Raw genomic sequence first — 54708 nt, forward strand, 5'->3', positions numbered from 1 at the left:
CGATGCCGCCGCACCGGCGTTGTCGGCCATCACCGTCACGCTGGATTCACACCACCGTCTGGACATTGCCCATCCCACCTTCTGGCGTACCGGCGACGGGCGGGCCATGGTCCCTTTCACCCCCATCACTGCCAGCCAGGTGCGTTCGGGCGCCTTCCAGCCGCGCCATGTCGACGACCTGCCGCGGACGTTGTCATACCTGGATGAACTGGAAGCGCGCGGCCGCTACACCTTGATGGTGTGGCCCGTGCACTGCGAAATCGGCACCTGGGGCCACAATGTCCATCCAGATGTGCGCGCCGCCTACAGCCGCTGGGAAGACGCGGGCCAATTCATCGTGCGCAAGGTGCCCAAGGGCACCAACCCGTGGACGGAACACTACAGCGCGCTGATGGCCGAGGTGCCCGACGCCGACGATCCGCGCAGCCAGCTCAACCGCAACCTGCTCGACTCGCTGGACCGCGCCGACCTCATCATCGTCGCGGGGGTTGCCGGCAGCCACTGCGTCAAGGCCACGGTCGAGCACATCGGCGAATACCTGCCGGGCGGCAATCTGTCGCGCGTGGTGCTGCTGACCGACTGCATCAGTCCGGTCACAGGCTTCGACGACGCCCAGTCCACTTTTCTGCAACGCATGCGCGATCTGGGCATGCAGGCGCGCAGCAGCGTGGACATGGCGCGCGCACTGGCCTGAGCCTGCCCAGCCAACACGGCGACGCCCCAAAGACAACGGCCGCACGCTTGCGCAGTGCGGCCGTGGCGACAACCAGGTGGGCCGTTCAAGCCGCCGGCTTATCCTGGCATTCCACATACAGGGCGCTGATCGCCTCGCACAAGGCGGGCGGCGCCTGGAACAGACGAGACACCAGCAAGCAGCCCTGCACGGTGGCGAACACCGCGCGTCCGGCCGCTTCGGCGGTGCCCGAGAATTTCAACGTGCCTTCTTCAGCGCCTTGCGCCAGCACCCTGGTCAGCCAGACTTCGTGCGCCCGGAAGAATCCTTGCAGGGCGCCACGCACGCGCTCGGGCAGGCTCATGACTTCGGCGGCCAGCATGCCGCCCAGGCACAGCTCGCCACTGCTGCAGGCCTTCGATTCCATCATCGACAGATAGGCTTCGAGCTGGGCGTGGGCCGGCTGGGCGGTATCGATGCTGCGCACCGAGGCCAGCGCACGGGCGCTGTAGGCTTCGACGGCCTCGTAGAGCAGGTCGTCCTTGCCAGGAAAGTAGTAGTGAATGCTGGACGTCTTCACGCCCACATGCTCAGCCAGGTCGCGATAGCTGAAGCCATTGCAACCGCGGGTACGGATCAGCTTCTCGGCATGGGCCAGCAGCTGGTCGCGGGTGGTGTTGGGAGTCGGAGTGTCCATGGCTGAATATTACCTACTAATAGATCGGTTCGTCATCGGCGGGTTTCCCCGGGCCGGAACAACCGTGCGGACTCCGGCCGGGAAATATCCCGCCCCCCGGAGTCCGCATCGTTCGGCATCAGACTCAGCCTTGAACGGGCGGGTAGTCCAGTTCGCCGCTTTCGGTCAGGCCTTGGGCGCGGGCAGCGGCCAGTTCCTGCTTCACTTGGGCGCGGCTCTTGTCTCCGGCGCTGGCGAAAGCGGTGGCGGCGTAGCCTTCTTCGTTGGTGACCAGTTCACCATTGGCGCGGGCGGTGGCCAGTTCTTGCTGCACCTGGGCGCGGGTCACCGTGCTTTGGGTGTTGGCGGCGGGCGGATAGTCCAGTTCGCCGGCTTGGGCGGCGCCGATGAACGAGGCGGACAGGATCAGGGCGGATACGAGGGTCTTCATGGTGGATCTCCAGTAAGGATGGGGCGATGCTTGGCTTGCTGTTCAGGGAGTGCTGCTTGGGTCTTGCTGTTTGGTCTTGCTGCCGACATTGCGGCCAGGCTCGGAAAGGCTACCTATCTATAGATAGACGTCCAGCCGAAAAAAATCAGCCTTGAACGGGGGGATAGTCCAGTTCGCCGCTTTCGGTCAGGCCTTGGGCGCGGGCAGCGGCCAATTCTTGCTTCACTTGCGCGCGGCTCTTGTCTCCGGCGCTGGCGAAAGCGGTGGCGGCGTAGCCTTCTTCACCCGAGGCCAGTTCACCGTTGGCGCGGGCAGCGGCCAGTTCTTGCTGCACCTGGGCGCGGGTCACCGTGCTTTGGGTATTGGCGGCAGGCGGGTAGTCCAGTTCGCCAGCATGGGCGGCGCCGATGAACGAAGCGGACAGGATCAAGGCGGATACGAGGGTCTTCATGATGGATCTCCAGATAGCGATGGCTAGGTTGTTTCAGTTAAACTATCTACTTATAGGTAGATAACTAGGCAAATAAAAAAAGGGGACTACTGTATTTCTGGTTTGGGGCGACGCTGCGGTGTTGCTGGGTTTGCTGCGTCGATGGATGAATCTTACCTACTACTAGATAGATAGCGCAAGCGGTTATTGTGAAACCAGATATTTCAACGAGCCGCGGCTATCAGCAGCATCATGGGCCGGTCCTGTTCTTCGGCCAACGCCGGCTGGGCGGCAAGCTGGGCCGTGGTGGGCACCCATTCGTCCAGGTGCGCCAGCGTGAAACCCGCTTCGATCAACAGGTTCACGTAGTCCCCCACGGTGCGATGCTGCTTGATGACGCCCCTGGCCAACCAGTCGGTGGTCCGCGGGCCCCGCAGCGCGTACTGATTCAACGGCCAGATGCGCTGCCCCGTAGCATCCTGGACGAAGCCGGGCCGCGTCGGCGCCGTGTAGATCGGGTGCTCGGCCGAAAACACGAAGCGCCCACCCGGTTTGAGCGCCTGGTGCACCGTGGCGAACAGCGCGGACAGGTGTTCCAGGTAATGCAGCGTCAACGAGCTGTAGGCCAGGTCGACGCTTTGCGGCGGTAGCTGCAACTGGTCCAGATCGACCCGCTGATACCGGATCGTCGTGCTGCGAGTGGTGTCACGTGCCCGCGCAAGCATGTTTTCGGACACGTCCAACCCCAGCACATTGGCAGCCCCTTGCTCATCGGCCCAACGGCAGAACCAGCCGAAGCCGCACCCCAGGTCGACGACGTCGCGGCCCTTCACATCGGGCACCAGTGCCCGCAACGCTGGCCATTCGGGCGCGCCATCCAGGCCATGCACCGAGCGGGCCATCTGGCTATAGCCTTCAAAGAATTCCGGCGTGTCGTAGATGTTCTGGGTCATTGCGGCTCTCTCGCGGGCATGAAGGGGCAGGCTTGTCAGCCTACCCCTGTTAACAAGCTGTGGAAAAGCCCTGATTATCGGTGGGCAAGCTGTGGAGATGCTGTGCGCAGCCTGTGGACAGGGCACCCGGTGTTTGACGGTAAACCCATACAGGCTGCGGCTCTCCAGACAGCGGGAATTGAAAAGCCGAGATTAGAGTAGGTCGTTTGCATGCCTGATCGGACTCAGGCCCGCCCACGGCCGCCCTGCCCCCTTGTGCATAACCGGTGGAAAAGCCCTGAAAATCGGTGAGCAAGCTGTGGACAGGCTGTGCGTAGCCTGTGGACAGCCGCTGGGACGGCCAGGCAACCGGCACAAAAAAGCCCGGCGGCCGCAAGGCTTGCCGGGCTCTGTTGATGATGCGCGGTCGGCGCAGCATCGCGATGACGCGATCAGAACGGGATATCGTCGTCCATGTCGGCCAGGTTGGCGCCGCCACCGGCCGGGGCCGATTGGGGAGCCGGACGCTGCTGCGGCGCCGGGCGCTGAGCCGGAGCGCGTTGCTGCGGCTGGCGCGCGGGCGCGTCGTCGTAGCCACCGCCGCCACCGTAGCTGCCGCCGCCGCCGCCGTCTTCACGGCCACCCAGCATCTGCATCTGGTCAGCGACGATTTCGGTGCTGTAGCGATCGGCGCCGGTGTCCTTGTCTTGCCACTTGCGGGTCTTCAGGCGGCCTTCGATGTAGACCGAGCGGCCCTTCTTCAGGTATTCGCCGGCGATTTCAGCCAGGCGGTTATACATGACGACGCGGTGCCATTCGGTTTCTTCGCGCTTCTCGCCGCTGGCCTTGTCCTTCCAGGACGAGGTGGTGGCGATGGACATGTTGCAGATTGCGGCCCCGTCGGGGCTGTAGCGGACTTCCGGGTCGCGACCCAGGTTGCCCACGAGAATGACTTTGTTAACCGATGCCATGCCGTTGTCCCTCTGTTGTTGACAGCCTGCGCCACGCGTTGCCGCGGACACGCCGGCAACAACATAAATAGCAATGTTGAAGACCGGCTTCATGAAACTCGCCGGTCATCATAGCGATGACCGGCGATGCCGGTGAAGCCCTAATTTGGCTAGTATTATCGACGAAAAGCGCCTGCCGCGCCAAACCGGAATCGTGACAAAGCTGTCCTGCCCGGGAAACGATTTCAGCGCTGTTGGACACCGTTGGCGGCGCGATCCGCGACTTTCCGCCCCGGGCATGGCCCGGCCCGCTACGCCAGCGGCTTGAGCGCCCAGGTCACGACCAGCCACAAGGCCGCCAGCACCGCGGCGCCGACAAACACCGCCCCCGCGCCCGAATGCGAGGCCACCCAGCCACCCAGCGCACCGCCGGTGAACAGGCCGGCAGCCTGGGCCGTGTTGTAGAACCCCAGCGCCAAGCCCTTGTAGGCCTGCGGCGCCACGCGCGACACCAGCGACGGCTGCAGGGCTTCAAGCACATTGAACGCCACGAAAAAGCCGGTCAAGGCCACCGCCAGGGTGTAAAAGCCATGGCTCGCCGCCGGCAGCAGCGCGCATACCAGCACCAGGCCCGCCACCGCGCCTCGCAAGGCGCCACGGTGCGCGCGGCGCTTTTCCGCCACGAACACCACCGGCACCATCAGCACGAACGACACCAGGATGACCGGCAGGTAGACCTTCCAGAGTTCGCGCGCGTCCAGGCCGCCCACCTTGGCCAGCAGCGCCGGCACCACCACGAACAACGACACCTGGATCAGGTGCAGCACGAAGACGCCGAAATTGAGCCGCAGCAGGTCGCGGTGGGTCAGCACCTGGCGCGGGCTGGCCGCCTGCATGCTGCGGGCCTGCGTGCGCGGCACCACCGGCACGACCCAGCGCGCCACGCCCAGGCAGATCACGCCCAGGCAGGCAATGGTCCAGAACAGACCCGACAGGCCCCACCAGCCCACCAGCACCGGCGACAGCACCAACGACACCGCGAACGACAGGCCGATGGATCCGCCCACCATGGCCATGGCCCGGGTGCGGACCTCGTCGCGGGTGGCGTCGGCCAGCCAGGCCGTCACGGCGGCCGAGATGGCGCCGGCGCCCTGGATGGCGCGGCCGATGGTGATCCAGAACACGTCGGTTGCCTGGGCACAGACAATGCTGCCCGCCACGAACAGCAGCAGGCCGAAGATCACCACGGGCCGGCGGCCCCAGCGGTCGGACGCCAGGCCGAACGGAATCTGCATGAAAGCCTGGGTCAGGCCATACATGCCCAGCGCCAGGCCCACGCGCGCCGGGTCGTCGCCCCCGGGCAGGCCACGGGCGGCAACGGCGAAAACGGGCAACAACAGGAACAACCCCAGCATCCGCGCGGCGAACAGGCCGGCCAGCGCCACGCTGGCGCGGCGCTCGGAGGGGGTCAATTTCAGTTTGGTATCTGCCGGCATGCGGAAATCTAGACGATGACGAGGGCCGGCCGCGCTGACGGATGTCATGCGCTTACGGTCTGATCCTGGGCGCCGGGTCCGCATCAAGCCATCTTGGCGAACGCCCCCGTACGGGGGAGGACTCGGCGCGCTATAGTACCAAGTTGGCCTTTGCAACCGCTTAAAAGAGCCCGATAGACGTGACCATACGCATTCGGGGTGCTCGCACCCACAATCTCAAGAACGTCTCGCTGGATCTGCCGCGCCACAAGCTGGTGGTGGTGACGGGCCTGTCCGGCTCGGGCAAGTCCTCGCTGGCGTTCGACACGCTCTACGCGGAAGGGCAGCGGCGCTACGTCGAAAGCCTTTCCGCCTATGCGCGCCAGTTCCTGCAATTGATGGACAAGCCCGACGTGGACCTGATCGAAGGCCTGTCGCCGGCGATCTCCATCGAGCAGAAGGCCGCGGGGCACAATCCGCGCTCCACGGTCGGCACCATCACCGAGATCCACGACTACCTGCGCCTGCTGTATGCGCGGGTCGGCACGCCCTACTGCCCCGATCACGGCCTGCCGTTGCAGGCCCAGAGCGTCAGCCAGATGGTGGACGCGGTGCTGTCCTGGCCGGCCGAGACCCGGCTGGCGGTGCTGGCCCCCATCGCGCGCGGCAAGAAAGGCAGCTTCGAAGACGAATGCGCCAGCCTGCAGGCGCAAGGCTATGTGCGCCTGCGCGTGGATGGCCAGATGGTCGAAATCGACGGCATGGCGCCGCTCAAGAAAACCGAGAAGCACGACATCGATGTCGTGATCGACCGGCTGCGCATCAAGCCCGAAAGCAAGCAACGCCTGGCCGAAAGCTTCGAAACCGCCCTGCAGCTGGCCGACGGCCGCGCGCTGGCGCTCGACATGGACAGCACTCGCGAACAGGTCTTCTCCAGCCGCTACGCCTGCCCCGTCTGCAGCCACAGCCTGCCGGAACTGGAACCGCGCCTGTTCAGTTTCAACAACCCGATGGGCGCCTGCCCCAGCTGTGACGGCATCGGCCAGGTCGGGTTCTTCGACCCCAAGCGCGTGGTCGCCTTCCCCGAACTCAGCCTGGCGGCCGGCGCCATCCGCGGCTGGGACCGCCGCAACGCCTTTACCCATTCGCTGCTGACCAGCCTGGCCGCGCACTACGAATTCGATATCGAAGCGCCCTTCGAAGACCTGCCCGAGGCGCTGCGCGACAAGGTGCTGTACGGCTCCGGCGAAGAAGAAATCTCGTTCCTCTACCTGAACGAAAAGGGCCGCAGCACCGTCAAGCGCCACACGTTCGAAGGCGTGATCCCCAACCTGGAACGCCGCTGGCGCGAAACCGATTCGGCCACCGTGCGCGAAGAGCTCGGCAAGTACCGCAACATCAAGACCTGCCCCGACTGCGGCGGTTCGCGGCTGCGGCCCGAGGCCCGCAATGTGCTGATCGGCCACGATCCGCGCGGCGGCGAACGCCACGGCCAGGCCATCTACGAAGTCGAAGCCATGCCGCTGTCGACCTGCCTGGCGTGGTTCCGCGACCTGACGCTGACCGGCGCCAAGCAAGAGATCGCCCAGCGCATCGTGCGCGAGATCGAGGCGCGCCTGAGCTTCCTGAACAACGTCGGCCTGAACTACCTGTCGCTGGACCGCAGCGCCGACACCATCTCCGGCGGCGAGGCGCAGCGCATTCGCCTGGCCAGCCAGATCGGCTCGGGCCTGACCGGCGTCATGTACGTGCTGGACGAACCCTCCATCGGCCTGCACCAGCGCGACAACGACCGCCTGATCGGCACCCTGCAGCACCTGCGCGACCTGGGCAACAGCGTCATCGTGGTCGAACACGACGAAGACATGATCCGCATGGCCGACTGGGTCGTGGACATGGGACCCGGCGCGGGCGAGCACGGCGGTGAAGTCGTGGCGCAAGGCGATCCCGACACCGTGCAGCGCGATCCCAATTCGCTCACGGGCCAGTACCTGAGCGGCAAGCGCGCCATCGCCATTCCAGAGCGCCGCCCGGTCACCGACGACCTGCCCTGGCTGACGCTCACCGGCGCCAGCGGCAACAACCTGAAAACCGTGGACTTGCGCCTGCCCGCGGGCCGGCTGATCTGCGTGACCGGCGTGTCAGGGTCGGGCAAGTCGACCCTGGTCAACGACACGCTGGCCGTGGCGGTGTCGCGCGCGCTGCATCATGCGCAAAGCGAACCCGCGCCTTACGTGTCGATGCAGGGGCTGGAAAACTTCGACAAGATCATCAGCGTCGACCAGAGCCCCATCGGCCGCACGCCGCGCAGCAACCCGGCCACCTACACCGGCCTGTTCACGCCGATCCGCGAATTGTTCGCGGGCGTGCCCGAGGCGCGCACGCGCGGCTACGATCCCGGCCGCTTCAGCTTCAACGTCAAGGGCGGACGCTGCGAAGCCTGCCAGGGCGACGGCGTGGTCAAGGTGGAAATGCACTTTCTGCCTGACATGTACGTGCCCTGCGACGTCTGCCACGGCAAGCGCTACAACCGCGAAACGCTCGAAATCCGCTATCGCGGCCGCAACATCAGCGAAGTGCTGGACCTGACCGTCGAGCAGGCGCTGGAATACTTCGAATCGGTGCCGGCCATTGCACGAAAACTGCATACGCTGATCGACGTGGGCCTGTCGTATATCCGGCTGGGCCAAAGCGCCACGACGCTGTCCGGCGGCGAAGCGCAGCGCGTCAAGCTGTCCCAGGAACTGTCGCGGCGCAGCACCGGCCGCACGCTGTACATCCTGGATGAACCCACCACCGGCCTGCATTTCCGCGACATCGAACTGCTGCTGCAGGTGCTGAACCAACTGGTGGACAGCGGCAATACGGTGCTGATCATCGAACACAACCTGGACGTCATCAAGACGGCGGACTGGCTGGTCGACATGGGCCCCGAAGGCGGCGACGGCGGCGGCCGCGTGGTGGCGCAAGGCACCCCCGAAGACGTCGCCGACGCCCCGGGCAGCCATACGGGGCACTATCTGGGCAAACTGCTGCGCCGCACGCCCGGCGGTTGACGGGCGCGGCGCCACATAGGGGAATCGACATGTACACCTTGATCATCGGCAACAAGAACTATTCGTCGTGGTCCTTGCGCCCCTGGCTCGCCCTGCGCGCCACCGGTGTCGCATTCACCGAGCAAAAGCTGGGCTTGTTCACTGAGGACTTCGCCCGCAGCCTGGGCCCGCTGACCCCGGCCGGCCTGGTGCCGGTGCTGCTGGATGGCGAATTCGCCGTGTGGGATTCGCTGGCCATCTGCGAATACGTCGCCGAACAACACTCCGAGGCCCGCCTGTGGCCGCAGGATGCCCGCGCCCGTGGGCGAGCCCGCTCGCTGGCCGCCCAGATGCACAGCGGCTTTGGCGCACTGCGCCAGGCCCTGCCCATGAATATCGAAGCCCATCTGCCCGGCATCGATATCCCCGAAGCCGCACGCCAGGACATCTCGCGCATACATGCCATCTGGCAAGACACGCGCGCCGAATTCGGCCAGGGCGGCCCGTTCCTGTTCGGTGCGTTTTCGATCGCCGACGCCTTCTTTGCGCCGATCGTGTCGCGTTTCACCACGTATGGCATCGCCGCGGCGGGCCCGGTGCGCGACTACATGGATGCCGTGCTGGCGCTGCCGGCCATGCAGGAATGGATGCGCGACGCACGCGCCGAAGCGACCTTCGTCGAGGCCGACGAACCCTACCGCAAGCATCGCTGAAACCATAGCAGCAACGGTTTGCCGCCGTGGCAAACCGCCAGCTCTCGGGACCTACGCCATGTCGAACAAGCGCTTGTGCTCGCGGATGGCGTAGCGGTCGGTCATGCCGGCGATGTAGTCCGCAATGGCGCGAGCCTGCTCGTTGAACGCGGCCCGGCGATAGTCCGGCGGCAGCAACCGCGGGTCATCCAGGAAGGCTGCAAACAATTCGCGCACGATGCGCCGTGCTTTGGTGGTCATGCGCAGCACCCGATAGTGCCGGTACAGGTTGTCGAACAGGAATTTCTTCAGCTCGTCGGCTTCGCGGCGAATCACGTCTGAAAACCCGGCCAGCGGCGGCGCACGCCTTACGTCGTCGGCGCTGGCCGGCGCCACATCGCGTATGCGTGCCAGCGACGTCTGCGTCAGATCGGTGATCAGCGTGTTGATCATGCGGCGGATGGTCTCGGCCACCGCCCGGCGCGACGCCAGGCCCGGGTAGCGATCCAGCACCTGGGCATGATGCCGCTGGAAAATCGAGACGTCCTGCAGCTGTTCGAGCGTGATAAGGCCCGAGCGCAGGCCATCGTCGATATCGTGGTTGTTGTAGGCCACTTCGTCGGCCAGGTTGGCCAACTGCGCCTCCAGCGATGGCTGGGTACGCGACAAAAAGCGCTCGCCCACGGCCCCCAGTTGCCGTGCATGCGCCGCCGAGCAATGCTTGAGTATGCCCTCGCGCGTTTCGAAGCAGAGGTTCAAACCATTGAAGTCGGCATAGCGCTCTTCAAGCTCGTCCACCACGCGCAGGCTCTGCAGGTTGTGCTCGAAGCCGCCCGCCTCGGGCGCCAGCTCGCGCATGCAGGCATTGAGCTCGTCCTGCCCCGCATGGCCAAAGGGCGTGTGGCCCAGGTCGTGCGCCAGCGAAATGGCTTCGGTGAGGTCTTCGGACAGCCCCAGGCTGCGCGCCAGCGTGCGCGCGATCTGCGCCACTTCCAGGCTGTGCGTCAGCCGGGTGCGGAACAGATCGCCTTCGTGGTTCACGAAGACCTGGGTCTTGTATTCCAGCCGCCGAAACGCGCTTGAATGCACGATGCGGTCGCGGTCGCGCTGGAATTCGCTGCGGTTTTCCGGCGGCGGCTCGGCATAGGTCCGGCCGCGCGATCGGGACGGGTCGGATGCATAGGAAGCCAGTTCTTTCATCTGCGACACCGTCACTCCTGTCGTTACTCGGTGGTTCGGGCCAGCACGGCGCGCACGGCCTCTGCCGGCGCCGCCCGCATCATCGCTTCGCCGATGCGGGTCATGAGCACATAGCGGATTTCGCCGCCCTCGGTCTTTTTATCGACCTGCATCAGGTCCAGCCAACGTTCGGCGCCCAGGTCAGGCGCCACCGTGGGGCAGCCGATGGCCGCCACCAGGTCGCGCACACGCGCCACATCGGCACGCGGAAAGCCCGCCACGTCCGCCGACAGTTCGGCGGCCTGCACCATGCCACAGCCTACGGCCTCGCCGTGCAGCCAGGCGCCGTAACCCAGGCCGGCCTCGATGGCGTGGCCAAAGGTATGGCCCAGGTTCAGGATCGCACGCAGACCGGATTCACGCTCGTCCTTGCCCACCACCTGCGCCTTCAGCTCGCAAGAGCGGCGGATGGCGTAGGCGATGGCCTGGGGGTCCAGGCTGCGCAGCTTGGGCGCGTTTTCCTCGCACCAGGTCCAGAAATCCGGATCCAGGATCAGGCCGTACTTGATGACTTCCGCCAGGCCCGCCGAGATCTCGCGCGCCGGCAGGGTGTTGAGCACGTCGGTGTCGATTTCCACCGCCAGCGGCTGGTAGAAGGCGCCGATCATGTTCTTGCCCAGCGGGTGGTTCACGGCCGTCTTGCCGCCCACCGACGAATCGACCTGCGCCAGCAGCGTCGTGGGTACCTGCACGAAGCGCACGCCGCGCATGTACACCGCGGCGGCAAACCCGGTCATGTCGCCGATCACGCCGCCGCCCAGCGCCACCAGCACGCAGCGCCGGTCCAGGCGATGCGTCAACAGGGCGTCGAAGATCAGGTTCAGCGACTGCCAGTCTTTATAGGACTCGCCGTCGGGCAATTCGATGCGCAGCACCCGCTTGCCGGTGCGCGCCAGGGCGGCCTCGGCGCGTTCGCCGTACAGCGCGGCCACCGTTGGGTTGGTGACCACGGCGATGGCGGTGGCGTCGGCGGGAATGCACTGGTCCAGGGCGTCCAGGCGGCCCGGTGCGATGCGGATCGGGTACTGGCCGCCCGGGGTGTCGACCTCAACAACGTTCATATCTGCTTCTCGAAGGCTTGTAATTGCGGCAGTAGCGCCTTGACCAGGGTGTGGATGGGCATCGAGCCCGTTTCCACCACCAGGTCGGCCACTTCTTTATAGAGGGGCTCGCGCAGCGTCATCAGATCGCGCAGCGTGCCACGGGGATCGGCGGTAGCCAGCAGGGGACGGTTGCGATCGCGGCAAGTCCGGCGGAACAATTCGTCCACGCTGGCCCTCAAATAGACCACGATGCCCCGCTGGCGCAGCCGCAGGCGGTTTTCGGCCGCCAGGATGGCGCCGCCGCCCGTGGCAAGAATTATGTTGCGCCGTTGGGTACACTCTTCCAAAGCGGCGGCCTCCCGGCGACGGAAACCGGCCTCGCCCTCGATTTCGAAGATTACCGGCACCCGTACGCCGCAACGCGCCTCGAGCTCATGATCCAGATCGACAAACTCGCGCCCCAGGGCACGCGCCAGGCCACGGCCAATGGTCGTTTTACCGGCACCCATCATCCCCACCAGGAAGACGGGCAGGTCATGCGGCAACGACACGGTCTTGCCTGCGCATTCCGAGGCGCAAGGCAAGTTTTCGGGCGCCTCGCCGGAGGGCGCCAGGTCCGGGTCAGCCTCCGGACATGAGTGAGCGGAAAAGTTCATGACGGCATTATCACATCTGCCGCCAAGTTGCCCGCGCACCACACTGAACTATCTTGTTACAGAAACCGATCCGCCTCGCTAAGGCGGGACCGGAGATACCCGTAAAATCGCCGCGATGAGCAAGCCCCAGAATTCCTCCAAAAAAGACAAGCCCGCCAAGAGCGGTTCCCCGATATTGCGATTTTTCGTCAAGACCGGCATTTTCTGTGCCGGCCTGTTCCTGTGCGGCGTCCTGCTGGCGGGGATGGCCCTGGCGCTGGCGTGGCCCAACCTGCCCGACCTGAACGCCATGACGGATTACCGCCCGCGGGTGCCGCTGCGCGTCTATACGGCCGACAAGGTGCTCATCGGCGAGTTCGGCGAAGAACGCCGCAACGTGCTGCGCTTCAACGAAATCCCGGACGTCATGAAGTCCGCGGTGCTGGCCGCCGAAGACGACCGCTTCTACCAGCACGGCGGCATCGACTGGACGGGCGTGGTGCGGGCAGGCCTGACCAACCTGATCAACATGTCCAAGACACAGGGCGCCAGCACGATCACCATGCAGGTGGCGCGCAACTTCTACCTGTCGTCCGAAAAGACCTACTCGCGCAAGTTCTACGAACTGCTGCTGACGTTCAAGATCGAATCCGAGCTCACCAAGGACCAGATCCTTGAGCTCTATATGAACCAGATCTACCTGGGGCACCGCGCCTATGGCTTTGCCGCCGCCTCGCGCACGTACTTCGGCAAGCCGCTGTCGGAAGTGACCCCGGCCGAAGCCGCCATGCTGGCCGGCATCCCCAAGGCCCCTTCGCGCTTCAACCCGATTTCCAACCGCCCCCGCGCCGAACTGCGCCAGCGCTACGTGCTGGGCCGCATGCAGTCGCTGGGCTACCTGACCGAGCCTGAATACAAGCAGGCGATGGCGCAGCAGATCGTCATGAAGTCGGCGGAAGGCACGCCGGCGGGCGGCTATGCCATCCATGGCGAATACGTGGCCGAACTGGCCCGCCAGCTGCTGTTCAACGTCTACCAGGACAACGTCTACTCGCGCGGCATCAACATCTACACCACGGTCCAGTCCAAGGACCAGGAAGCCGCCTACCGTGCCGTGCGCGAAGGCGTGCTGGAATACACCCGCCGCGCGCCCTACCCCGGCCCCGAAGAGCAGCTCGACCTGCCCCCCGGCACCGAGAACAACCCCCAGGCCCTGGACGAATTCCTGGATGGCGTGTTCGACAAGTTCAGCGACAGCGGCGACCTGCTGACCGCGCTGGTCCTGTCGGCCAGCCCCACCGAGGTCAAGCTGGCCCGCAGCTCGCGCGAAGTCATCACCGTCACCGACAAGAAGGTGCTGGGCGTGGTGGCCCGTGCGCTCAACGACAAGGCCAAGCCCGAACAACGCATCAAGCGTGGTTCCGTCGTCTACATCCGCAAGCTGGGCGACAACTGGGAAATCATCAACCTGCCGTCGGTGCAGGCCGCGTTCGTGGCCCTGTCGCCGCAGGATGGCGCCATTCGCGCCATGGTCGGCGGCTTCGACTTCTACCGTGGCAACTTCAACCGCGTGACGCAAGCCTGGCGCCAGCCGGGCTCGAACATCAAGCCGTTCATCTACGCCGCCTCGCTCGAACGCGGCCTGACCCCGGCCACGCAGATTTCCGACCAGCCGTTCGAACTGACTGCCGCCCAAACGGGCTCCAAGGCCTGGAACCCGAAGAACTACGGCAACCAGTACGAGCCCATGCTGACGCTGCGCCAGGGTCTGTACAAGTCCAAGAACATGGTCTCGATCCGCATCCTGCAGGCCATCGGTCCGCAGTACGCCCAGGACTACCTGACCCGCTTCGGCTTCGACAAGGCCCGCCAGCCGGCCGTGCTGCCGCTGGCGCTGGGCGCCGGTTCCGTGACCCCGCTGCAACTGGCCGGCGCGTTCTCGGTGTTCGCCAACGGCGGCTACCGCATCACGCCCTACCTGATCGACCGCGTCACCGACAGCAACGGCAAGATCGTGATGCAGTCCAAGCCCGTCGTGGCCGGCGACGCCGCTGCCCGCGCCATCGATCCGCGTACCGCTTGGATCATGGACGACGTGCTGCGCGGCGTGGCCACCTTCGGCACCGCCGCCCGCGCCCGCGTGCTGCTCAAGCGCAACGACATCGCCGGCAAGACGGGTACCACCAACGAATCCGTGGACGCCTGGTTCTCGGGTTACACCCCGTCCCTGGTCGCCACCGCCTGGCTGGGCTTTGACCAGCCCAAGTCGCTCGGTTCACGCGAAACCGGCGGCGGCGTGGCCATGCCGATCTGGGTCGACTACATGCAGGACGTGCTCAAGGGCGTGCCGGAAGAAAAGCCGCGCCCCCGCCCGGACGGCATCATCGTCGAGAACGGCGAATACTATTTCTCGGAATTCCCACCCGGACAAGCCGTGGCGCGCCTGGGCTTGCCCCAGGCCGACACGCTGGGCGAGTTCCTGAACGGCCTGAACAACGACAGCGGCGCCGACAACCGCATCAAGGTCGGGCCGGGCGTGGGCACGCAGAACGCGCAGCCCTGGTCGCAGAAAATTCCTTTCTGACGCGCAAAGAAGAAGGCCGGTTCGCATGAACCGGCCTTTTTTTTATTGAACGCTACAGGCGGATCGTGACGGGCACACCCGCCGCCGCGGAACAGATCTGGGACAGGGCGTCCGGCAATTTCGGGCCGCCTCGGGTATCGTTCCAGTTCTGGCCGTCGTAGCGGTAATGGAAGCCGCCGCTGCGCGCGGCCACCCACAGTTCCTGCATGGCGGCCTGGCTGTTCACCACCACGTGGGTATTGTCTTCGAACACCATGGTCAGCACATTGCCGCTGCGGCTGGTTTCGACGTCGACGTCGAGCGAAGCCGCCCAGTCATCGGCCTGGCTTTCGATGCTTTCCAGCACCTGGTCGATCAACGCAAGAAATTCGGTTTCGGTCATAATCGAGCCTGCAAGAATTACGGAGTTCCCAGTGTTCCATTTGGCATTCAGCCGCATGTCTCTTCGCATTGTAGCCACGCTTGTGGCGACCGGCATGGTTGCGGCCTGCGGGTACAAGGGTCCTTTGTACATGCCGACCCCTGATGGCAAGCCGCCTCAGCGTACCCAGCAGCAGCAGCAGCAGCAGCAGCAGCAGCAGCAAACGCCCCAGATTCCCCAGATCCCGGCGGCCCCCTCGCTGCCATGACCGCCGCGTTCCCAGTTCCGCCCGAACTGGCCGGGCACCCCTACTTCCAGTACCGCAACAATGTGCTGTACGCCGAAGACGTGCCGCTGGACCATCTGGCCGAGAAACTGGGAACACCGCTCTACGTCTACTCCCGCGCTGCCCTCAGGGGCGCCTGGGACACCTACCGCAGTGCCATCGGCCAGCGCCCCGTGCTGGTCTGCTACGGCATGAAAGCCAATTCCAACCTGGCCATCCTGAAAGAATTCGTCCGGCTGGGCGCGGGTTTCGACATCGTCTCCGGCGGCGAACTCAAGCGCGCCCTGGCCGTCGGCGCCGACCCCGCCAAGATTGTGTTCTCGGGCGTGGGCAAGCAGGCCTGGGAAATGCGCGCGGCCCTGGCGGCCGGCGTACTCTGCTTCAACGTCGAATCCGAGGCCGAACTTCAGCGTCTGTCGGACGTTGCCCAGGAAATGGGCCAGCGCGCCCGGGTATCGCTACGCGTCAATCCGGATGTCGATGCCCAGACCCATCCGTACATCTCCACCGGCCTGAAAGAAAACAAGTTCGGCATCCCCATCGATTGCGCGCTGGACGCCTACCGCAGCGCCCGCCTGCTGCCGGGCCTGGACATCACCGGCCTGGATTGCCACATCGGGTCACAGCTGACCGACATCAGTCCCTATTTAGATGCCCTGGAAAAGCTGCTCGACCTGGTCGAGCAACTGGACGCCATCGGCATCTCGCTGTCGCACCTGGACCTGGGCGGCGGACTGGGTATCCGCTACGCAGACGAAACGCCCCCCTCGCCCAAGGCTTTGCTGGACCCGGTGTTCCAGCGGCTGCAAGCCCGCGGCCAAGGCCACCTGCACGTGGTGCTGGAACCGGGCCGCTCGCTGATCGGCAATGCCGGCGTGCTGTTGACCACCGTGCAGTACCTCAAGCACAACGAGGCCCGCAATTTCGCCATCGTCGATGCCGCCATGAACGACCTGTTGCGGCCCGCCCTGTACGAGGCCTGGCACGGGCTGTGCCCCCTTCGGCCGCGCGCGGGCGATGCCACGGAATACGACATCGTCGGCCCGGTCTGCGAAAGCGCCGACTGGCTCGCCCGGCAGCGCGTGCTGGCTCTGGAACAAGGCGACGTGCTGGCGCTGGAATCGGCGGGCGCCTACGGCATGACCATGGCGGCCAACTACAACACACGCCCCCGCGCGGCCGAAGTGATGGTCGACGGCGACCACTATCATGTAGTGCGCCAACGCGAAACGCTGGACGATCTGCTGCGGGGCGAATCGACGCTGCCCTGAGCGGCATGCCGTCCAGATGTGAAAAAGGCCCCGTCGGGGCCTTTTTCGTGGGTCAATCAGGCGTCAGAGCTGGCCGTAGGAGTGCAAGCCCGACAGGAACATGTTCACGCCCAGGAAGGCGAAGCCGGTGATCAGCAGGCCCGTCAGTGCCCAATAGGCCGCCATGGTGCCGCGCAGGCCCTTGATCAGGCGCATGTGCAGCCAGGCCGCGTAGTTCAGCCAGACGATCAGCGCCCAGGTTTCCTTGGGGTCCCACTGCCAGTACGCGCCCCAGGCATCGGCCGCCCACAGCGCGCCCAGAATGGTGGCCACCGTGAAGAAGGCGAAACCGATGGCGATGGCGCGATACATGATGTCGTCCAGCACCTCCAGCGGCGGCAGCGCCGCGGCGATATGGCGCCGCGCCAGCAGGATCGCGCCGACGATCACGGCGCCAATGCCGAAATACAGCATCCAGGTCGCCGACAGGCCGTCGGTGCGGAACACCATCGGTTCGGCGCACAGCAGCACGCCCAGCACGAACAGCGGCGCCAGTTTCAACCACGACGTGGTCTGCCCATGCTGCTTGACCAGGTAGGCAAAGCCGACCATGGCCGCCAGCGAGAACGTGCCGTAGCCGATGAAATTGGCGGGCACGTGCAGCTTCATCCACCAGCTCTTGAGCGCCGGCACCAGCGGCTGGATCTGCCCCGCGTCGCGCGTGAACGAATACCAGAGCAGGAACACGACGGCCGACGTCACCACCAGCAGCACGAAGCCGCCCAGCGCGCGCGTCTTGTATTTGCGTTCGTAGTACAGGTAGAACAGCGCCGTGATCAGCGAGAACAGCACGAACACTTCGTACAGGTTGCTGACCGGAATGTGGCCCAGGTCCGGGCCCATCAGGTGGCCTTCGCGCCAACGCACCAGCAGGCCCGTGACACCCGCGAACACCGCGCCCCAGGTCAGGGCCGTCCCCAGCCAGGCGGCCGTCGGGCTGACCACGCCGATCCAGTAGCACACCATGGCCAGCGCAAACAGCGCGCTCATCCAGAGAATGGCCGACTGCGACGAGAACAGGTACTTCAGGAAGAACACCTGCTCGGCCCGCGCCAGGTCGTTGCCGTAGAGCATGAGTGCCAGGCCGGCCGCGATCGCACAGGCGACCATCAGGCGGCGCAAGGGGCGCCACAGCCAGCCCAGCCAGGCCAGCGCGGGCACCGTGCCGCACAGGATGATCTTCTCGTAGTAGTCCATGGCGCCGGCGTAGCGGGTCAGCGCAAAACCCGCCCCCACTGCCAGCAACAGGAAGAAGACGACGTCGGTCCAGTCGGGTTTACCGCGTTGCGCGCGGTTGTCGCCGGTCTCGGACAGGCTTTCGTCCCAGGGGCTGCCTGGCGAGGCGGCATGCACAGGCATGTCGGGCGTGGGGGAATGCGTGGTGGTCGTCGTGGACATAAGAAACCTTAAGACCCTTTCTGGCGCAGCAGCGCCTGCTTGAAGCGATCGAACTCTTGATTGAAGTCGAGTGTACGCTTCTGCGAAGTCATCGCCGCCAGGATGCCGCTGCCGCCGTCTTGCGGCCGGACCCAGATCCAGACACGGCGATCTCGAATATAGAACATCGAGAACACCCCAAGCACCAGCAGCAGGCTGCCCAGGTAGACCGTGTTCTTGCCCGGGGTGCGGCTGACTTGGAACACGCTGGCCTGGATGTGGTTGAAATCGGCCAGCGAGAAGAACACCGGCGCCGGGTAGACGGTCAGGTCGGACAGCGCCGCCACCGCCAGGCGCGACCACACCGCGGCGCGCTCGCCATCGGCGCCCTCGGTAGGCACGGGCGGCAAACCGGCGCGTTCGCGTTCGACGCCCCGCAGTTCATTCATGCTTGCGCCGATCAGCCGGATCACGACGTCTGCCGCACGCTCCAGGTCGGCCGGCGGGGTATTGGCCTGCAGGAATGCAGCCACGGCCTGCAGGCCACCGCCGGAATAGGTTTCCAACGCGCGTTCGGCGGCCGTCTGCAAGGGCTGGCGGTCGGCGCCGGTGGGGCTGTTGCGTTCGGCGAAGCGGCGCGCCGCTTCCTGGCGTGCCGCGGGGTCCGCCAGGGTGGCGCGCAGCCGCATGAATTCCGCCACCGAACTGTCGTCGTCCGCGGGAATGCGCAGGTAACGGAACGGTTCGGACGCGTTGTTGCGCACGCCGGCCAGGAACACGCTGGCGCCGTCCAATTGCACCGGCAGCATGTAGTTCTGGAATTCGTGCGCCTGGCCGGCATCGTCGATCAGCTTGTATTCGACGCTGGGGCCCACGTTGCGCAGGTTTTCGTTCTTCTTGCCCGCCGCGCTGCCGGATACCGATGCCACGTGCTCGGCAAAGCTCTGGTTCGCGCCCTTGGGGTCGCCACGGGTCAGGTCTTCGACGTTGATCGGACGCAACGCCGTGATTTCCACACCCATGCTGCGCGGGCCCTTGGCCGTGTTCGCGCTGACTTCGGCGGTCTTGCCCACGGTGCCGTCGACGTTGAAGGTAGCGCTGTCGGCGCCCACCAGCGGATAGCCCTTGAGCACGACCGTGCTGCCGCCATCGTCGAAGCTGGACTGATACACCGTCATGCCCTTGAAGCGCAGCGGTTCGTTCACTTCGATGGTGGAGTCGAACGACTTGCCGGTATCCGGATCCGTCACTTCCACTTCACTGGCAAAACGGCTGGGCATGCCCGTCGAGTAGTAATCGACGACGAATTTCTTGAGCTTGAGCGTGAACGGCATCGGCTGCACCAGCGCGCCGTCGCCGACCATCACGACCGCCGTGCTGGCCTGGCCGTTCTCGGGCACCAGCACGCTGGCGCGGAAGCTGGGGTTGTCGACCGACAGGCGGCCGCTTTCCGGCACCTCGGAAATCAGCATGTTCTCGACGATGGGCTTCTTGCCGCCGAACATGACCTGCAGGCGCACGGGCAGCTCGCTGTCGAGCAGCCCGCCAATACAGATGATGACCATGGCGGCGTGCGCAAACACATAACCCAGCCGGTTGGCGCTGCCCTTCTTGGCCGCCAGCAGCACCCCCGTATTGTCCTGGCGCTCGCGCACCGCATAGCCCATGCGCTTGAGCAGCGCCGTCAGGCCTGCCGCGGTCTGGGGCACGTCGCTGGACACCTCGGTTTCGACGCGGTGCGGGAAGGCTCGCAGGCTGCTGCCACGCACGTGCTCACGAAACGAGCTGGCCTCGCGCAGCATCTTGGGCGCGTTGCGGATCAGGCAGACCGAGGTCGAAATGACCAGGAACGCCATGATCAACAGGAACCACCAGCTGTTGTAGACGTGCCAGATGGAAAACTTGTCGAACACCTCGTACCAGAACGGGCCGAACTGGTCGATGTAGTTGCTGGACGACCGGTTCTGCTGCAGCACCGTCCCCACCAGGCTGGCCACGCAGATGAACATCAGCAGGCTGACGGCAAAACGCATCGAACCCAGCAGTTCGAACAGATCGCGGGGCAGGCTGCGCAGAGAGGGACGAGAGTGTGTCTGAGTCGAATTCATGAAAAAAGGGGGGCCGCGCTATCGGCTACCCCCCTCGTAGACAGCGCGTAGCGGAACCAGGTTCCGTACGCTCAGGTTGTGTGAACGCGGACCAGCCGCGCGCGTTGCCGGCAAGCGGCTACCGCAGGCCAGCCGCGTAATCCGCCACGGCCTTGATGTCGGCATCCGACATCCGGTCGGCCACGGCGTGCATCACGTCGTTGGCGCGATCGCCGCTGCGGAACAGTTTGAGCTGCTCTTCAATATACAAGGGGAACTGACCCGACAAACGGGGGTATTGGCCCGGAATGCCCGCGCCGTTGGCAGAATGGCATGCCGCGCACGCGGGAACATTGCGTTCGGGCAAACCGCCGCGCCAGATCTTTTGACCCAGATCAACCAGCTTCTCGTAGCCGGCCGTGGCGGGCTCTTTCAGAGGCTGCTGCGCCAGGTACAGCGCGATGTTCTGCATGTCGGCCGGCGTCAGGTTCTGCGCCATGGCGGTCATGGGGGTGGGATTGCCGCCCGCGCCATTGCGCACCGGCAGCTTGGCGCCCGCCTTGACCTGGAAATCGGTCAGTTGCTTGACCAGGTATTCGTGGGGTTGCGCGGCCAGGTTGGGATTCACCGGAATGGTGCTGTTGCCCGCCGCGCCATGACAGGAGGCACAGGCAATGATGCCTCGGGAGGCGTCACCCTGGTCAAACAGCTGTCCGCCCTTGGCGGCATCTGGCTTGGCCGGGCCCGCAGCACCGTCGGCGGCGAAACTCGTAGTAGATAAGGCGGAGGCGCCGAGCAACAGCCCGCTCGCAACCAACATCCGGGACAGCACACGCTTCATGAAGACCTCGACGAATCGCATCGCTCAAGGCGCAAAAAGGCGCCCACGCCTACCCGCACATCTGGAAAACCGTATCGAACCTGCTTTGCCCGTCTTGCCTGCCTGGAACATGCCGGTAGGTACCGAAATGCCCTTAACAGTAAGCAAAAGAGACGGCTCCGCGCACGGGGACCACTGTTGCAAACGCCGGATTATACAATAGGGCTCGAAACCAACCGTATCCAAAGCCATCCGTGTCCCTCCTACATCGCGCCTCTTTTCTCACGTCGGCAGCTCGCCTCGACCAGTTGCCGCCCGCCGGCGCACCCGAGGTCTGCTTTGTCGGCCGGTCCAACGCGGGCAAATCCACGTCCATCAACGTGCTGTGCAACCAGCGCCGCCTTGCCTTCTCGAGCAAGACACCGGGCCGCACGCGCCTGATCAACATGTTCAGCCTGCCCGACCCGCTGGACCCTGAAAGCCACATCGGCTATCTCGTCGACCTGCCCGGCTACGGCTACGCGTCGGTGGCCCGCAACGAGAAGGAAAAGTGGGCCGACATCCTGGGCGGCTACCTGCGCGACCGCGAATCGCTGGTCGGCATCGTGCTGCTCATCGACATCCGCCGCGGCGTCACCGAACTGGATCGCCGCCTGGCCAATTTCATCGCCCCCACCGGCCGTCCGGTGCTGGCGCTGCTCACCAAAGCCGACAAGCTGCCTTACGGCCAGCGCATGCGCACCGTGTTTTCCGTGCGCAAAGACCTGGCGGACATCGGCGCCCTGCACACCATCCCCTTCTCGGCACCCGAGCGCATCGGCCTGGAAGAAGCTGGCGCGCACATAGAAAACTGGATCTCTCCCAAGGTCGTACCATGAACCCGCAGATCATCACCCCCGACTTCCCGGTTTCCCGCCCCCGCCGCCTGCGCCGCGACGACTTCACCCGGCGCCTGGTGCGCGAAAACACCCTGACGGTGGACGACCTGATCTACCCCGTTTTCGTGGCCGAAGGCACGGGCTTGAAGCAAGCCGTGCCGTCGCTGCCCGGCGTGGTCCGCTATTCGCCGGACACGCTGATGTCGGTGGCCGAAGAATGCGTATCGCTGGGCATCCCGGTGCTGTCGCTGTTCCCCGCCATCGATCCGTCGCTCAAGACGCCCGACGGCATCGAAGCCACCAACCCCGACGGCCTGATCCCGCGCGTGGTGCGCGAGCTGAAAAAGCGCTTCCCTGAATTGGGCGTGCTGTGCGATGTGGCGCTGGACCCTTACACCAGCCACGGCCAGGACGGCGTCATCGATGAGCACGGCTACGTCGTCAACGAGCCTACCGTCGAAATCCTGGTCAAGCAGGCGCTCACGCAGGCTGCGGCCGGCGTCGACATGGTCGCCCCCAGCGACATGATGGACGGCCGCATCGGCGCCGTGCGCCGCGCACTCGAAGCCAACGGCTACATCCACACGCAGATCATGGCCTACTCGGCCAAGTACGCCAGCGCCTTCTATGGCCCGTTCCGCGACGCCGTCGGGTCCGCCACCAACCTGGGCAAGTCCAACAAAATGGCCTACCAGATGGACCCCGGCAACCTGGACGAAGCCCTGCGCGAAGTCGCCGCCGACCTGCAGGAAGGCGCCGACATGGTCATGGTCAAGCCCGGCATGCCCTACCTGGACGTGCTGCGCCGCGTGAAGGACACCTTCCGTGTGCCGACCTTCGCCTATCAGGTCAGCGGCGAATACGCGATGATCAAGGCCGCCTCCGCCAACGGCTGGCTGGACCACGACAAGGTCATGATGGAAGCCCTGCTGGCGTTCAAGCGCGCCGGCGCCGATGGCATCCTGACCTACTTCGCCATCGAGGCGGCCAAGCTGCTCAAGAACCGCGACTAGTTGCTGCGACGCAGGCCCAGCCAGGTCCCGCTCAAGATGCAGGCCAGGCCTGCGACGTGCACCAGCGTCACGTGTTCATCCAGGAACAGCGCGGCGAACAGCAGCCCGAAGATCGGCAGCCAGTTCACGAATAGCGCCGCGCGGCTGATCCCCAGCCGCGCGATGCCTGCATTCCAGATGATGTTGCTGACGCCCGAGGCGATGACAGCCGAAAACAGCAGCACCATCCACGGCCACCACGTCATGCGCCAGCCCTCGGCTTCGTACGAGCCGGGCGTCAGGATGGCATGCACCACCAGCATCAGCCCGCCAGCCAGGTACATGTACCAAAGCATCGCCAGTGGATCGAGCGTGCGCGAGATGCGCTGGATCACCAGCCCGCCGAACACGAACACCGCGACCGCCAGGAACACGATCGCATCGCCCCAGCCCGTCAGGCCCAACTGCGCGCCGCTGCCGATCACCACCATCGCCACGCCGGCCAGGCCCAGCAAGGCGCCGGCAATGCGCAGCCACGTCAGCTTTTCACGGTAGAACAAGGCCGCCAGCAGCGCCGACAACAGCGGGCTGGTGGCCATCAACAGCGTGCCATTGGCGGCCGACGAGAACTGCAGGCCGTAGACGAGCGCGGTCTGGTGCGCATACACCACCAGGAAGCCCGCCAGCGCGACCCAGCCCAGTTCCACGCGGCCCAGCCGGGGAATGCGGCCGCGGCGGGCCTTGACGATCAAGGTGACCGCGACGAACGCCACGGCAATCCGCACGGCCGCCAGGGCCCGGATGTCCATGTGTTGCGTCAGGTACTTGATGGAGACGATGTTCAGGCCCCACGTGGCCATCACGAACATCAATTGAAGATAGATCAGACCGGTGCGGTCCTGGCTTGCAGCAACTGTCGGAGACGTCACGGGCGCCGGCCTGGTGGATGGAGGGCGCCGCCCACGCGGCGCGAGCCCTCATGGTAGCGGCCGGTCGCCGCTCAACGCAATAGCACGCGGTCCAGCGACTCGGTGAAACGCTTGGCGTCCTGGAATCCCACCACGCGGGCCTCGGGCAATTCCTTGCCGCCCGGCGCGAAGAACATGATGCCCGGCGGGCCGAACAGGCGGAACCGCTTGAGCAGCGCGCGGTCGTCGGCATTGTTGGCCGTGACGTCCGCCTGCACCAGCAGCATGCCCGCCATGCGCTGCGCTACCCCCGGATCGGTGAAGGTGAAGCGCTCCATCTCGCGGCACGACACACACCAGTCGGCGTAGAAATCCAGCATCACCGGCTGTTGGCTCTGCGCCAGCACCGCGTCGAGCTCGGCATTGTTGCGCACGCGCTTGAAATGCGCCTCGCCGGCATTGGCCGACACGCCGGCCGCGGCCGGGCCGCCCGATGCAAAATGGGACAAAGGCTGCAGCACGTCGCGCCCGCCGCTGGCCGCCCCCACCAGCCACGCGGCGGCGGCCAGGGCCAGCAGCAGCCCCAGGCCCTTGCCGAACATGCGCGCCGAGCCGGCACCGGCCGGCAGTGCATCAAACGCCCGCAGCATCACGGCCCCGACAATCGCCAGGAAGGCCCAGCCGGTCATCTGCACCCAGGTAGGCACGACCGGAATCAGCATCCACCACGCCGTCGCCAGCAGCAACATGCCAAAGAGCCGCTTGACGCCGTCCATCCAGGGCCCTGCCTTGGGCAGCAGCGCCCCCGACGACGCGCCCACGATCAACAGCGGCACGCCCATGCCCCAGGCCATGGCGAACAAGGCAGAACCGCCCAGTACCACGTCGCCCGTCTGCGAGATGTACAGCAACGCTCCAGCCAGCGGCGCGGCCACGCAGGGCCCGACGATCAGGGCCGACAGGGCCCCCATCACCAGCGCGCCGGTGTAGCGCCCGCCGGGCACGCGCGACGAACGTTCGGCCAACTTGGCCTGAATGCCCGAGGGCATCTGGAAGGTGAAGGCATCGAACATCGCCAGCGCCAGCACCGCCAGCAAAATGGCGAACAAGGTCAGTATCCAGGGCGTCTGCAGCCACGCGGCAAGACCCGCGCCGCTCAGGCCTGCGGCCACGCCCAGCGCGGTGTAGACCACCGACATGCCCAGCACGTAGGTCGCCGCCAGCGCCAGGCCCCGGCCGCGACTCGGGTGGGCTTGGTTGGCCCCGCCCAGCACGATCGACGAGAGAATCGGAATCATCGGCAAGACGCAGGGCGTGAACGCCAGCAGCAGGCCCAGCACCAGGAACACGCCGGCCGTCTTCACCCAACCCAGCCCGCCCAGCGCATCGGCCAGGCCGGTATCACCTGCGTTCACCAGCGCGCTCAAGCCACCCGACGATGCCGGGGCGGTCGACGCACCAGCGCTGGCGCCGCCTACGCCTGCCACGGCATAGCCTCCCGCCACCGGCGTCAGCTTCACGCTGCTGTCCATCGGGGGGTAGCACAGCCCGGCGTCGGCACAGCCCTGGCCCGTCAGCGTCAGGGTGAAAGGCTGACCGCCAGGGGCCACCGGCACGCGGATCACGACATCCTTGTGATAGACCTCCATGTCTTTCTCGAAGGTCGGGTCGTACTTGACGTCGCCTTTCGGATAGACGGGCTCGCCCAGGGTCGCCGCGCCCAGCGGACTGATGGTGATGCCAAAGCGCTCGCGGTACATGTAATAGCCGGGCGCCACTTTGAAACGCAGCTCGACCGTGTCCGGCGCCGCCATCACCGCACTGAAGACAAAGGCCTTTTCCGGTTCAAGGAATTCGGCATCGGCGCGCGCGGGCGCGTTCCAGCCCCACAGCAGCAGCGCCATGGCCAACAGGGCCAGCAGTCTGGGGAACAAGGCGCGCGCCGGTGCGCTGGCTGGAACCGCGAGTTGCAACATCAGTCTCTCTTGTTCTGCGGGACGGCCGTCTGTTCGCGCACCCAATCCAGATAGGGCGCCGCGCCGCCGATGACCGGCAGCACGATGATTTCGGGCACGTCGTAGGGATGCATCTGCGCCAGGGCCTGGACCACGGCCTGGTGGCGCGCGTAGGTGGTCTTGATGTGGATGGGGATTTCTTCCGTCCCCTCGACCACGCCTTGCCACAGGTAGATGGACAGGCCCGGGGCGCCAAGGTTCACGCAAGCCGCCAGTCCGTCTTCGACCAGCACATGGGCGATACGCTTGGCCAGCAGCAGGTCCGGCGCGTTGCTGATGACCAGCACGACGTCGTCATCGCGCAACATGGGGCCTCCTTGGGGTAGCCGTGTGGGATGTAACTCGGGGTATTTTATCGGTATTGCCGCCGCCGTCCGCCACGGCCGGACTTGCGGCTACGCCGCGCCGTCGCGCACTCCCATTCCCACCGAGGCAAGCATGTCCGATAACTGCCTGTTCTGCCGCATCGCCCGCCACGAAATCCCGGCCCACATCATCCACGAAGACGACCGCCTGATGGCGTTCCTGGACATCCAGCCTGTACGCGCCGGGCACACGCTCATCATCCCCAAGCAGCACTACCCGTACTACGAAGACATGCCGGCCGACCTGGCCGGGCACATCGTCAACCTGGGCCAGAAGCTGGGTCGCCACATGAAGCGCCTGTACAACGTGGACCGGGTAGCATTCGCGTTCACGGGCATCCACGTGGCCCACACCCATGCGCACGTGATTCCGATGCACCATCCGCAGGACGTGACCTCGACCCAGTACATCGAGCAGCAGGACCTGACCTTCCGCATGCCGCCCCAGGCCCCCAAAGAGGCGCTGGAGGCCGCCGCGGCGCAATTGCGAGGCGAACTGCACGCGTCGTAGTCCGCGCGCCTGCAGGCCGTTCTGGTGCCGCCATCGAGGCGCCACAAAAAACAAGGGCGGGTCCGAAGACCCGCCCTTGCTACTCATCGCGCAACCGAAGCTTATTCGGCGGCGCTGTCCTCAGCGGCTTCATCGACTTCCGGACGGTCGACCAGCTCCATGAAAGCCATGGGAGCATTGTCGCCTTGACGGAAGCCCATCTTCAGCACGCGGGTGTAGCCGCCGTTACGGGCCGCGTAGCGCGGGCCGATTTCGGCGAACAGCTTCACCACAGCGTCGCGATCGCGCAGACGGGCAAAAGCCAGACGCTTGTTCGCGAGGGTGGGTTCTTTACCCAGCGTGATCAGGGGTTCGATGACGCGGCGCAATTCTTTCGCCTTCGGCAGCGTGGTCTTGATGGCTTCGTGGGTAATCAACGAAACGGCCATGTTGCGGAACATGGCAAGACGGTGACTGCTGGTGCGGTTGAGCTTACGCAAGCCATTACCGTGACGCATGATAAGTATCCTTTGAATCTAAAGAAGGCGTTTCCGCCATCGGGTTGTCCGGCTCTTCTATCAACCTGCAATCAGGCCGCGGTCCGGTAGAAAACGGTGCATTTTACGACGGTTTCGCAAACCGCCCGGCTTTGACGCCGGGCGCTGCAGGAGGCGCCCCTTTCCAGGGACGCCGCCCTTCAAGACTTACGGACGCTCCAGGCCCAGGGGCGGCCAGTTCTCGAGCTTCATGCCGAGGGTCAAGCCACGTGCAGCCAGGACTTCCTTGATCTCGTTGAGCGACTTGCGACCCAGGTTCGGGGTCTTGAGCAGCTCGTTTTCGGTACGCTGGATCAGGTCGCCGATGTAGTAGATGTTTTCGGCCTTCAGGCAGTTGGCCGAACGCACGGTCAGTTCCAGGTCGTCGACCGGACGCAGCAGCACCGGGTCGATCTGCGGCGTGCCGCGGACCGGGGCTTCGTACGAATCGCCAGCGCCTTCCAGGGCGGCGAACACCGAGATCTGGTCCATCAGGATGCGGGCCGACTGGCGCACCGCTTCCTCGGGCGAGATCACGCCGTTGGTTTCGATGTCCAGGACCAGCTTGTCCAGGTCGGTGCGTTGTTCCACACGGGCGCTTTCAACCGCGTAGCTCACGCGACGAACCGGGCTGAACGACGCGTCCAGCACGATGCGGCCGATGGTGTGGGTGCGGTCTTCCGACAGCGCGCGCACGTTGCCCGGCACGTAGCCACGGCCCTTTTCGACCTTGATCTGCATTTCCAGCTTGCCTGCATCCGTCAGGTTGCAGATGGCGTGGCCGGGGTTGATGATCTCGACGTCGTGCGGCAGTTCGATGTCGCTGGCCAGCACAATGCCGGCGCCGGTCTTGCGCAGCACCAGGGTGACTTCGTCACGGTTGTGCAGCTTGAAGACCACGCCCTTCAGGTTCAGCAGGATGTCGACGACATCTTCGCGAACGCCCGGGATGGTCGAGTATTCGTGCACCACGCCCGTCATCTGGACTTCGGTCGGCGCGTAGCCGGTCATCGAAGACAGCAGGATGCGGCGCAGGGCGTTGCCCAGCGTATGACCGTAGCCACGCTCGAACGGCTCCATCACGATCTTGGCATGGTGGGTGCCGACCGGTTCGACTTCAATGGAGCGCGGCTTCAGGAAACCTTGAGTGGACATGTACTGTGTTCCTTTTCAATACCCTCGGCTCGTTACACCGATAAGGCTGATGGACAGGGTGAAACGTGAAACTCGGACGGTGCAAAAACACAGGCCGATACTTACCGCAAAGCCCGCCCCGCCAAAAGGCGGAAAGCGGGCTGCTGCGAGACGTGCAAACGGGTCGCGAGACCAGCTCGCCAGCGCCTTGCGAAGGAGGCGCCAGCAGGCGTGATTAACGCGAGTACAGTTCGACGACCATCGATTCGTTGATGTCGCGAGCGACGTCAGCGCGATCGGGGACCGACTTGAACGTACCGGTCAGCTTGGTCGCGTCGACTTCCACCCACTGGGGGATGCCGATGCTGGTGGCCAGGTCGAGCGATTCCTTGATACGGCCTTGCTTCTTGGCCTTTTCACGGATCGAGACGACGTCGCCAGCCTTGACCAGCATCGAAGCGATGTCGGCGGTGTGGCCGTTCAGTTCGATGGCGCGGTGGCTCACCAGCTGGCGAGCTTCAGCGCGGGTCGAGCCGAAGCCCATGCGGTAGACGACGTTGTCCAGGCGCGATTCCAGCAGCTGGATCAGCGTTTCGCCGGTGTTACCACGGCGACGCTCGGCTTCAGCGAAGTACTTGCGGAATTGCTTTTCCAGCACGCCGTACATGCGCTTGAGCTTTTGCTTTTCGCGCAGCTGCAGGCCGTAGTCGGAAGTGCGGGCACCCGAAGTGCGGCCGTGTTGGCCAGGCTTGGAATCCAGCTTGCACTTGGAATCCAGCGAGCGACGGGCGCTCTTCAGGAACAGGTCAGTACCCTCGCGGCGCGAGAGCTTGCATTTGGGTCCAATATAACGTGCCATGTGGATTCCCTTTAGATACGACGACGCTTCGGCGGACGGCAGCCGTTGTGCGGAACGGGCGTGATGTCGGCAATGCTCGAAATCTTGATGCCCAGCGCATTCAGAGCGCGAACGGAGGATTCGCGGCCAGGACCGGGGCCCTTGATGCGAACTTCCAGCGTCTTGATGCCGTATTCCAGCGCAACGCGGCCAGCCGTTTCAGCAGCAACCTGCGCGGCGAACGGGGTCGACTTACGCGAACCCTTGAAGCCAGCACCGCCCGAAGTGGCCCACGACAAAGCGTTGCCTTGACGGTCGGTGATGGTGATGATGGTGTTGTTGAACGAAGCGTGAACGTGCGCGATGCCGTCCGAGACGTTCTTCTTGACCTTTTTGCGCACGCGCGAAGCGCCGCTGGTGGAAGCTTTCGCCATAATCCAGTTCCTCGATTATTTCTTCAGGGACGCAGCAGCACGACGCGGGCCCTTGCGGGTCCGGGCGTTGGTGCGAGTGCGCTGGCCGCGCACGGGCAAACCGCGCTTGTGACGCATACCGCGGTAGGTTCCCAGGTCGATCAAACGCTTGATCGAGAGCTGTACTTCACGACGCAGGTCGCCTTCAACCGTGAACAGACCAACATGTTCGCGGACGCGTTCCAATTCAGCGTCGTTCAGATCCTTGACCTTTTTGTCAAAGGGTACGTTTGCCGCTTCGCAAATTTTGCGAGCGCGCGTACGACCGATGCCAAAAATGGCGGTCAGGCCGATCTCGGCGTGCTGTTGCGGCGGGATGTTAATGCCAGCAATACGGGCCATGACTATTCCTTGAATAAATCTGTTGCGTAGTCGCTAACCCGAGTTAGCCTTGACGCTGCTTGTGACGCGGGTCGGTGCAGATAACACGCACGACGCCGTGACGTTTGATAACTTTGCAGTTGCGGCAGATCCGCTTAACCGATGCCATTACTTTCATGGTTGACTCCTAATTTTCCGTAATCCGGTTCCGCTCATTTGGAGCGGAAAACTATCCTGGCTCGCGTCAGGTCATAGGGCGTGAGCTCCACTGTGACCTTGTCACCCGGCAGGATCCGGATGTAATGCATACGCATCTTGCCGGAAATATGGCCCAACACCACGTGGCCGTTTTCGAGCTTGACGCGAAATGTCGCGTTCGGGAGGTTCTCAAGAACCTCGCCTTGCATCTGAATGACGTCGTCCTTGGACATTCTTTTGCTTACCGCATCGGCAAACCCGCGCCCTTGAAGTTAGCCTTCTTGAGCAACGAGTCGTATTGGTGAGACATCATGTAGGCCTGAACCTGCGCCATGAAATCCATCGTCACCACCACAATAATCAACAGAGACGTACCACCGAAGTAGAAGGGAACGTTCCAGCGCATCACCAAGAATTCCGGCAACAGGCACACCAACGTGATGTAGATGGCACCTGCGAGCGTCAGACGCATCAGGATCTTGTCGATGTAGCGCGCTGTTTGTTCACCCGGACGAATGCCCGGAACAAACGCACCACTCTTCTTCAGGTTGTCCGCCGTTTCGCGGCTGTTGAACACCAGAGCCGTGTAGAAAAAGCAGAAGAAAATAATCGCGACCGAATACAGCGTGATGTAGAGCGGTTGACGAGGCGACAGGGCCGCAGCCAGGTCGCTAAGCCAGCGCATGTTCTCGCTGCTGGAGAACCAGCTCGTGATCGTTGCCGGGAACAGGATGATCGACGATGCGAAGATCGGCGGAATCACCCCGGCCATGTTCAGCTTCAGCGGCAAATGCGAGCTTTGACCACCGTAGACCTTGTTGCCGACCTGACGCTTGGCGTAGTTCACCGTGATCTTGCGCTGTCCGCGTTCCACGAACACCACAAAAGCGGTAACCAGCACCACCAGAGCCACGATGAACAGTGCGGAAAGCACGGACATCGCGTTGGTGCGGACCAGGTCCAACAGTGCAGCCAGCGCCGCGGGCAGACCCGCAACGATACCTGCGAAGATCAGGATGGAAATCCCGTTGCCAAGACCACGTTCCGTGATCTGCTCACCCAGCCACATGACGAACATGGTGCCAGTGACCAGGGTCACGACGGTCGTAAAGCGGAACAGCATGCCCGGATCGATCACCAGTCCCTGCTGGGACTCCAACGCTACCGAAATGCCCACAGCCTGCACCAGCGCCAGCACGACCGTGCCGTAGCGGGTGTATTGGGTAATCTTCCGACGACCGGCTTCGCCCTCTTTCTTGAGCGCTTCCAGCGACGGCACCACCACCGACATCAACTGCATGATGATGGATGCCGAAATGTACGGCATGATCCCCAGGGCAAAAATCGAGAAGCGCGAGAGCGCCCCGCCCGAGAACATGTTGAACAGGCCCAGGATCCCGCCCTGGTTCTGACGGAACAAGTCCGCCAGCGCATCCGGGTTGATACCCGGTACGGGGATGTGTGTACCCAAACGGTAAACCACCAGGGCGAGCACCAGGAACACGAGGCGGCGTTTAAGGTCGCCGTACCGTGCTCCGGTTTTGCCCAATGCCTGCGCGTTAGCCACTCGTCACCTCGTGATCAAGCAAGCGAGCCGCCCGCGGCTTCGATGGCGGCGCGAGCGCCGACCGTCGCGGTAATGCCCTTGAGCACGACCTTGCGCGAGAGTTCACCCGACTTGATGACCTTGGCGTAACGAACCGCCTGGCCAATCACGCCAGCCGCCTTCAGCACTTGCACGTCGACTTCGTCGATGGGCAGGGCTTGCAGGTCCGACAGACGGACTTCGGCGTACAGGTGCTGACCGAGCGGGGTGAAACCACGCTTGGGCAGGCGACGCTGCAGCGGCATTTGACCGCCTTCGAAGCCAACCTTATGGAAACCGCCCGAGCGCGACTTCTGACCCTTGTGGCCACGGCCGGCGGTTTTACCCAGACCCGAACCGATACCACGGCCGACGCGGCGCTTGGCGTGCTTGCTGCCCTCAGCGGGCTTCAGCGAATTAAGTTGCATATCCGACATGGTGATTCCTTAGGCTTCCGAGACGGAAACGAGATAATCCACCTTACGGATCATCCCACGCACCTCGGGCGTATCGACCAGCACGCGGCTGCTGTTGATGCGACCCAAGCCCAAACCGCGAACCGTATCACGGTGCGATTGCTTGGTACCGATCACGGAGCGCACGAGGGTCACTTTGATCTGCTTCTGAGCCATGATTTACCCCAGGATTTCTTCGACGGTCTTGCCGCGCTTGGCAGCAACATCCGCCGGGGTCAGGGAGGCGCGCAGGCCATTCAACGTGGCGCGAACCATGTTGTAGGGGTTGCTCGAGCCCAGGCTCTTGGCAACCACGTTACGCACACCCATCACTTCGAAAATAGCGCGCATCGGGCCACCGGCGATAACGCCAGTACCTTCAGCAGCGGGCGAGATCAGCACGGTAGCGGCGCCATGCTTGCCGACCACGGTGTGGTGCAGCGTGCCGTTCTTCAGGGCCACCTTGAACATGCCGCGACGGGCCTGTTCCATAGCCTTCTGAACGGACACCGGCACTTCACGCGCCTTGCCCTTGCCCATGCCGACGCGGCCATCGCCATCGCCAACCACGGTCAGCGCGGCAAAGCTCATGGTGCGACCACCCTTGACCACTTTGCTCACGCGGTTGACCGCGATCATCTTTTCGCGGAGGCCGTCATCGTTCTCTTTTTCCGCGGCGTTCTTGCCTTGTACTTTAGCCATTTGACAGATCCTCGCTTAGAACTTCAGGCCGGCTTCACGCGCGGCATCGGCCAGCGCTTTCACGCGGCCATGGTAACGAAAGCCCGAGCGATCGAAAGCGACCAGTTCGATACCGGCAGCCTTGGCCTTTTCGGCCACGCGCTTGCCAACCAGCGAAGCAGCGGCCTTGTTGCCGCCCTGGCCGGTTTGGCCGGCCAGTTGCGCACGCACTTCGGCTTCCACCGTCGAGGCGCTGACCAGGATACGATCGCCTTCCGGCGAAATGATATTGGCGTAGATGTGCTGGTTCGAGCGGAAGATCGAGAGGCGGTGAACGCGCAGCTCGTTGATCTTCCGGCGGGTCGGAACCGCACGACGCAAACGGGAAACTTTTTTGTCCATGATTCGTCCTTGCGTGCGCCGTTATTTCTTCTTGGTTTCTTTGATGACGACGCGTTCGTCCGAGTAACGCACACCCTTGCCCTTGTAGGGTTCGGGTTCGCGGTACGCGCGGATTTCAGCGGCCACCTGACCGACGACTTGCTTGTTGGAGCCCTTGATGACGATTTCCGTCTGGGTGGGGCATTCGGCCTTGATACCGGCCGGCAACTGGTGCAAAACGTCGTGCGAGAAACCGAGCTGCAGCTTAACGGCGTCGCCTTGAATCGAGGCGCGGTAACCCACGCCAACCAGATTCAGCTTGCGCTCGAATCCCTTGCTCACGCCGTTGACCATGTTGGCCACCAGCGCGCGCACGGTACCCGACATGGCGTTGGCGTGACGGGTTTCGTTGGCGGCGACAAACGTGAGTTTGCCGTTGTCCAACGCAACCGTGACGTCGCCAGTCAGGGCTTGGGTCAAGGAACCCAGCGGGCCCTTGACAGTGATCTGATCCTGCTTGATGTCAGCTTCGACACCCTTGGGCAGTTCGACCGGATACTTAGCGATACGTGACATTCGAATTTCTCCTTAGGCCACGTAGCACAGCACTTCGCCGCCGACGCCGTTGGCGCGAGCCTTACGGTCGGTCATCACGCCGCGCGAGGTCGAAACGATAGCCACGCCCAGGCCGTTCATGACCTGAGGAATGCTGGTACGGCCCTTGTAGATACGCAGACCAGGGCGCGAAACGCGTTCGATGCGCTCGATAACCGGACGGCCAGCGTAGTACTTCAGGGTGATCTCGAGCTCAGGCTTGGCCTGGGTGCCCTTGATTTCAAAGCTGTCGATGTAGCCTTCGTCTTTCAGCACAGCGGCAATAGCCGCCTTCAGCTTCGAGGAGGGCATGTTCACCGTAACTTTGTCCACTTGCTGCGCATTGCGAATGCGGGTCAGCATATCGGCGATGGGATCGCTCATGCTCATATTGTTTCTCCTACCAGCTGGCCTTGGTGATGCCGGGGATTTCGCCCTTCATCGCCATTTCACGCAGTTTGTGGCGCGTCAGGCCGAACTTGCGGAACACACCGCGCGGACGACCGGTGACCACGCAACGGTTACGTTGACGCGTCGGGTTGGCATTGCGCGGCAGCTGTTGCAGCTTGAGCCGAGCTTGGTAACGTTCTTCGTCGGTCTTCGACTGGTCGTCGATGATCGACTTCAACTCAGCGCGCTTGGCAGCGAACTTGTCAGCCAGCTTGGCGCGCTTGATGTCGCGATTGATGAGGGAAAGTTTAGCCACGTCATCAGCCCCTTAGTTACGGAACGGGAAGCTGAAGGCCGTCAACAGCGCCTTGGCTTCTTCGTCGGTCTTCGCGGAGGTGGTGATGCTGATGTTCAGCCCACGCAGCGCGTCGATCTTGTCGTACTCGATTTCGGGGAAAATGATTTGCTCTTTCACCCCGATGTTGTAGTTGCCACGGCCGTCGAACGCACGACCCGAGATACCGCGGAAGTCGCGCACGCGAGGCAGCGCAACCGCCACCAGGCGATCCAGGAATTCGTACATGCGTTGACCACGCAGCGTGACCATGCAACCAATCGGGTAGTTTTCGCGGATCTTGAAACCGGCGATAGCCTTCTTGGTCTTGGTGATGACCGGCTTTTGGCCAGCGATCTTGGTCAGGTCACCCACAGCGTGTTCGATGACCTTCTTGTCGGCGACGGCTTCCGAGACACCCATGTTCAGGGTGATCTTGGTGATGCGCGGCACTTCCATGACGCTCTTGTAGCCGAACTTGGCCTGCAGGTCGCCAGCGACCTTGCTCTTGTAGAAATCTTGCAAACGAGACATGTCTTTCGCCCCTTACGCCTTGGCGCCGACAACGGCACCATTGGAACGGAACACGCGAACCTTGCGGCCTTCGACTTCTTGCACGCCGACGCGGTCGCCACGACCGGTAGCGGGGTTGAAGAGCGCCACATTCGAGATGTGGATCGGCATGGTCTTTTCGACGATGCCACCCGGGTTGTTGGCCATCGGGTTTGCTTTCACGTGCTTCTTGACGACGTTGACGCCTTCGACCAGGACGTGGTCGGCATCAACGCGGGCCAGCACGGTACCGCGACGCTTCTTGTCGCGGCCGGTCAGGACGATGACTTCGTCGCCTTTACGAATGTTGTTCATCGTAGGGCTCCTTACAGCACTTCCGGGGCCAGCGACACGATCTTCATGAACTTCTCGGTACGCAGTTCACGCGTAACGGGTCCGAAGATGCGGGTGCCGATGGGCTCCAGCTTGGCGTTGAGCAACACGGCGGCATTGCCACCGAAACGAATCAGCGAACCGTCTTTACGGCGCACGCCCTTGGCGGTACGAACCACCACGGCATTGTAAATTTCGCCTTTCTTGACGCGTCCGCGCGGAGCCGCATCTTTGACGCTCACCTTGATGATGTCGCCGATACCGGCATAACGGCGCTTGGAGCCACCGAGCACCTTAATGCACATGACATGACGCGCACCAGTGTTATCGGCCACGTCCAGCGTGGTCTGCATTTGGATCATGATTTTTCCTGTTCCAACTTAACTGGAAATACGGTTTTCCCCAAAAAAGGGAACACTGCAATTCCTGCCAGTTTTGGTCCCGTCAGGTCAGCCGCCCTGCTTTATTGTTGGCTGGCGCTTTGAGCTTTCGCTTCAAAGACCATCAACTGGTGGCAACGCAACGACCCTGGGTTGAAATCCTGCGGGTATTCCCCCAACACGTTGGCCCGGGCTAGTCCTGGCCAATCGACAATCTGGGAAAGCTGACCATTCTAGCGTGGTTAGATTTTGAGCGCAAGCCCTTTGTTGAGATAGTGAGCAAATACACGACAGCGCCTGTGGAAAACTCGACACAGACGGCCCCTTCCGAACGCCCGCCCAGGCCGCGCCACGAGGGAATTCAATCTGCCCCCGTTTTATCCCGGTAGTAGTTGCGCTCCCAGGCGTCGTGGTTGGCCTTGCCGCGGCGAATTTCGTCGGTGAACGGTGCGGCCATCAGCACCAGCCGGTTGAGCCAACGTATCGGCGCCCGACAGGGCCGTTCGAAATCGACGAACAGGACGGCTCGCGTGCCGGCAGTGTCGTTGTGCACCTGGTGGGGGTACAGGTCGTCGAACACCACGGCCTCGCCCTCTTTCCAGCAATAGCGCTCGCCGCCAACCTCGATCCAGCATCGATCGGCCGGCTCGGGCACCACCAGCCCCAGATGCAGGCGCAACACGCCGTTGTAGGGGCCGGTGTGCAAAGGAATACGCTTGCCTGGTTCCAGAATGGAATAGAACGCCGTGCGCAGGCCCGGGATGCCCTGCAACGCCCGGGCGGTCGCGGGGCACCGCGCCAGGTTGCGATCCGAACGCAGCCCGTAGCCCATGAAGACAAAGGTCTTCCACTGGTCATCGGACGTGATCATGCCGACATCGGGGGACAGTTCATGGAAGGACGGCAACTGCTGGCGCTCGGCCAACAGAGCCACCAGCTCGGCGCGAATGGCGGGCGCCTGGCCCTCGAGGGCGGCCACCCAGGGAAACTGGCTGTTCTTGAAGATGGGATGGTCTCCCACCAGGGACGCCAGCGCGATCCGGTGGCGCAACCAATCTATGAAACGGAAGAAAACACGGGAATAGACACTGGGCTGGCTCGGCGGACGCGTATCGACGGGTTGCACAATAGGTATCTATATAGACAGCCAAAGATGCACCATTTTGTCGACGGCGCCCGCCGCACGCAAGTGCTGCCCATTGGCTCCTAGGCGGCCGCCGGAATTGGACCTCCCCGCGGCCCGCAAGCTGGTTTAGACTGGCATGGGCGACCGCGATCGCTACCCACTCCTATTTCGCAAGGAAAGACAGGCATGTATGAACAGTTGGCGCTGTATATCGACGGCGAATTCGTTGCCGGCGAGGGCAGGCGCACCCAGGACGTCATCAACCCGGCCACGCTGGAAGTGCTCGGCCAGCTGCCCCACGCCACCGAAGCGGATCTGGATCGCGCGCTAGCCGCCGCCCAGCGCGCGTTCGAATCCTGGAAGAAGTCTTCTCCCATGGATCGTTCCGCCATCCTGCGCAAGGTCGCCACGCTGTCGCGCGAACGCGCCAAGGAAATCGGCCGCAACATGACGCTGGACCAGGGCAAGCCCCTGGCGGAAGCCGTCGGCGAAGTCACTTCCTGCGCCGAGCACGCCGACTGGCATGCCGAGGAATGCCGCCGCATCTACGGCCGGGTGATTCAGCCGCGCAACCCCGACGTGCGCCAGATCGTCGTGCGCGAACCCATCGGCGTCTGCGCCGCGTTCACGCCCTGGAACTTCCCGTACAACCAGGCCATCCGCAAGATCGCCGCCGCGCTCGGCGCCGGTTGCACGGTAGTGCTGAAGGGTCCGGAAGACTCGCCCAGCGCCGTCATGGCCATCGCCCGCATGTTCCACGACGCCGGCCTGCCCAAGGGCTGCCTGAACATCGTCTGGGGCGAGCCCGCCAAGATTTCCGACTACCTGATCCGCTCGCCTATCGTGCGCAAGGTCTCGTTCACCGGTTCCGTGCCGGTGGGCAAGCAGCTGGCCGCGCTGGCCGGTGCCCACATGAAGCGCGTCACGATGGAACTGGGCGGCCATTCGCCCGTGCTGGTGTTCGACGACGCCGACATCGACCGCGCCGCCACCATGCTGGCCAAGTTCAAGGTCCGCAACGCTGGCCAGGTCTGCGTGTCGCCCACCCGCTTCTACGTGCAGAACGGCGCCTACGAACAGTTCCTGGCGCGCTTCACCGACGTGCTCAAGAACATCAAGGTCGGCGACGGCCTGGAAGCCGGCACCGACATGGGCCCGCTGGCCCACGAACGCCGCGTGCCCGCCATGAGCGCCTTCATCGACGACGCCAAGAAGCACGGCGGCAAGGTGGTGGTCGGTGGCGGCCCGCTGGACCGCAAGGGCTTCTTCTTCGCCCCCACGGTCGTGACCGACCTGCCCGACAACTCCATGCTGATGACCGAAGAACCCTTCGGCCCGGTCGCGCCGGTGGTTCGCTTCACCGACACCGATGAAGTGCTGGCGCGCGCCAACAGCCTGCCGTTCGGCCTGTCGTCCTACGTGTTCACCAACTCGCTGCAGACCGCCACCAAGGTCTCCAACGGCCTGGAAGCCGGCATGGTCAACATCAACCATTTCGGCAGCGCCCTGGCCGAGACGCCCTTCGGCGGCATCAAGGACAGCGGCATCGGCAGCGAAGGCGGCCTCGAAACGTTCGATGGCTACCTGGTCACGAAGTTCATCACGCACATCTGACCCAAGCGCCCTCTCGTAAAAAGCCCCGCAAGGGGCTTTTTTTTCGCCTGTCGATCAAGGTGATGTGGACAGTTTTGGCGCCATTCTTTCATCACGCTGTCATCCTGAACCCCCAGGATTGCGCCTCGCTCGCGGGCGCGACTTCCCAGGAACGGGGAAACAGTCGCCTGAAGAAAACTTGTTCCAGAAAGAGAGAGAAGCACAATGAATCGATATCAACGTCTCGCCCGATCCGCGGGCGCGATGGCGCTCATGGCCTTGCTGGCCGCCTGCGGCGGCGACAAGGATGACGACGACAACGGCAGCAAGCCGCCCGTTGCCGAGACGCCCGCCACCCCGCAGCAACCTGCCCCCGTGCAGGTCGCCTTCATGCCGGACATCCACTTCCATGACATCTATGCGGATTTCAAGGATGGTTCGTTTCCGGGCATTCCCAATCCCAAGCGTGGCGACAACGCCACCATCCGCACGATGTATGCCCAGCTGACGTCGACGCGGCTGTTCAACGAAAACTACTTTGCGTTCCTGGCGGCGCTGGATGATGCGGCAACGCGCGGTGTGAAGTACATCGCCCTGCCCGGCGACTTCTCGGACGACGGCCAGCCGGTGCACATGCGCGGCCTGGTCAAGGTGATGGACGAGTACGCCGCCAAGTACGGCATCCAGTTCTTCGCCGCCCCCGGCAACCACGATCCGGTGCGCCCCTTCAACCAGGCCAACGGCAAGAGCGACTACCTGGGCCTGGACCCGGTCACCGGCGCCATCGGCTTCTCGCAGCCCATCTACAGCCGCGGCGGCAACGCCGCCTGCAGCACGCCCTATGCCGGCGACTGGGCCCGCGTGGGCGACACTTATTGCACCGAGGAAGTGCTGCACATGGGCTATGCGGGCATCACCGACGCCCTGGCCCAGCACGGCTTCATGCCCAAGCCGCAGTATGTGTATTACGAAACCCCGTACAGCACCTACAAGTACGAGGACTACAACTACAACACCGCGCTGTCGCAGGCCGGATGGATCAATCGCCAGTACGAAATCTGCGCCCAGGGCACGGGCGGCCCCAACAAGCCGTCGAACTACACCCTGTGCAAGATGGTGCCGGACACGTCCTACGTGGTCGAACCCGTCAAGGGCGTGTGGCTGGTTGGCCTGGATGCCAACGTCTACGTGCCGACGGGGACCGGCCCGAATGATTTCACCGGTTCGGGCGACCAGGGCTACAACAAGATGCTCACGCACAAGTCCCATGTGATCAAGTGGCTGGCCGATGTGGTGGCCCGCGGCAAGGCGCAGGGCAAGCAGGTGATCGCGTTCAGCCATTTCCCGATGACGGAATTCTTCAATGGCGCCTCGGACGACATCGAAGCGCTGCTGGGTGCCAACAAGATGCAGATGGTGCGCCGCCCGGCGGAGAACACCACCCGCGCGCTGGCCGAGACCGGTTTGAAGATCCACGTGGGCGGCCACATGCATTTCAATGACATGGCGGTGCGCACGTATGGCGGCGACAAGGCGCTGTTCAACATCCAGGCGCCGTCCATGGCCGCCTACGTGCCGGCCTACAAGATCATGACGATGCAAAGCGCCAGCGAGATCGAGGTCAAGACGATCCGCCTGGACAAGGTGCCGCGCTTCGATGAGCTGTTCGACCTGTACCGCGCCGAGAACGCGTATGACGTGCCGCCGCGCTGGAACGTGTCCATCCTGGACGCCAAGGACTACGGCGACTTCAACTATCGCTACATGAGCGAACTGGTGCGCCTGCGCCTGCTCAACGACGATTGGCGCTGCGAAATGCGCGAGCTGGTCAAGAGCCCCCTGACCGGCGCCGACATGCTCGTGCTGTCGCAATTGCGCACCACGGTGACGCTGGCCGAACTGAAGAACACCGGTGACCACAATAAGCTGACGCCCGAGTTCTTCAACTGCCTGTACACCGCCGGCGGCCCCAATGCCAGCAACCCCGCGTATGCCGCGGACCTGGCCGATGCCCAGAACCGCGCACAGGCCCTGGCCCAAGCGCATGGCATGCAATTGGCGGACTTCGCCAAGTGGCAGGCGCTGGACCTGGCGGGCGACTTCGTGCGCCTGGCCAACGCTGGCGATCTGGCCTATGCCGACATCCCGGCCCAGCGCGCCAGCCAGTACAAGCTGCTGGCCCAGGCACTGAGCCAGACCAATGCCGGCCTGCAGCTCAACGGCGACCGCGTCAGCGATGCAAACACCCTGGCCGACATGTACAAGGCCCGCTTCAAGCCGCTGATGGCGATCATGTTGAAGCTCGCCGACGGCCTGCCGTCGGAGCACATCCTCGTTGACCTCAAGAGCAACACGGTGGTCAATCTGTCGACCCAGCCCTCGCCCTTCTAAACGCGGATTCCGGCCTGGCGCTGGATACGAAAAGGCCCGCTTGCGCGGGCCTTTTTTTGCACTGCCGTACCGTCCCCGGTCTAGCCGCGTGCACGCCACTCGCGCGGCGACATGCCGAAGCGCTGCTTGAAAAGCCGGCTGAAATGCGAGGGATGCGCGAAGCCGGCCTGGTAGGCCAATTCAGCGATGCCGCGGTGACGCTGCGCCGGATTCAACAGCAATTCACGACAGCGCTCCAGGCGCTGGTCGAAGACGAAACTTTCCACGGACAGGTCGCCCGCCTGGAAGATGCGGTGCAGATAGGCCACCGACACGCCACAGCCCTGTGCCACCCGCTGGGGGGTCAGCGCCGGGTCGGCGAGATGCTGGCGGATATAGGCCATGGCCCGTTGCCGGTGCGCCATGGTGACGCTGCTGTCCGATGCCGACGCATGGCCCTGCCCCGGCTGCACCACGAACAGCACGATCAGGTCGATCAGCCGTTCGCCCAGTTCGGCCACTTCGGCCGCCGTCCAGCCATCCAGGCCCTTGAACAGATGGTCCATATAGCTGGCCAGCATCGCCCCCCGTGGCGAGCCGTCATCGACGCGCAGCTTGTAGAACGAGCCGATGCGAGAATCGCGCTGCGACAGCGCGCTGCGCGGAAACGACACGCTCAGGCTGCGGTAGCCGTCAGCGCCCAGGGCGGTGGCCTGATAAGGCAGGCTCTGGTTCATCAGGTAGACGCAACCCGGCTCGACCTGGAATTCACGGCCCTGCTGCACCACCGCCAACGGCCCGGTCAAAGGCAGACCGAAGGTATAGAACTCCTGGTCCAGCCGCGACACATTGCCGGCGGTGCGTTCGATCTTCTGTCCCTGATAGTGCAGATCGTTGAACTGCAAAGCGGCCCGCCGTACGTAGCGTACGTGGCCGGCGAAACGTCCGCCCTGCCCTTGGTGCACCTCGAACGGCCCGAAGGCGTCGGACAGGGCCGCGCGCCATTGCTCATGGCGTTCAGCGCCGGCAATGGCCGAAATGGCATATTCCGTATCGGGCATGGCGCGGTCTCCTGGTGTGCGCGGGTCGGGCTGGGCGCTTGTGATCCTGCGTCTACATATTCTTGACTCACCCTGCCGCGGGCGGTCTGGCGCATTGTGGCCGCGCCCGGCGCAAGTCTATATTCAGCCCGATAAGCATACAACCTGGACAACCCGGGAGGAGACTCATGGCTAACGCGCCCGCACAGGCCGCCTGCCACGCACCGGCTTCGCGCTATCTGCGCTGCGAGGGCCGCGAGCTGCATTACACCGAGTGGGGCGCCCCCGATGCCCCGGCGCTCATCATGTGGCACGGCCTGGCCAGGACCGGCCGGGATTTCGACGAATTGGCGCAGGCGCTGGCGGGCGACTATCGCATCATCTGTCCCGACACGATCGGCCGCGGCTTGTCTCAATGGAGTCCGGACCCGGTCGCGGAATACCAGCTCGAGTTCTACGCCCGGCTGGCGCGCACCCTGCTCGACAGCCTGTCGCTGACACGCGTCCGGTGGGTCGGCACGTCGATGGGTGGCGCCACGGGCATGCTAGCGGCCGCCACCACGCTCAAAGGGCGCATCTCGCACCTGGTGGTCAACGATATCGGCCCGACGCTGCCGCAACCGGCCATCGCACGCATCCTGGCCTATGCCGGCAACCCGCCTGCCTTCGATACCGTCACGGAACTCGAGACCTGGCTGCGCGCCGCCTACAAGCCTTATGGCTGGCAGAGCGACGAGCAATGGCGCCGCATGGCCGAAACATCGGTACGCCGGCTGCCCGACGGGCGCGTCACGGCGCACTACGACCCGGCGATTGTCGGCCAGTTCAGCCATCACCCCGCCGACTACGAGCGCTGGACGGAATACGACAGCCTGGATATGCCGCTGCTGTTGCTGCGTGGCGCCGATTCCGACCTGTTATTGCCCGAGGTCGCCCACGCCATGACGCAACGCGGGCCACGCGCAGAACGCATCGACTTCCCCGATTGCGGCCACGCCCCTGCCCTGAACGTCACGCCGCAGATCGACGCGATCCGCCGCTTTCTCGCCATGTCGGCCGCCATCGACGCCGCCGGCAATCAGTAGAACAAGGAGACTCCCATGAAACGCTTATTGCTCGCTACGTTGGTCGGCCTGTGCCTGAGTTCGGCCGCCGCGGCCAAGGATTTCGTCGTGGCGCACGTCTACGACAAGACGGGCCCGCTGGAAGCCTACGCCAAGCAGACCCACAACGGCCTGATGCTGGGCCTGGAATACGCCACCCAGGGCAGCATGACGGTGGCCGGCCGCAAGATCCGCGTCATTGAAAAGGACAACCAGGGCAAGCCGGACGTCGCGCGCGCCCAACTCGCGTCCGCGTATGCCGACGACAACGCCGACATCGCCGTGGGACCCACATCGTCCAGCGTGGCACTGGCCATGTTGCCCATCGCCGAAGAATACGAAAAGATCCTGCTGGTCGAGCCCGCCGTCGCCGATTCGATCACGGGCGACAAGTGGAACAAGTACATCTTCCGCACCGGCCGCAATTCGTCGCAGGACGCCATCGCCAACGCGGTCGCCTTCGATCAGGCGGGCACGTCCATCGCCATGCTGGCGCAGGACTACGCGTTCGGCCGCGACGGCGTCAAGGCCTTCAAGGGCGCGCTCAAGCAGGCCAAGATCGTGCACGAGGAATACCTGCCGGCCAATGCCACCGACTTCACGGCGGGTGCCCAGCGCCTGTTCGATGCGCTGAAAGACAAGCCCGGCCGCAAGATCATCTTCATCCTGTGGGCCGGCGCCGGCAATCCGTTCAAGATCGCCGACCTGGACCCCAAGCGCTTCGGCATTGAAATCGCCACAGGCGGCAACACCCTGGCCGCGATGACGCCGCTCAAGCCGCTGGCCGGCATGGAAGGCGCCACCTATTACTACTACGGCATTCCGAAGAATCCGGTCAACGACTGGCTGGTGGCCGAACACCAGAAGCGCTACGGCCAGCCGCCGGACTTCTTCACGGCGGGCGGCATGTCGGCCGGCATTGCCCTGGTAGCCGCGCTGAACAAGACGGCCGGCAATTCGGACACCGACACGCTCATCAAGGCGATGGAAGGCATGAGCTTCGACACGCCCAAGGGCAAGATGACCTTCCGTCCGGAAGACCACCAGGCCATGCAGTCGATGTATCACTTCCGCATCAAGAATGATCCCTCCGTGCCTTGGGCGGTGCAGGACCTGGTCAAAGAGATCACGCCCGACCAGATGGCCGTGCCGATCCAGAACAAACGCTGAGCCTCGCCTTCCATGCTGGAAACCCAATCGCTCACGATCCGCTTTGGCGGCCACGTGGCCGTCAATGCCGTGAGCTGCCGCTTCACGCCCGGCAGCCTGACGGCCATCGTCGGCCCCAACGGCGCGGGCAAGACCACCTACTTCAACCTGATCTCCGGTCAGCTACGCGCCAGTGCGGGTTCGGTGCACCTGAACGGCCGTGACCTGACCGGGCTGTCGGCGCCAGCTCGCATGCATGCAGGCCTGGGCCGCGCCTTCCAGCTCACGCAACTGTTTCCGCGCCTGTCCGTGCACGAGAACGTGCGGCTGGCGCTGCAGTCGCGCCAACAAGGCCTGGGCTGGCGGCAGATCCGCTTCTGGCGTACCTGGGACGACGACCGCAATCTGCTGACGCGCGCCGATGCGTTGCTGGAACGCACCCGGCTGACCGCTCGCCGCGACCAGCTTGCCGCCGACCTGCCCCATGGCGATCAGCGCAAGCTCGAGATCGCCATGCTGATCGCACTGGAACCCCAAGTATTCATGTTCGACGAACCCACCGCAGGTATGAGCGTGGACGACGTGCCCGTGGTGCTGGACCTGATACGCGAAATCAAGCAGGACCCCACCAAGACCATTCTGCTGGTCGAGCACAAGATGGATGTGGTGCGCGAGCTGGCAGACCGCATCGTGGTGCTGCACAACGGCCAGTTGATGGCTGACGGCGAACCCACCGAGGTGATTGCTTCGCCCATCGTGCAACAGGCCTATCTGGGTGTCAGCCCGTCGGCCGCCACTTCCGTGAGGACGCCCCAGTGACCCAGGCCCCGCTGCTGGAACTGAACGACGTGCACACGCATATCGGCGCGTATCACATCCTGCATGGCGTGGACCTGGCCGTACCGCCCGCGGCCGTCACCATGCTGTTGGGTCGCAACGGCGCCGGCAAGACCACGACGCTGCGCACGATCATGGGCCTGTGGAAGGCCACGCAAGGCCGCATCGCCTTCGACGGCACACCGGCCGGCGGCCCTGGCGTACGCACCTCGCCGCCCGACATGGCGCGGCTGGGTATCGCCTACGTGCCCGAGAACATGGGCATCTTCGCCGACCTGTCGGTCAAGGAAAACATCCTGCTCGCGGCCCGCCAGGCGCGTAGCGCCAACCAGCTCGACACCGTGCGGCTGGAATGGATCTTCGGCTTCTTCCCGGCGCTCAGGAAATTCTGGCTGCACCCCGCCGGCAAGCTTTCGGGCGGCCAGAAGCAGATGCTGGCCGTTGCCCGCGCCATCATCGAGCCGCGCCGCCTGCTGCTGGTGGACGAACCCAGCAAGGGCCTGGCGCCCGCCATCATCCAGAACATGATCGACGCCTTCATCGAACTCAAGCAAGCCTCGACCACCATCTTGCTGGTGGAGCAGAACTTCAATTTCGCGCGCCAGGTGGGAGATCACGTGGCGGTCATGGACAATGGCCGCGTCGTGCACGCCGGCAGCATGACGCAGCTGGCGCAAGACGAGGCGCTGCAGACCCGCCTGCTGGGCCTGTCCCTGGGAGCCCACCAATGACCGCCGCCGATATCGACGCGCCGCTGCCGCGCACACGTGCCGACCTGCGCCCCGTGCTGCTGGTGCTTGCGCTGGCCGCCATCGCCCTGCCGCTCGTCGGCTCGTTCTCGACCTGGGTAACGTTGACCTTCGCCGGCCTGGCCATGGGCATGATCATATTCATCGTCGCCTCGGGCATGACGCTGGTGTTCGGCCTGATGGACGTGCTGAACTTCGGCCATGGCCTGTTCATCGCGATCGGCGCCTACATGGCCGCCACCGTGCTGGGTTCGATGGCCGACTGGACCCAATCCGGCAGCCTGTGGTTGAACCTGGCCGCGGTGCTGCCAGCATTGATCGTGGGCATGCTGGTGGCCGGCGCCGTAGGCGTCGCGTTCGAACGCGTGATTGTGCGGCCTGTCTATGGCCAGCATCTCAAGCAGATCCTCATCACGATGGGCGGCATGATCATCGGCGAAGAGATCATCAAGATGCTGTGGGGGCCGCAGACGCTGTCGCTGCCGTTGCCTGACGCGTTGCGCGGCGCGGTACTGGTCGGCGATGCCGCCATCGAGAAATTCCGCATCGTCGCGCTGGTGGTCGGCCTGGCCGTGCTGGGCGGCATGCTGTGGCTGCTCAATCGCACCAAGCTGGGATTGCTGATCCGCGCCGGCGTCGAAGACCGCGAGATGGTCGAAAGCCTGGGCTACCGCATCCGCCACCTGTTCGTCGGCGTGTTTGTCGCCGGGTCGATGCTGGCGGGCCTGGGCGGCGTGCTGTGGGGGCTGTACCAGCAATCCATCGTGCCGCAGTTGGGCGCGCAGGTGAACGTGCTGATCTTCATCGTCATCATGATCGGCGGCCTGGGGTCCACGGTCGGCTGCCTGATCGGCGCACTGCTGGTGGGCCTGATGGCCAACTACACCGGCTTTCTGATGCCCAAGGCTGCGCTGTTTTCGAATATCGCCCTGATGGTCGCCATTTTGCTGTGGCGCCCGCAAGGCGTGTATCCGGTCACGAATCGCTAGGAACCGCCGCCATGTCCTTCCGTCTGCTCTCCGGCGATCCGCCGCGCAGCACCTTGCTCGCGGTCATGCTGATCGCCATCGTCGTGGCCCTGGCCACCGCGCCCTTCCTGTTCCCGGGCCCCAAGGCATTGGCCGTGGCCGCCAAGATCCTGGTGTTCGTGATCCTGGTCGCCAGCTATGACTTGCTGCTGGGTTACACCGGCATCGTCAGCTTCGCCCACACCATGTTCTTCGGCATCGGCGCCTATGGCGTGGCCATCGCCAGCGTGCGTCTGGACGCCAGCTGGTTGTCCATCCTGGCCGGCGTGGGTGCGGGGCTCGTGGTATCGCTGGTGTTCGCGCTGATCATCGGCCTGGCCAGCCTGCGGGTGCGGGCCATCTTCTACGCCATGATCACGCTGGCCGTCGCCGCCGCGTTTCAGACCTTGGTGTCGCAACTGTCAGACCTGACTGGCGGCGAAGACGGTCTGAACTTCAAGGTGCCGCAGATGCTGCGTCCGGCCTACCGTCCCCTGTCGGAACCGCTGTTCGGTGTCACGATCGACGGCCGTATCCTCACCTACTACCTGATCGCCGCCGTGTGCGTGGTGCTGTTCCTGATGCTGCTGCGCATCGTCAACTCCCCATTCGGCCGCGTGCTGCAGGCGATTCGAGAAAACCCCTTCCGTGCCGAAGCGATCGGCTACCGCACCGTGCTGTACCGCAGCCTGTCCAACCTGCTGGCTGCGGCCTTCGCGACCCTGGCGGGCGCCCTGTACGCGCTCTGGCTACGCTACAACGGCCCGGACACGTCGCTGTCGTTCGAGATCATGCTGAACATCCTGCTGATGGTAGTGATCGGCGGCATGGGCACGATGTACGGTGCGATCATCGGCGCGAGCCTGTTCGTGTTCGCCCAAAGCTACCTGCAGGATGGACTGCACGTGATCCACGATGCTGTCGCAGGCGTCGCAACGCTGGCGCTGCTGTTCGAACCAGACCGCTGGCTGCTGTGGCTGGGCATTCTGTTCGTGCTGTCGGTGTATTACTTTCCCACGGGCGTTGCGGGGCGGCTGCGGGAACTGGCCCGGCGTCCGTAGCGAACGCACAGGCCCGCCTGGCTGCGCGACGAAGGCGGCCTGAATATGCGCAAGCGTGTTCAGGCGACCTGCCCGTGACTACTTTACGCGGCTGCGCACTCAGCGTACGCCTTGCGCGGAGGTATCCACGCCACGCCGCAGTTCATTGACGCGCTTTTGCATCTGATCGATGCTGCGCTGCGCCTCGCCACCCAGCTTCGAGCCAGCGGGGGTCGGCGCCAAAGGCGCCATATTCCTGGGTGCATCCGTCGGCTTGCTCAACGGGATGGTGGCCGCAGCCGGTGGATTGGTTGCCGCCGGCTTCTGGGTCAACAGCCGCTCCAGCATCCGCAATTGATCCTGCTGCGTCTGCACCGCACGCTCCTGATCCAGCACGGCCTGCTCGTCTTCGTCCTGGGTGCCGAAGATGGCGGCGTGATCCCGTGACAGGCCATCGAGCTGGACGCGAGGATCTGGCCCCGCATTCAGCACGTTCTTGCCGACGGTGGCCGGGTCGGCGGCATCCGCTATCGGCGCCAACGCCAATCCGCCCACGATCAACAGCACCCGCCCAGCTCTCTTCATCAAACCGCGCATGATGCCCTTGGATATCCGTGAACGAAAAAAAACGGCAAGGGGATGAGCCCTTGCCGTTTTATATCAGAACGGCGAACCGTTCCGATGAACTGCTTTCACTTAGATGATACGTGCGGCTTCAACCAGACGCACCACACGCCACGACTTCGAGCGCGAGATGGGACGGCCTTCAGCGATTTCAACCGTATCGCCTTCGTTGTACTGGTTCGATTCATCGTGCGCCTTGTACTTCGCGGAACGCATGATGATCTTGCCGAAGATGGGGTGCTTGACGCGGCGCTCAACCAGAACGACGACAGTCTTGTCCATCTTGTTGCTGACGACCTTGCCGACCAGCGTACGCTGGCGCTTGGCCACTTGGGTGTTTTGAGTTTCGCTCATCTTTATTTCCCTGCCTTCTCGGTCAGCAAGGTACGCACGCGCGCGATGTCGCGGCGCACGTTACGCAGCTGGCTGGTGTTGGCAAGCTGCTGCGTGGCCTTCTGCATACGCAGACCGAATTGCGCCTTCAGCAGGCTTTCGAGCTCTTTGCCGAGCTCGGCGGCGTCTTTCGAACGGAGTTCGCTAGCTTTCATGTTAGTACTCCTTAAGCACCGATATGACGCGCGACGAACGTGGTCGAAATCGGCAGCTTGGCAGCGGCCAGGCGGAAAGCTTCACGCGCGATCTCTTCGCTGACCCCTTCCATTTCGTAGAGCACCTTGCCGGGCTGAATTTCAGCAACCCAGTACTCCGGGTTGCCCTTACCGTTACCCATACGGACTTCGGCAGGCTTCTGCGAGATGGGCTTATCCGGGAAAATGCGAATCCAGATACGGCCGCCACGCTTGATGTGACGATTAATAGCACGACGAGCGGCTTCGATCTGGCGAGCGGTCAGACGGCCACGGCCGGTGGCCTTCAGACCGAATTCGCCGAACGACACGTGGGTACCACGGGTCGCCAGACCGGTGTTGCGGCCCTTCTGCTCTTTGCGATACTTTCTGCGAGAGGGTTGCAGCATGGTTATTCTCCTTCAGGCGCCGGAGCAGCGTCCGCCTTGCGGGGACCACGGCCACGACCACCCGGACGACCGGTGCGAGCACCGTCCGGACGATCACCACGCGGAGCGCGGCGCGGACGACGTTCTTCTTCACGCGGGGCTGCGGTTTCCGGCGGCAATTCGCCGTTGGCCAGCATGTCGCCCTTGTAGACCCAGACCTTGATGCCGATCACGCCGTACGTGGTGTGGGCTTCGGAGGTACCGTAGTCGATGTTGGCCTTGAGGGTGTGCAGCGGCACACGGCCTTCGCGATACCACTCGGTGCGGGCGATTTCGATACCGTTCAGACGGCCCGAGCTCATGATCTTGATGCCTTGGGCACCCAGACGCATCGCGTTCTGCATGGCGCGCTTCATGGCGCGGCGGAACATGATGCGCTTCTCGAGCTGTTGCGAGATCGAGTCGGCGATCAGTTGAGCATCGGTTTCCGGCTTGCGGATTTCTTCGATGTTGACGTGCACGGGCACGCCCATCAAACGCTGCAGATCAGCCTTCAGGCTTTCGATGTCTTCGCCGCGCTTGCCGATCACCACGCCCGGACGAGCCGAGTAGACGGTGATACGGGCATTCTTGGCCGGACGCTCGATGATCACGCGACCAACGGAGGCGCTCTTGAGCTTCTTCTTCAGGTACTCGCGAACGCGAATGTCTTCGGCCAGCATGGCGCCGAAGGCCTTGTCGTCGGCGAACCAACGCGAGGACCAATTACGGGTGACCGCGAGACGGAACCCAGTGGGGTGAATTTTCTGACCCATCGTGACTCCTTAAGCTCCGACCTTGACCGTGATGTGGCAGGTCTGCTTCTCGATACGGTTGCCGCGGCCCTTGGCGCGAGCGGAGAAGCGCTTCATCGACTGAGCCTTGTCCACGAAGATCGTGGTGACTTTCAGTTCGTCGATATCGGCGCCGTCGTTGTGCTCGGCGTTGGCGATGGCGGACTCGACAGCCTTCTTCAGGATGACGGCAGCCTTCTTCGGCGAGAAGGTGAGGATCTCGAGCGCACGGCCGACCTTCTGACCGCGGATCAGATCCGCAACCAGACGCGTCTTTTGAGCGGAGATGTGAACCCCACGGATAATGGCAGTAGTTTCCATCGCTTACCTCTTCGCCTTCTTGTCCGCGGCGTGACCCTTGAACGTACGGGTCAGCGCGAACTCGCCCAGCTTGTGACCGACCATGTTCTCGTTGATGTAAACGGGAACATGCTGCTTGCCGTTGTGCACAGCGATCGTCAGACCGATGAACTCGGGCAGGATCGTCGAGCGACGCGACCAGGTCTTGATCGGCTTCTTGTCTTTGCCCGCGACGGCCGTGTCCACCTTTTTGATCAGGTGAGCATCGACAAACGGGCCTTTCTTGATCGAACGTGACATAGTGTTCGCCTCTTACTTGCGCTTGCGCCGTTGGACGATCATATTGTTCGTCCGCTTGTTGCGACGGGTCTTGAAACCCTTCGCCGGAGTGCCCCACGGGCTGACCGGTTCGCGTGCTTCACCGGTACGGCCTTCGCCGCCACCGTGCGGGTGATCGACCGGGTTCATGGCCACGCCACGAACCGTCGGGCGGACACCGCGCCAACGCATTGCACCGGCCTTGCCGATTTGGCGCAGGCTGTGTTCTTCGTTACCGACTTCACCAATGGTGGCGCGGCATTCGATGTGCACACGGCGGACTTCACCCGAGCGCAGACGCACCTGAGCGTAGATGCCTTCGCGAGCCAGCAGGACGGCGGAAGCGCCGGCCGAACGGACCATCTGGGCACCCTTGCCGGGCAGCATTTCCACGCAGTGAATCGTCGTACCCACCGGGATATTGCGGATCGGCAGCGTGTTACCGGCGCGGATCGGGGCTTCAACACCCGACAGCAGCGTGGCACCCACTTCCAGACCGCGCGGAGCGATGATGTAACGACGCTCGCCGTCGGCGTAGCACAGCAGAGCGATGTGCGCCGTACGGTTGGGGTCGTATTCCAGACGCTCAACCTTTGCGGGGATGCCATCCTTGTCGCGACGGAAGTCGACGACACGGTAGTGTTGCTTGTGACCGCCGCCACGATGGCGGATCGTGATGTGACCGTTGTTGTTACGGCCAGAACCACGGGTCTTCTTTTCCAGCAGCGGCGCGTAGGGCTCACCCTTGTGCAGGTTGGGACTGACAACCTTCACCATGCCACGGCGGCCGGCCGAAGTCGGCTTAACTTTTACGAGGGCCATTTACTTCACCTCCGCAAAGTCGATTTCCTGGCCGTCCTTGAGCGAAACGTAAGCCTTGCGCTCATTACGGCGACGGCCAACGAATCGGCCAAAGCGCTTGACTTTGCCCTTACGGTTGAGGACCTGCACGGACTCGACCTGCACCTTGAAGAGCAGTTCGACGGCAGCCTTGATTTCCGGCTTGGTAGCGTCAGCCACGACACGGAAAGCGACTTGCTGATTCTTCTCAGCGACGAACGTGGCCTTTTCGGTCACGATCGGAGCCAGAATGACTTGCATCAAGCGTTCAGCGTTCATCCCAGCATCTCCTCGAGTTGAGCGATGGCCGGCTTGGTGATCAGCACTTTCTTGTAGTGGACCAGCGACAACGGATCGGCATAACGGGGCTCGACAACGGCAACGTGCGGCAGGTTGCGGGTGGCGAGGTAAACATTCTCATCAACGCTGTCGGTGATGATCAGGACCGAGTCCAGGCCCAGGCTCTTCAGCTTTGCAGCGGCAGCCTTGGTCTTGGGCGATTCCAGATCGAACGATTCGACGACGGCGATGCGGTCTTCGCGAGCCAGTTGCGACAGGATCGAGCGGATCCCGGCGCGGTACATCTTCTTGTTGACCTTCTGGCTGAAGTTCTCTTCCGGCGAGTTCGGGAAAATCCGACCACCGCCACGCCACAGCGGCGACGAAGTCATACCGGCGCGAGCGCGGCCGGTACCCTTCTGGCGCCAGGGCTTCTTGGTCGAGTGCTTGACTTCCGAGCGATCCTTCTGAGCGCGGTTGCCGGCACGGGCATTGGCTTGGAAAGCCACCACGATCTGGTGAATCAGCGCTTCGTTGAAGTCACGGCCGAAGATCGTGTCGGGCGCGCTGAACGTTGCAGCGGCCTGACCTTGGTCGTTCAGGAGCTTGAGATCCATTTACTTACGCTCCCTTCTTGGCCGGGGCCTTGATAGCCGGGCGCACGACGATGTCGGCGCCAGCGTGGCCGGGGACAGCGCCCTTGACCAGCAGCAGGCCGCGCTCAACGTCAACGCGAACGACGTCGAGGTTTTGAACGGTGCGGGTGACGTCACCCAGGTGACCGGCCATGCGCTTACCCGGGAAAATACGGCCCGGATCTTGTGCTTGACCGATCGAGCCCGGAACGCGGTGCGAACGGGAGTTACCGTGCGAAGCGCGTTGCGAACCGAAGTGGTGACGCTTGATGGTACCGGCGAAGCCTTTACCAATGGTGGTGCCCGTGACGTCGACCTGTTGGCCGGCTTCGAACACCGATTCCACGGCGATCACGGAACCGGCCGCAAATTCAGCGGCGCGAGCGGGATCCAGGCGGAATTCTTTGAGGATGCTGCCGGCTTCAGTGCCAGCTTTGGCGTAGTGGCCCGTTTGCGGCTGAGCCACACGCGAGGCACGACGAGTGCCATAAGCCACTTGGATCGCGGCGTAGCCGTCGGTTTCCAGCGACTTAACTTGGGTCACGCGGTTGTTCGACACGTCCAGCACGGTTACCGGGATGGATTCACCTTCCTCGGTAAAAATGCGGGTCATGCCGACCTTGCGACCCACCAGCCCCAGCCGGTGAGCGGCGGGCGTGGGTGTCGAATTCGACATCGTATTCTCCATTCCCGACTGCGATTGGTCGGGGCTAATCAGGCAAAAGGTAACGGCCTTTGCCCTACGACTATGTTCAACCTGGCTGAACCGTTGCACCCCGGGTCTTTTCAGAAGGCACCCGCAGGCGCCTTGAAAACACTGAGGTAACGCAGGCCTTCGCCATAGTTAGACTCGCCACAAAATGGCAAGCTTCGCATATTAGCATGATTTTTTCAGGCAGCACAAGCACTTAGCGTGAAATGCGCCCTGTCCCGCCCCCGGCGCACCAGGCTGTGGCAGAAAAACAAATGGCCGCAGTCCCGGAGGATTGCGGCCATTCTTGCGAGTCCACTGGCGAAGGTAGCGGACCCGATACGCCTTACTGCAGCGCGATTTCGACGTCGACGCCGGCCGGCAGGTCCAGACGCATCAGGGCGTCAACGGTCTTGTCGGTGGGATCAACGATGTCCATCAGGCGCTGATGGGTACGGATTTCGAACTGGTCACGCGACGTCTTGTTGACGTGCGGCGAACGCAGCACGTCGTAACGGCGGATACGCGTGGGCAGCGGCACCGGGCCGCGGACAACGGCGCCCGTGCGCTTGGCGGTGTCGACGATTTCAGCGGCCGATTGATCGATCAGCTTGTAATCGAAGGCTTTCAAGCGGATACGGATCTTTTGGTTTTTCATGGCGTTTCCTAAAGAACGAGACGCGAGAGCGGCGAGCGCTCTCGCTGGTTGTGTGCTGCTTAAGAGATCCGAATTACTTCAGGATCTTGGCGACGACGCCGGCGCCGACGGTACGACCGCCTTCACGGATGGCGAAACGCAGACCTTCTTCCATGGCGATCGGGGCCAGCAGCTTGACGGTCATCGTCACGTTGTCGCCCGGCAGAACCATTTCCTTGTCGGCCGGCAGGTCGATCGTGCCCGTCACGTCCGTCGTGCGGAAGTAGAACTGGGGACGATAGCCGTTGAAGAACGGGGTGTGGCGGCCGCCTTCTTCCTTGGACAGGATGTACACCTCGGACGTGAAGTCCGTGTGCGGGGTGATCGAGCCCGGCTTGGCCAGAACTTGGCCGCGCTGGACGTCTTCACGCTTGGTGCCGCGCAGCAGGATGCCCACGTTGTCGCCGGCTTGACCTTGGTCCAGCAGCTTGCGGAACATTTCCACGCCGGTGCAGGTCGTCTTGACCGTCGGAACGATACCGACGATTTCGATTTCTTCGCCGACCTTCACGATGCCACGTTCGATACGGCCGGTCACCACGGTGCCACGACCCGAGATCGAGAACACGTCTTCCACCGGCATCAGGAACGCGCCGTCAACGGCACGCTCAGGCGTCGGGATGTAGGTGTCCA

Annotated in this window: 66 protein-coding genes (2 of these 66 cut by a window edge); 17 read left to right on the top strand and 49 right to left on the bottom strand. The window is 63.8% G+C overall.

Annotated elements, in window-relative coordinates; translation table 11 throughout:
* Positions 1–694 carry the 3' portion of an isochorismatase family protein gene (locus U858_RS0106120; protein WP_025136301.1) on the top strand. It extends 161 nt beyond the left edge of the window, so the window shows 694 of its 855 coding nt (coding positions 162–855); the start codon falls outside the window, past its left edge; its stop codon occupies positions 692–694.
* Positions 695–779: 85 nt separating this feature from the next.
* Here U858_RS0106120 and U858_RS0106125 read toward each other — a convergent pair whose 3' ends face one another.
* From U858_RS0106125 to U858_RS0106150, 6 genes are all read right to left on the bottom strand, one after another.
* The gene (locus tag U858_RS0106125; protein ID WP_025136302.1) at positions 780–1370 is read right to left on the bottom strand and encodes a TetR/AcrR family transcriptional regulator; all 591 of its coding nucleotides are present in this window, start codon (positions 1368–1370) and stop codon (positions 780–782) included.
* Positions 1371–1494: 124 nt separating this feature from the next.
* Positions 1495–1800 carry a DUF4148 domain-containing protein gene (locus tag U858_RS0106130; RefSeq protein ID WP_025136303.1) on the bottom strand — a complete coding sequence of 102 codons (306 nt, stop codon included), beginning with the start codon at positions 1798–1800 and terminating at the stop codon, positions 1495–1497.
* Positions 1801–1945: 145 nt separating this feature from the next.
* Complete coding sequence (locus U858_RS0106135; RefSeq protein ID WP_025136304.1) at positions 1946–2251, bottom strand: DUF4148 domain-containing protein; 306 nt, start codon at positions 2249–2251, stop codon at positions 1946–1948.
* Between the two features lie 203 nt (positions 2252–2454).
* A complete protein-coding gene (locus U858_RS0106140) occupies positions 2455–3183 on the bottom strand; it encodes a class I SAM-dependent methyltransferase (protein WP_025136305.1) in 729 nt (242 codons plus the stop codon).
* A 431-nt stretch (positions 3184–3614) separates the two neighbouring features.
* Positions 3615–4133 (bottom strand): single-stranded DNA-binding protein, encoded by a 519-nt coding sequence (ssb, locus tag U858_RS0106145; RefSeq protein WP_025136306.1) that lies wholly within the window; start codon positions 4131–4133, stop codon positions 3615–3617.
* A 290-nt stretch (positions 4134–4423) separates the two neighbouring features.
* A complete protein-coding gene (locus U858_RS0106150) occupies positions 4424–5608 on the bottom strand; it encodes an MFS transporter (RefSeq protein WP_025136307.1) in 1185 nt (394 codons plus the stop codon).
* A 179-nt stretch (positions 5609–5787) separates the two neighbouring features.
* On the opposite strand from U858_RS0106150, the gene uvrA reads away from it, so the two are divergent.
* Both uvrA and U858_RS0106160 read left to right on the top strand, forming a co-directional pair.
* Positions 5788–8643, top strand: a complete 2856-nt coding sequence (gene uvrA / locus U858_RS0106155; RefSeq protein ID WP_369797640.1) for an excinuclease ABC subunit UvrA — start codon at positions 5788–5790, stop codon at positions 8641–8643.
* A 29-nt stretch (positions 8644–8672) separates the two neighbouring features.
* Positions 8673–9335: a glutathione S-transferase family protein gene (locus tag U858_RS0106160; protein ID WP_025136309.1), complete on the top strand. Its 663-nt coding sequence runs from the start codon at positions 8673–8675 to the stop codon at positions 9333–9335.
* A gap of 51 nt (positions 9336–9386) precedes the next feature.
* Here U858_RS0106160 and U858_RS0106165 read toward each other — a convergent pair whose 3' ends face one another.
* The 3 genes from U858_RS0106165 to U858_RS0106175 are packed head-to-tail and all read right to left on the bottom strand — an operon-like array spanning position 9387 to position 12252.
* Complete coding sequence (locus tag U858_RS0106165; protein ID WP_025136310.1) at positions 9387–10514, bottom strand: deoxyguanosinetriphosphate triphosphohydrolase; 1128 nt, start codon at positions 10512–10514, stop codon at positions 9387–9389.
* A 23-nt stretch (positions 10515–10537) separates the two neighbouring features.
* A complete protein-coding gene (aroB, locus tag U858_RS0106170; protein ID WP_025136311.1) occupies positions 10538–11614 on the bottom strand; it encodes a 3-dehydroquinate synthase in 1077 nt (358 codons plus the stop codon).
* The gene (locus tag U858_RS0106175) at positions 11611–12252 is read right to left on the bottom strand and encodes a shikimate kinase (protein WP_025136312.1); all 642 of its coding nucleotides are present in this window, start codon (positions 12250–12252) and stop codon (positions 11611–11613) included. Before U858_RS0106175 ends, aroB begins: the two co-directional genes overlap by 4 nt.
* A 115-nt stretch (positions 12253–12367) precedes the next feature.
* Here U858_RS0106175 and U858_RS0106180 point away from each other — a divergent pair, with 115 nt between their 5' ends.
* On the top strand, positions 12368–14815 hold the full coding sequence (locus U858_RS0106180; protein ID WP_025136313.1) for a penicillin-binding protein 1A: 2448 nt from the start codon (positions 12368–12370) through the stop codon (positions 14813–14815).
* 52 nt (positions 14816–14867) lie between these two features.
* Here U858_RS0106180 and cyaY read toward each other — a convergent pair whose 3' ends face one another.
* Positions 14868–15197 carry an iron donor protein CyaY gene (gene cyaY, locus U858_RS0106185; protein ID WP_025136314.1) on the bottom strand — a complete coding sequence of 110 codons (330 nt, stop codon included), beginning with the start codon at positions 15195–15197 and terminating at the stop codon, positions 14868–14870.
* Positions 15198–15252: 55 nt separating this feature from the next.
* Here cyaY and U858_RS36350 point away from each other — a divergent pair, with 55 nt between their 5' ends.
* Positions 15253–15444 (top strand): lipoprotein, encoded by a 192-nt coding sequence (locus U858_RS36350; RefSeq protein WP_255358775.1) that lies wholly within the window; start codon positions 15253–15255, stop codon positions 15442–15444.
* Complete coding sequence (gene lysA / locus U858_RS0106195; RefSeq protein ID WP_025136316.1) at positions 15441–16733, top strand: diaminopimelate decarboxylase; 1293 nt, start codon at positions 15441–15443, stop codon at positions 16731–16733. Before U858_RS36350 ends, lysA begins: the two co-directional genes overlap by 4 nt.
* 63 nt (positions 16734–16796) lie before the next feature.
* Here lysA and ccsB read toward each other — a convergent pair whose 3' ends face one another.
* The 3 genes from ccsB to U858_RS0106210 form a co-directional block, all read right to left on the bottom strand.
* Positions 16797–18131: a c-type cytochrome biogenesis protein CcsB gene (gene ccsB, locus U858_RS0106200; protein WP_025136317.1), complete on the bottom strand. Its 1335-nt coding sequence runs from the start codon at positions 18129–18131 to the stop codon at positions 16797–16799.
* A 47-nt stretch (positions 18132–18178) separates the two neighbouring features.
* Entirely contained in the window at positions 18179–20257 is a 2079-nt protein-coding gene (locus U858_RS0106205; protein ID WP_025136318.1) for a cytochrome c biogenesis protein ResB, read from the bottom strand.
* Positions 20258–20375: 118 nt separating this feature from the next.
* Entirely contained in the window at positions 20376–21077 is a 702-nt protein-coding gene (locus tag U858_RS0106210; protein WP_025136319.1) for a cytochrome c, read from the bottom strand.
* A 233-nt stretch (positions 21078–21310) separates the two neighbouring features.
* Here U858_RS0106210 and yihA point away from each other — a divergent pair, with 233 nt between their 5' ends.
* Complete coding sequence (gene yihA / locus U858_RS0106215) at positions 21311–21934, top strand: ribosome biogenesis GTP-binding protein YihA/YsxC (protein ID WP_025136320.1); 624 nt, start codon at positions 21311–21313, stop codon at positions 21932–21934.
* A complete protein-coding gene (gene hemB, locus U858_RS0106220; RefSeq protein ID WP_029953574.1) occupies positions 21931–22947 on the top strand; it encodes a porphobilinogen synthase in 1017 nt (338 codons plus the stop codon). Before yihA ends, hemB begins: the two co-directional genes overlap by 4 nt.
* Here the strand turns inward: hemB and U858_RS0106225 are convergent.
* The 3 genes from U858_RS0106225 to cutA all read right to left on the bottom strand — a co-directional run bounded on the left by U858_RS0106225 (position 22944) and on the right by cutA (position 26157).
* Entirely contained in the window at positions 22944–23795 is an 852-nt protein-coding gene (locus tag U858_RS0106225; protein WP_029953575.1) for a DMT family transporter, read from the bottom strand. The two genes, hemB and U858_RS0106225, sit on opposite strands and share 4 nt — an antisense overlap.
* Before the next feature lie 131 nt (positions 23796–23926).
* Positions 23927–25810, bottom strand: coding sequence for a protein-disulfide reductase DsbD (dsbD, locus tag U858_RS0106230; protein ID WP_025136321.1), 1884 nt, complete (start codon positions 25808–25810; stop codon positions 23927–23929).
* A complete protein-coding gene (gene cutA / locus U858_RS0106235; protein ID WP_025136322.1) occupies positions 25810–26157 on the bottom strand; it encodes a divalent-cation tolerance protein CutA in 348 nt (115 codons plus the stop codon). The genes dsbD and cutA overlap by 1 nt, the downstream gene beginning before the upstream one ends.
* A gap of 130 nt (positions 26158–26287) precedes the next feature.
* Here cutA and U858_RS0106240 point away from each other — a divergent pair, with 130 nt between their 5' ends.
* Complete coding sequence (locus U858_RS0106240) at positions 26288–26725, top strand: HIT family protein (RefSeq protein ID WP_025136323.1); 438 nt, start codon at positions 26288–26290, stop codon at positions 26723–26725.
* A 101-nt stretch (positions 26726–26826) separates the two neighbouring features.
* Here the strand turns inward: U858_RS0106240 and rplQ are convergent, their stop codons facing one another.
* The 19 genes from rplQ to U858_RS0106330 form a co-directional block, all read right to left on the bottom strand.
* Positions 26827–27222, bottom strand: a complete 396-nt coding sequence (rplQ, locus tag U858_RS0106245; RefSeq protein WP_025136324.1) for a 50S ribosomal protein L17 — start codon at positions 27220–27222, stop codon at positions 26827–26829.
* 186 nt (positions 27223–27408) lie between these two features.
* The gene (gene rpoA / locus U858_RS0106250) at positions 27409–28395 is read right to left on the bottom strand and encodes a DNA-directed RNA polymerase subunit alpha (RefSeq protein WP_025136325.1); all 987 of its coding nucleotides are present in this window, start codon (positions 28393–28395) and stop codon (positions 27409–27411) included.
* A 214-nt stretch (positions 28396–28609) separates the two neighbouring features.
* The gene (gene rpsD / locus U858_RS0106255) at positions 28610–29233 is read right to left on the bottom strand and encodes a 30S ribosomal protein S4 (RefSeq protein ID WP_006216515.1); all 624 of its coding nucleotides are present in this window, start codon (positions 29231–29233) and stop codon (positions 28610–28612) included.
* 11 nt (positions 29234–29244) lie between these two features.
* Positions 29245–29646: a 30S ribosomal protein S11 gene (gene rpsK, locus U858_RS0106260; RefSeq protein ID WP_006216516.1), complete on the bottom strand. Its 402-nt coding sequence runs from the start codon at positions 29644–29646 to the stop codon at positions 29245–29247.
* Positions 29647–29661: 15 nt separating this feature from the next.
* Positions 29662–30027 (bottom strand): 30S ribosomal protein S13, encoded by a 366-nt coding sequence (rpsM, locus tag U858_RS0106265; protein WP_006216517.1) that lies wholly within the window; start codon positions 30025–30027, stop codon positions 29662–29664.
* 43 nt (positions 30028–30070) lie between these two features.
* Positions 30071–30184, bottom strand: coding sequence for a 50S ribosomal protein L36 (gene rpmJ, locus U858_RS34700; protein ID WP_003806928.1), 114 nt, complete (start codon positions 30182–30184; stop codon positions 30071–30073).
* A gap of 34 nt (positions 30185–30218) precedes the next feature.
* The gene (gene infA, locus U858_RS0106270) at positions 30219–30437 is read right to left on the bottom strand and encodes a translation initiation factor IF-1 (protein ID WP_003806927.1); all 219 of its coding nucleotides are present in this window, start codon (positions 30435–30437) and stop codon (positions 30219–30221) included.
* A gap of 8 nt (positions 30438–30445) precedes the next feature.
* Positions 30446–31771, bottom strand: coding sequence for a preprotein translocase subunit SecY (secY, locus tag U858_RS0106275; protein ID WP_025136326.1), 1326 nt, complete (start codon positions 31769–31771; stop codon positions 30446–30448).
* A 14-nt stretch (positions 31772–31785) separates the two neighbouring features.
* Positions 31786–32226, bottom strand: a complete 441-nt coding sequence (gene rplO / locus U858_RS0106280; protein ID WP_042884491.1) for a 50S ribosomal protein L15 — start codon at positions 32224–32226, stop codon at positions 31786–31788.
* Between the two features lie 9 nt (positions 32227–32235).
* Positions 32236–32421 carry a 50S ribosomal protein L30 gene (gene rpmD, locus U858_RS0106285; protein ID WP_006216520.1) on the bottom strand — a complete coding sequence of 62 codons (186 nt, stop codon included), beginning with the start codon at positions 32419–32421 and terminating at the stop codon, positions 32236–32238.
* Between the two features lie 3 nt (positions 32422–32424).
* Positions 32425–32946, bottom strand: a complete 522-nt coding sequence (gene rpsE, locus U858_RS0106290; protein ID WP_006389628.1) for a 30S ribosomal protein S5 — start codon at positions 32944–32946, stop codon at positions 32425–32427.
* 15 nt (positions 32947–32961) lie between these two features.
* Positions 32962–33327, bottom strand: coding sequence for a 50S ribosomal protein L18 (gene rplR / locus U858_RS0106295; RefSeq protein WP_025136328.1), 366 nt, complete (start codon positions 33325–33327; stop codon positions 32962–32964).
* A gap of 21 nt (positions 33328–33348) precedes the next feature.
* The gene (gene rplF / locus U858_RS0106300) at positions 33349–33882 is read right to left on the bottom strand and encodes a 50S ribosomal protein L6 (RefSeq protein ID WP_025136329.1); all 534 of its coding nucleotides are present in this window, start codon (positions 33880–33882) and stop codon (positions 33349–33351) included.
* A gap of 12 nt (positions 33883–33894) precedes the next feature.
* Positions 33895–34290, bottom strand: a complete 396-nt coding sequence (gene rpsH, locus U858_RS0106305) for a 30S ribosomal protein S8 (protein WP_006392029.1) — start codon at positions 34288–34290, stop codon at positions 33895–33897.
* A 10-nt stretch (positions 34291–34300) separates the two neighbouring features.
* Positions 34301–34606 carry a 30S ribosomal protein S14 gene (gene rpsN / locus U858_RS0106310; protein ID WP_006227037.1) on the bottom strand — a complete coding sequence of 102 codons (306 nt, stop codon included), beginning with the start codon at positions 34604–34606 and terminating at the stop codon, positions 34301–34303.
* A 12-nt stretch (positions 34607–34618) separates the two neighbouring features.
* Complete coding sequence (rplE, locus tag U858_RS0106315) at positions 34619–35158, bottom strand: 50S ribosomal protein L5 (protein WP_025136330.1); 540 nt, start codon at positions 35156–35158, stop codon at positions 34619–34621.
* A 12-nt stretch (positions 35159–35170) separates the two neighbouring features.
* A complete protein-coding gene (gene rplX, locus U858_RS0106320) occupies positions 35171–35491 on the bottom strand; it encodes a 50S ribosomal protein L24 (protein WP_006389623.1) in 321 nt (106 codons plus the stop codon).
* 11 nt (positions 35492–35502) lie between these two features.
* Positions 35503–35871, bottom strand: a complete 369-nt coding sequence (gene rplN / locus U858_RS0106325) for a 50S ribosomal protein L14 (protein ID WP_006216531.1) — start codon at positions 35869–35871, stop codon at positions 35503–35505.
* Between the two features lie 379 nt (positions 35872–36250).
* Positions 36251–37015: an aspartyl/asparaginyl beta-hydroxylase domain-containing protein gene (locus tag U858_RS0106330; protein ID WP_025136331.1), complete on the bottom strand. Its 765-nt coding sequence runs from the start codon at positions 37013–37015 to the stop codon at positions 36251–36253.
* A 186-nt stretch (positions 37016–37201) separates the two neighbouring features.
* Here U858_RS0106330 and U858_RS0106335 point away from each other — a divergent pair, with 186 nt between their 5' ends.
* Positions 37202–38629 carry an NAD-dependent succinate-semialdehyde dehydrogenase gene (locus tag U858_RS0106335; protein ID WP_025136332.1) on the top strand — a complete coding sequence of 476 codons (1428 nt, stop codon included), beginning with the start codon at positions 37202–37204 and terminating at the stop codon, positions 38627–38629.
* Positions 38630–38833: 204 nt separating this feature from the next.
* The gene (locus tag U858_RS0106340; RefSeq protein ID WP_025136333.1) at positions 38834–40999 is read left to right on the top strand and encodes a metallophosphoesterase; all 2166 of its coding nucleotides are present in this window, start codon (positions 38834–38836) and stop codon (positions 40997–40999) included.
* An 80-nt stretch (positions 41000–41079) separates the two neighbouring features.
* On the opposite strand, the gene U858_RS0106345 is transcribed toward U858_RS0106340, so the two are convergent.
* Positions 41080–42039: a helix-turn-helix domain-containing protein gene (locus tag U858_RS0106345; protein ID WP_025136334.1), complete on the bottom strand. Its 960-nt coding sequence runs from the start codon at positions 42037–42039 to the stop codon at positions 41080–41082.
* A 167-nt stretch (positions 42040–42206) separates the two neighbouring features.
* Between U858_RS0106345 and U858_RS0106350 the strand changes: the two genes are divergently transcribed.
* Genes U858_RS0106350 through U858_RS0106375 form a run of 6 tightly spaced genes read left to right on the top strand, consistent with a single transcriptional unit; the run spans position 42207 to position 47924 of the window.
* Entirely contained in the window at positions 42207–43103 is an 897-nt protein-coding gene (locus tag U858_RS0106350) for an alpha/beta fold hydrolase (protein ID WP_025136335.1), read from the top strand.
* A 15-nt stretch (positions 43104–43118) separates the two neighbouring features.
* Positions 43119–44291, top strand: a complete 1173-nt coding sequence (locus U858_RS0106355; RefSeq protein WP_025136336.1) for a substrate-binding domain-containing protein — start codon at positions 43119–43121, stop codon at positions 44289–44291.
* Positions 44292–44303: 12 nt separating this feature from the next.
* Positions 44304–45089, top strand: coding sequence for an ABC transporter ATP-binding protein (locus tag U858_RS0106360; protein ID WP_025136337.1), 786 nt, complete (start codon positions 44304–44306; stop codon positions 45087–45089).
* The gene (locus tag U858_RS0106365) at positions 45086–45838 is read left to right on the top strand and encodes an ABC transporter ATP-binding protein (protein ID WP_025136338.1); all 753 of its coding nucleotides are present in this window, start codon (positions 45086–45088) and stop codon (positions 45836–45838) included. Before U858_RS0106360 ends, U858_RS0106365 begins: the two co-directional genes overlap by 4 nt.
* Positions 45835–46845 carry a branched-chain amino acid ABC transporter permease gene (locus U858_RS0106370; protein ID WP_025136339.1) on the top strand — a complete coding sequence of 337 codons (1011 nt, stop codon included), beginning with the start codon at positions 45835–45837 and terminating at the stop codon, positions 46843–46845. Before U858_RS0106365 ends, U858_RS0106370 begins: the two co-directional genes overlap by 4 nt.
* An 11-nt stretch (positions 46846–46856) precedes the next feature.
* Positions 46857–47924: a branched-chain amino acid ABC transporter permease gene (locus U858_RS0106375; protein ID WP_025136340.1), complete on the top strand. Its 1068-nt coding sequence runs from the start codon at positions 46857–46859 to the stop codon at positions 47922–47924.
* Positions 47925–48023: 99 nt separating this feature from the next.
* Here the strand turns inward: U858_RS0106375 and U858_RS0106380 are convergent, their stop codons facing one another.
* The 13 genes from U858_RS0106380 to tuf all read right to left on the bottom strand — a co-directional run.
* Entirely contained in the window at positions 48024–48488 is a 465-nt protein-coding gene (locus U858_RS0106380; RefSeq protein ID WP_051593533.1) for a hypothetical protein, read from the bottom strand.
* Positions 48489–48599: 111 nt separating this feature from the next.
* Complete coding sequence (rpsQ, locus tag U858_RS0106385) at positions 48600–48881, bottom strand: 30S ribosomal protein S17 (RefSeq protein WP_006216549.1); 282 nt, start codon at positions 48879–48881, stop codon at positions 48600–48602.
* Positions 48882–48883: 2 nt separating this feature from the next.
* Positions 48884–49075 (bottom strand): 50S ribosomal protein L29, encoded by a 192-nt coding sequence (gene rpmC / locus U858_RS0106390; RefSeq protein ID WP_003806912.1) that lies wholly within the window; start codon positions 49073–49075, stop codon positions 48884–48886.
* A gap of 11 nt (positions 49076–49086) precedes the next feature.
* A complete protein-coding gene (rplP, locus tag U858_RS0106395; RefSeq protein ID WP_006216552.1) occupies positions 49087–49503 on the bottom strand; it encodes a 50S ribosomal protein L16 in 417 nt (138 codons plus the stop codon).
* Between the two features lie 2 nt (positions 49504–49505).
* Complete coding sequence (rpsC, locus tag U858_RS0106400) at positions 49506–50297, bottom strand: 30S ribosomal protein S3 (protein ID WP_025136343.1); 792 nt, start codon at positions 50295–50297, stop codon at positions 49506–49508.
* A gap of 9 nt (positions 50298–50306) precedes the next feature.
* Complete coding sequence (gene rplV, locus U858_RS0106405) at positions 50307–50636, bottom strand: 50S ribosomal protein L22 (RefSeq protein WP_006227021.1); 330 nt, start codon at positions 50634–50636, stop codon at positions 50307–50309.
* Positions 50637–50639: 3 nt separating this feature from the next.
* Positions 50640–50915, bottom strand: coding sequence for a 30S ribosomal protein S19 (rpsS, locus tag U858_RS0106410; RefSeq protein ID WP_006216555.1), 276 nt, complete (start codon positions 50913–50915; stop codon positions 50640–50642).
* 12 nt (positions 50916–50927) lie between these two features.
* A complete protein-coding gene (gene rplB, locus U858_RS0106415) occupies positions 50928–51755 on the bottom strand; it encodes a 50S ribosomal protein L2 (RefSeq protein WP_025136344.1) in 828 nt (275 codons plus the stop codon).
* The gene (gene rplW, locus U858_RS0106420) at positions 51756–52052 is read right to left on the bottom strand and encodes a 50S ribosomal protein L23 (protein ID WP_006216557.1); all 297 of its coding nucleotides are present in this window, start codon (positions 52050–52052) and stop codon (positions 51756–51758) included.
* A complete protein-coding gene (gene rplD, locus U858_RS0106425) occupies positions 52049–52669 on the bottom strand; it encodes a 50S ribosomal protein L4 (protein WP_025136345.1) in 621 nt (206 codons plus the stop codon). Before rplD ends, rplW begins: the two co-directional genes overlap by 4 nt.
* 4 nt (positions 52670–52673) lie before the next feature.
* Positions 52674–53363 carry a 50S ribosomal protein L3 gene (gene rplC, locus U858_RS0106430; protein ID WP_039882538.1) on the bottom strand — a complete coding sequence of 230 codons (690 nt, stop codon included), beginning with the start codon at positions 53361–53363 and terminating at the stop codon, positions 52674–52676.
* 361 nt (positions 53364–53724) lie between these two features.
* Positions 53725–54036: a 30S ribosomal protein S10 gene (gene rpsJ, locus U858_RS0106435; RefSeq protein WP_003806903.1), complete on the bottom strand. Its 312-nt coding sequence runs from the start codon at positions 54034–54036 to the stop codon at positions 53725–53727.
* A 73-nt stretch (positions 54037–54109) separates the two neighbouring features.
* Positions 54110–54708 carry the 3' portion of an elongation factor Tu gene (tuf, locus tag U858_RS0106440; protein WP_025136347.1) on the bottom strand. 592 nt of this gene lie beyond the right edge of the window, so only the last 599 of its 1191 coding nucleotides appear in the window; its start codon lies beyond the right edge, outside the window; it ends in the stop codon at positions 54110–54112.

The sequence above is a fragment of the Achromobacter sp. DH1f genome (assembly GCF_000633435.1).
GTDB lineage: Bacteria > Pseudomonadota > Gammaproteobacteria > Burkholderiales > Burkholderiaceae_B > Achromobacter > Achromobacter deleyi.

Coding starts and splice junctions, on each gene's coding strand:
- ssb (WP_025136306.1), bottom strand. CDS start 4,133: ATGGCATCGGTTAACAAAGTCATTCTCGTGGGCAACCTGGGTCGCGAC.
- rplW (WP_006216557.1), bottom strand. CDS start 52,052: ATGAACGCTGAACGCTTGATGCAAGTCATTCTGGCTCCGATCGTGACC.
- rpsJ (WP_003806903.1), bottom strand. CDS start 54,036: ATGAAAAACCAAAAGATCCGTATCCGCTTGAAAGCCTTCGATTACAAG.
- U858_RS0106335 (WP_025136332.1), top strand. CDS start 37,202: ATGTATGAACAGTTGGCGCTGTATATCGACGGCGAATTCGTTGCCGGC.
- U858_RS0106380 (WP_051593533.1), bottom strand. CDS start 48,488: ATGAAGAGAGCTGGGCGGGTGCTGTTGATCGTGGGCGGATTGGCGTTG.
- rplX (WP_006389623.1), bottom strand. CDS start 35,491: ATGAACAACATTCGTAAAGGCGACGAAGTCATCGTCCTGACCGGCCGC.
- rplO (WP_042884491.1), bottom strand. CDS start 32,226: ATGTCGGATATGCAACTTAATTCGCTGAAGCCCGCTGAGGGCAGCAAG.
- U858_RS0106370 (WP_025136339.1), top strand. CDS start 45,835: ATGACCGCCGCCGATATCGACGCGCCGCTGCCGCGCACACGTGCCGAC.
- rplN (WP_006216531.1), bottom strand. CDS start 35,871: ATGATCCAAATGCAGACCACGCTGGACGTGGCCGATAACACTGGTGCG.
- U858_RS0106360 (WP_025136337.1), top strand. CDS start 44,304: ATGCTGGAAACCCAATCGCTCACGATCCGCTTTGGCGGCCACGTGGCC.
- U858_RS0106350 (WP_025136335.1), top strand. CDS start 42,207: ATGGCTAACGCGCCCGCACAGGCCGCCTGCCACGCACCGGCTTCGCGC.
- lysA (WP_025136316.1), top strand. CDS start 15,441: ATGACCGCCGCGTTCCCAGTTCCGCCCGAACTGGCCGGGCACCCCTAC.
- rpmD (WP_006216520.1), bottom strand. CDS start 32,421: ATGGCTCAGAAGCAGATCAAAGTGACCCTCGTGCGCTCCGTGATCGGT.
- U858_RS0106130 (WP_025136303.1), bottom strand. CDS start 1,800: ATGAAGACCCTCGTATCCGCCCTGATCCTGTCCGCCTCGTTCATCGGC.
- rplB (WP_025136344.1), bottom strand. CDS start 51,755: ATGGCCCTCGTAAAAGTTAAGCCGACTTCGGCCGGCCGCCGTGGCATG.
- U858_RS0106345 (WP_025136334.1), bottom strand. CDS start 42,039: ATGCCCGATACGGAATATGCCATTTCGGCCATTGCCGGCGCTGAACGC.
- rplP (WP_006216552.1), bottom strand. CDS start 49,503: ATGCTGCAACCCTCTCGCAGAAAGTATCGCAAAGAGCAGAAGGGCCGC.
- rpmC (WP_003806912.1), bottom strand. CDS start 49,075: ATGAAAGCTAGCGAACTCCGTTCGAAAGACGCCGCCGAGCTCGGCAAA.
- U858_RS0106160 (WP_025136309.1), top strand. CDS start 8,673: ATGTACACCTTGATCATCGGCAACAAGAACTATTCGTCGTGGTCCTTG.
- rpsK (WP_006216516.1), bottom strand. CDS start 29,646: ATGGCGAAAGCTTCCACCAGCGGCGCTTCGCGCGTGCGCAAAAAGGTC.
- U858_RS0106180 (WP_025136313.1), top strand. CDS start 12,368: ATGAGCAAGCCCCAGAATTCCTCCAAAAAAGACAAGCCCGCCAAGAGC.
- dsbD (WP_025136321.1), bottom strand. CDS start 25,810: ATGTTGCAACTCGCGGTTCCAGCCAGCGCACCGGCGCGCGCCTTGTTC.
- rpsD (WP_006216515.1), bottom strand. CDS start 29,233: ATGGCACGTTATATTGGACCCAAATGCAAGCTCTCGCGCCGCGAGGGT.
- U858_RS0106240 (WP_025136323.1), top strand. CDS start 26,288: ATGTCCGATAACTGCCTGTTCTGCCGCATCGCCCGCCACGAAATCCCG.
- rpsS (WP_006216555.1), bottom strand. CDS start 50,915: ATGTCACGTTCGATCAAGAAAGGCCCGTTTGTCGATGCTCACCTGATC.
- rplE (WP_025136330.1), bottom strand. CDS start 35,158: ATGTCTCGTTTGCAAGATTTCTACAAGAGCAAGGTCGCTGGCGACCTG.
- rplR (WP_025136328.1), bottom strand. CDS start 33,327: ATGGACAAAAAAGTTTCCCGTTTGCGTCGTGCGGTTCCGACCCGCCGG.
- U858_RS0106175 (WP_025136312.1), bottom strand. CDS start 12,252: ATGAACTTTTCCGCTCACTCATGTCCGGAGGCTGACCCGGACCTGGCG.
- U858_RS0106205 (WP_025136318.1), bottom strand. CDS start 20,257: ATGAATTCGACTCAGACACACTCTCGTCCCTCTCTGCGCAGCCTGCCC.
- hemB (WP_029953574.1), top strand. CDS start 21,931: ATGAACCCGCAGATCATCACCCCCGACTTCCCGGTTTCCCGCCCCCGC.
- rplF (WP_025136329.1), bottom strand. CDS start 33,882: ATGTCACGTATCGCTAAGTATCCGGTCGAACTGCCCAAGGGTGTCGAA.
- cyaY (WP_025136314.1), bottom strand. CDS start 15,197: ATGACCGAAACCGAATTTCTTGCGTTGATCGACCAGGTGCTGGAAAGC.
- U858_RS36350 (WP_255358775.1), top strand. CDS start 15,253: ATGTCTCTTCGCATTGTAGCCACGCTTGTGGCGACCGGCATGGTTGCG.
- U858_RS0106340 (WP_025136333.1), top strand. CDS start 38,834: ATGAATCGATATCAACGTCTCGCCCGATCCGCGGGCGCGATGGCGCTC.
- aroB (WP_025136311.1), bottom strand. CDS start 11,614: ATGAACGTTGTTGAGGTCGACACCCCGGGCGGCCAGTACCCGATCCGC.
- U858_RS0106355 (WP_025136336.1), top strand. CDS start 43,119: ATGAAACGCTTATTGCTCGCTACGTTGGTCGGCCTGTGCCTGAGTTCG.
- rpsM (WP_006216517.1), bottom strand. CDS start 30,027: ATGGCCCGTATTGCTGGCATTAACATCCCGCCGCAACAGCACGCCGAG.
- rplV (WP_006227021.1), bottom strand. CDS start 50,636: ATGGAAACTACTGCCATTATCCGTGGGGTTCACATCTCCGCTCAAAAG.
- rpoA (WP_025136325.1), bottom strand. CDS start 28,395: ATGTCCACTCAAGGTTTCCTGAAGCCGCGCTCCATTGAAGTCGAACCG.
- rpsH (WP_006392029.1), bottom strand. CDS start 34,290: ATGAGCATGAGCGATCCCATCGCCGATATGCTGACCCGCATTCGCAAT.
- U858_RS0106165 (WP_025136310.1), bottom strand. CDS start 10,514: ATGAAAGAACTGGCTTCCTATGCATCCGACCCGTCCCGATCGCGCGGC.
- rpmJ (WP_003806928.1), bottom strand. CDS start 30,184: ATGAAAGTAATGGCATCGGTTAAGCGGATCTGCCGCAACTGCAAAGTT.
- infA (WP_003806927.1), bottom strand. CDS start 30,437: ATGTCCAAGGACGACGTCATTCAGATGCAAGGCGAGGTTCTTGAGAAC.
- rpsQ (WP_006216549.1), bottom strand. CDS start 48,881: ATGAGCGAAACTCAAAACACCCAAGTGGCCAAGCGCCAGCGTACGCTG.
- ccsB (WP_025136317.1), bottom strand. CDS start 18,131: ATGCCTGTGCATGCCGCCTCGCCAGGCAGCCCCTGGGACGAAAGCCTG.
- rplD (WP_025136345.1), bottom strand. CDS start 52,669: ATGGATCTCAAGCTCCTGAACGACCAAGGTCAGGCCGCTGCAACGTTC.
- rplC (WP_039882538.1), bottom strand. CDS start 53,363: ATGTCGAATTCGACACCCACGCCCGCCGCTCACCGGCTGGGGCTGGTG.
- U858_RS0106210 (WP_025136319.1), bottom strand. CDS start 21,077: ATGAAGCGTGTGCTGTCCCGGATGTTGGTTGCGAGCGGGCTGTTGCTC.
- rpsE (WP_006389628.1), bottom strand. CDS start 32,946: ATGGCTAAAGTACAAGGCAAGAACGCCGCGGAAAAAGAGAACGATGAC.
- cutA (WP_025136322.1), bottom strand. CDS start 26,157: ATGTTGCGCGATGACGACGTCGTGCTGGTCATCAGCAACGCGCCGGAC.
- U858_RS0106225 (WP_029953575.1), bottom strand. CDS start 23,795: ATGTTCGTGATGGCCACGTGGGGCCTGAACATCGTCTCCATCAAGTAC.
- rpsC (WP_025136343.1), bottom strand. CDS start 50,297: ATGGGTCAGAAAATTCACCCCACTGGGTTCCGTCTCGCGGTCACCCGT.
- rplQ (WP_025136324.1), bottom strand. CDS start 27,222: ATGCGTCACGGTAATGGCTTGCGTAAGCTCAACCGCACCAGCAGTCAC.
- U858_RS0106140 (WP_025136305.1), bottom strand. CDS start 3,183: ATGACCCAGAACATCTACGACACGCCGGAATTCTTTGAAGGCTATAGC.
- U858_RS0106150 (WP_025136307.1), bottom strand. CDS start 5,608: ATGCCGGCAGATACCAAACTGAAATTGACCCCCTCCGAGCGCCGCGCC.
- U858_RS0106125 (WP_025136302.1), bottom strand. CDS start 1,370: ATGGACACTCCGACTCCCAACACCACCCGCGACCAGCTGCTGGCCCAT.
- U858_RS0106135 (WP_025136304.1), bottom strand. CDS start 2,251: ATGAAGACCCTCGTATCCGCCTTGATCCTGTCCGCTTCGTTCATCGGC.
- U858_RS0106375 (WP_025136340.1), top strand. CDS start 46,857: ATGTCCTTCCGTCTGCTCTCCGGCGATCCGCCGCGCAGCACCTTGCTC.